Genomic DNA, 56,665 nt, shown 5'->3' with positions numbered 1-56,665 from the left:
CCGGTGTGCCCGGTCGAGGCGATCTTCTACGAGGACGACGTCCCCGAGCAGTGGAAGGACTACACCGGCGCCAACTACGAGTTCTTCGAGGAACTGGGCTCGCCCGGGGGTGCCTCCAAGATCGGCAAGGTGGAGAAGGACGCGACCTTCGTCGCCGCGCAGCCGCCGCGCGGCGAGGGGCACTGAACGCCCCCGCGCCGGTCTCGTCGCGGCTGCCCGAGTTCACCTGGGACACGCTGGACGCCGCGGCGACCCTGGCCGCGGCGCATCCGGACGGCCTGATCAACCTCTCGATGGGCACACCGGTCGATCCGGTGCCGGAGGTGATCCGGCGTGCCCTGGCCGACGCGTCGAACGCACCGGGGTACCCGCTCACCGCCGGCACCCCGGACCTGCGTGCGGCGATCACGGCCTGGGTGGCCCGGTCCTGCGGGGCCGGCGTCGACGGGCTCGGGGTGCTGCCGACGATCGGTTCGAAGGAACTGGTCGCCTGGTTGCCGACCCTGCTGGGGCTGGGGCCCGGTGACGTGGTGGTGGTGCCGTCGGTGGCCTATCCCACCTACGAGGACGGGGCCCGGCTGGCCGGGGCCACCACGGTCCGCGCCGACTCGCTGACCGCGGTCGGTCCGACCTCCCGGGTACGCCTGGTCTGGGTCAACTCGCCGGGCAACCCGACCGGCCGGGTGCTGCCCGCCGCCCACCTGCGCAAGGTGGTGGAGTGGGCGCGGGAACGCGGCGCGGTGGTCGCCAGCGACGAGTGCTACCTGCCGCTGGGCTGGGACGCCGAGCCGGTCTCGGTGCTCTCGCCGGAGGTCTGCGGCGGCTCGTACGACTCGGTGCTGGCCGTGCACTCGCTCTCCAAGCGGTCCAACCTCGCCGGGTACCGGGCGGGGTTCGTGGCCGGCGATCCCGCCCTGGTGGCCGAGCTGCTCAAGATCCGCAAGCACGCGGGGATGATCGTGCCCAAGCCGGTGCAGGCGGCGATGGTGGCCGCGCTGCACGACGAGGAGCACGCCACCGCGCAGCGGGAGCGGTACCGGGCGCGTCGGGAGGCCCTACGGGCCGCGTTCACCGGGGCCGGGTTCACCGTCACGCACTCCGAGGCGGGCCTCTATCTCTGGCTGACCCGGGGCGAGGACTGCTGGGACACGGTCGACTGGCTGGCTCGGCGCGGCATCCTGGTCGCCGCCGGGGTCTTCTACGGGCCCAGCGCCGGGCAGTACGTCCGGGTGGCGCTGACCGAGTCCGACGAGCGGGTCGCCGCCGTCGCGTCCCGCCTCGCCGGACCCTGATGCGCGCGGCGGTGGTCGGCACCGGCCTGATCGGCGGTTCGGTGCTGCTCCGGCTGCACGCCGCCGGGGTGGACGTGACGGGCTGGGACCCGGACGACGCGACCCGCCGCGGGGCCCGGCTGGCCGGCGTGCCCACCTCCGACCGGCTGGTCGACGCGGTGGCCGACCGGGACGTGGTGTTCCTCGGCGGGCCGCTGCCGACGCTGCCGGCGACCCTGGTCGAGGTGGCCGCGGCGACCGACCCGGACTGCCTGCTCACCGACGTCGGCAGCACCAAGGCCGAGCTGGCCGCCTTCGCCGCGACCCGGGCGCTGACCCACCGCTTCGTGCCCGGTCATCCGATGGCCGGCACCGACCGGGCCGGCCTCGGCGCGGCCCGGTCGGAGCTGTTCGCGGGCGCGGCCTGGGTGCTCTGTCCCGCGCCGGACGGGCTGGTCGCCTTCCGTCGGCTGGCCGCCCTGGTCACCGACGTGATCGGGGCCCGGGTGGTGCCGATGGCGGCGGACCGGCACGACGCCGTGGTCGCGCTCTCCTCGCACGTGCCGCACCTGCTCGCCGGTGCCCTGGCCGGGGCCGCCCAGCGCTCGCCGCTGCGCGACGCCGTGCTCACCCTGGCCGCCGGCAGCTTCCGCGACGGCACCCGGGTCGCCGGCACTCCGGCTCCGCGCACCGCGAACATGCTGCGCGGCAACCGCGATCAGGTGCTGGCCGCCCTGGCCGAGGTGACCGCCTACCTGGACGAGTTGGCCGACGCGCTGCGGGTCGGCGACGGCGACACGCTCACCGCCCGCTACACCGAGGCGGGTGCCGCCCGGGGCGCGCTCGCCGGTCGGCCGTACCAGCCGACGGTCCGCTCGTTCCCGGTCGACGGCGACGCGGCCGACGAGGTCGCCTGGCTGACCGGGTTGGGTGCGGCGGGCGGTCACCTCAGCGGGTGCCGGGTCACCGGCGAGGTGGTCTCGTACGCCGCCCGGCTCCCGCAGGCCGACTGAGACCGTCCGGCTTCCCACGGCCGGCTGAGCCGGGTCCGGCTGCCTACGGCCGGCTGAGCCGTCGCGCGGCGCATCGCTGGGCGCGGTACCGGAGCCGCCGCTAGGGTGAGGGCATGGTGGACGGACCGGTGGTGACCGTACGCGGCGAGGCGTACCGGGAAGTCGCTCCGGAGGAGGCCCGGTTCACGGTGACCGCGCTCGCGCGCGACCGGGACCGCGAGCCCACGCTGACCCGGCTGGCCGAGCGTGCCGCCGCGGTCCGGGTGCTGCTCGACTCGTACGGCCCGACGATCGACCGCCGGGAGACCGGTGACCTACGGGTGCGGCCGGAGACGCGGCGTTCCGGCGAGCGGGTGGTGGCCTGGCACGGTTCGGTGGTGACCACGGTGACGGTCAGCGACTTCACCGCGCTCGGCGAACTGATGCTGCGCCTGGCCGACCAGGACCAGGTGGCGGTCGCCGGGCCCTGGTGGTCGCTGCGCCCGGACAGCCCGGCCTTCCGGGAGGCGCGGCATGCCGCGATCGCCGATGCCCTGCTGCGCGCCCGCGAATACGCCGATGCGCTCCAGGCCCAGGTCACCGACCTGATCGAGCTTGCCGACGAGGGCGGCGGACAGCCGATGATGGCCCGGATGGCGTTCGACGCCGGTGGGGTCGAGTCGACCACCGCGCCGGAGCTGGAGTTGGACCCGCAACCACAGTCGGTGCACGCGGCGGTGCGGGCCCGGTTCGCGATCAGCCGGCCGGTCCTGTCCTGATGGCCGAGGCCCGGGTGCTGCCCGTCGACGAGCTGGTGCGGCGGGCCCGCACCCTGGCCGACGCGGGCCCCCGGCAACTGCTCGGCATCACCGGCGCACCCGGTGCGGGCAAGTCCACGCTCGCCGCCGAGGTGGTCGCAGCGGTCGGCCCGGCCGCACGGCTGGTGCCGATGGACGGTTTCCACCTGGCCCAGGCCGAGCTGCACCGGCTGGGCCGTGCCGCCCGCAAGGGGTCGATCGACACCTTCGACGCCAACGGGTACGTCTCGCTGATGCGCCGCCTGCGGCGCAAGGAACCGACCTCGGTCTGGGCGCCGGAGTTCCGCCGGGAGCTGGAGGAACCGATCGCGGGGGCGATCGAGGTGCCGCCGGAGGTCCGGTTGGTGGTGACCGAGGGCAACTACCTGCTCGTGCCGGACTGGCCCTGGGACGAGATGCGGGCGTTGCTGCACGAGGCGTGGTTCCTGGACCTCGACGGTGACCTGCGTCGGCGTCGGCTCGTCGCGCGACACGTCGCGTACGGGCGGTCGGCGGAGGAGGCACGGGCCTGGGCGCTGGGCAGCGACGAGGTCAACGCGGCGCTGGTGGCCGACACCGCGGGCCGGGCCGACCTGGTGGTCCGGCTAGCCGACCCCCCGTCGGGGTGACGGTACGGCCCGACGCAGCATCCACGCCACCCGGGAGCGTTCCCGCTGGAACTCGGCCGCCTCCGGATAGCCGCTGTGGCTGCGGATCGGCGGGTCGGCCACCTCGCCGTCGCTGGGGTGCAACGCCTCCGGGTCGGTGACCGCGATGTTGCGTTCTCCGGCGGTGACCGGCCAACCGAGCGGATCGGTGTCCCGCCAGAAGTTCGTCCACCGGGTCCCGGCCGAGGCGCGGGTGAGTGCCCGGGTCAGCACCGGCAGCCGTTCCGGCCCGAAGTAGGCCGGGAAGATCCGGCCGTAGAGCCGGGTGAGCTGGCATCCGTAGGAGAAGAACCAGATCCGGTGCCGCCAGCGCTGCGGTAGCTGGAGGATGACGGCGGTGCAGATGACCGTGCCCTGGCTGTGTCCGGAGAGGATGATGCCGTCCACCCGACGGGGATCGTGTTCGGTCAGGGCGAGCAGTCCGGCAGCCCGGGTGAGCAGTTCCGGCACGGCCCGTTCGGCGTAGCTCGGTGGTGCGAGCGGATGCGCGGCACGCGGCCAGAACGTGCCGACGTCCCAGACCACGCCGACCGACCGTCGGACCGTGTCGTTGCGGTAGACCAGCAGACCGATGGCGGCGATCGCCAGTGGCAGCCAGCCGAGCAGCCGGTCACCGACGTCGGCGACCACCCCGACCAGGGTGCCGGTGGTGCCCGAGGTGAGGTCGTGCGGGCGGGCGGGGGACAGGACCGCCATGCAACCGAGCGCGGCCAGCGTCCCCGCGGTGCCCGCGAACCAGCCGACCAGGCGCAGCGCGTGTTCGCCGACCAGCCGGTGCAGGGCCTGGTGGGTGCTCACGTCCCGGGCGCGGCGCAGGTCGTGCGCGGAGAGACCGCCACGGGCCCGCAGTTCGGCGTACTCCTGCCGCCGCAGTCGACGGAACAGCACGAGGGCGCGGATCGCGACCAGGGTGAACAGCAGCAGGGTCATGCCGAAGACCAGACCGGACCAGGTCACCGGGGTGGGCGGCACCACCAGGGGGCGTCCGCTGACGGTGGCGCCGCGGTTGAGCAGGTCGCTGACCCAGTAGAGCAGGCCGGTGCTGTACGCCAGGCAGAGCAGCCACCCGAATCCGGCGATGACGGCCGGGCCCCGACCACGCCAGGCCAGGTCGGTGTAGGGCCCGAGGGGCTGGGTCACGCTGCTGGGCCGGGTCCGCGGCAGCAGCAGGCCGCCCGCCGCGAGTAGCAGCAGTGCCGGTACGACCTGCCACACCTGTAGCGGTGCCGGTGGCAGGAACGGCAGCCAGCCGTGGCACCAGGCGGCGCCGACGGCGATCAGCACCGCGGCGGCGGCCGGTGTGGCGCCACCGCGTCGCCCGGAGCGGGCGGTCGCGCCGATGGCGATGAGCAGCAGCAGTTGGCCGGTGCCCAGCCAGGCGAGGACCCGGTCGAAGCCGGGCAGGGACCGGTCCTCCTGGCAGCCCGGCAGTGACGACACGTCGCCGCAGCCGGTGGGTGGGCGCAGGGTGGCCAACTGCGCGGTACCGCCCGCGCTGTCCGGCAGCATCAGCACCAGGACGGTGCCGACCAGTCCGAGACCGGTGAGGACGATGACGGTGACGCTCCACGGGCCGAGCGGCGTCGCACCGTCGCGGCGGGTCAGGAACGGCCGGCCGATGGCCACCACCGTGATCACGACGACCGCGACGAGCAGCGCCACGGTGGGCCAGGCGATGGCCGCCCGGGCACCGTGCGGCGGGTGGAGTGCGAGGGTGGTGCCGAGCGGGACGGCGGCGGCGGCCACCGTGCCGGTGCACAGGTGCAGCACCGCGGCCCGGCGGAGTTGTCCCTCACCCCACCAGAAGGTCGGATCCTCCAGTGGGTTGGCGAGCGGGCCCCGGGGTGGCTCGGGCGGCGACGGCGGCTCCTGTTCCGGCTGGCCCTCGGGCACGTCGGCGTCGGCCGGGCCGGGCGGCTGGCGGACCGGCGGGTCGGTCGGGTCGGCCGGCATCACCGCCTCGTACTGGTAGGTCCGCCAGGCGACCAGGCCGAGCACCACGATCAGGGCGAGTGGCACCAGCAGTCCGACCGCGAGCGCCCGGCTGCCCCGCTGCCACCAGGGGTCGGCGAGGAACTGCCAGGGCCCTGGGATGCGGTTGAGGCAACTCTCGTCGACGCACTGCCAGCCGATCAGGTCGACGCCGACACCGGTCAGCGCCAGCACGGGCGTGGCGGTCAGCGTCAGGCAGAACAGCCGGATCAGCCAGGCGGTGATCCCGGACCGGCTGGCGAATCGCTCGGTCGTCGGGTCGGCCGGGATGCCGGGCCGGGCGTGCAGTGCCACGTTGGCCAGGGTGAACGGCAGCAGCAGCGTCCACAGCGCCCGCTCCACGTCGCGTGCGGTCCGCGCGCCCGAGGTCAACTGCCCCCAGCTGTACGCCTCGACCACGATCGGGTCGCCGGTGGAGGTGCTGGCGGAGCGGTAGAAGCCGGTGATCGGTCCACCGGCGACCAGCCGCGGCGGGGCGGGCTCGGTGCCCGGTTCGGTCGGTTCGCCCAGGGTCTCGGCCGGCGGCGTGTTCGACACACCGTGTACGCGCAGTTCGAGGATCCGACCGCCCATGGCGCACCTCCCAGTGACGACTCTGTAACCCAGAGTGCCCGAACTGTGGAGGGGGTGCCATCCACCGCGAGGGTGTTTTCGCAGGTGGAAGTGATTTCGTTGGGATCGGTCCGGTCCGGACGGTGACCGAGCGTGCGTGCCGTGGTCCGTCGTCCGCCCTGCCGGACTCCGCGAACCGGTGACGGAGGGTGCCGGAGTCGGATGTCCGTCTGCTCAGTCCGACGGGGACGCGGGATGGTCGGACGCGGGGTCGTCGAGTCGGCGTACCGGGCGGGCCGGGTTGCCGACCGCGACGACGTTGGCCGGCAGGTCCTTGGTCACCACCGCGCCCGCGCCGACCACCGTGTTCTCCCCGATGGTGACACCGGCCAGGACGATCGCCCCGCCGCCCAGCCAGACGTTGTCGGCGATGGTGATCGGCTTGGCCGCCTCCCACTTCGCCCGGCGCTGCTCGGGGTCCACCGGGTGGGTCGGGGTGAGCAGTTGCACGTTCGGGCCGACCTGCACGTCCGCGCCGATCGTGATCGGCGCGACGTCGAGGAAGACCGCGTTGAAGTTCACGAAACTGCGCGGGCCGATCCGGATGTGGTAGCCGTAGTCGCAGTAGAACGGCGGGCGGATCCAGGTGTCGTCGCCGAGCTCGCCGAGCAGCTCCCGCAGGGCGGCGAGGCGCGCGTCGGAGTCGTCGGCGGGGCTGGTGTTGACGCGTTCCATCAGTCGGGCGGCGCGCTGGAGGTCGGCGAGGATCTCGGGTCCCTCGGCGAGATACGGCTCCCCGGCCAGCATGCGTTCCTTCATGGATCTCACCGGACCGATCATGCCGTCATCCACGGCGCGACGGTATCGACTTCGTCGATTTGTTGACTCCTTTGTGCATACTCGGTATGCAATTCTGACAGGTGTCGATGTGGCCTACATCGATACAACGCCCCAGAAGGAGGGTTCAGTTGCCTCGCAGAAGCAGACTGACCGCCATCGGGTTGGTGCTGGGCCTGGCGCTCGGCGTACCGGGCACGGCCACCGCCGCTCCCGCCCCAGCCACCGCACCGGGGTCCACCCCGCCGTCCGCCGTCCGCCCGGCGTCGGCCGGACCCGCGACCGTCACCCTGATCACCGGTGACCGTGTCACCGTGAGCCCGACCGGTGCGCCGAGCATCCGCCCGGCCGAGGGCCGCTCCGGGATCCGCTTCCTCACCCAGCGCCAACGGGACCACCTCTGGGTGGTGCCGCAGGACGCCCTGCCGCTGATCCGGTCGGGCCGCGTCGACCGACGGCTGTTCGACGTGACCGGACTGGTCGCCGCCGGCTACGACGACCAGCACCGCGACGACCTGCCGCTGCTGATGACCTACCCGGCGGGCGCGGCGCGGCGTGCCGGGGCGCCGGACGGGGTGACCGTCACCCGTGACCTGGCCGCCATCGACGGCGTCGCAGCCACCCTGGACAAGCAGGAGTCGGGCCGACTCTGGGCCACCCTGGCCGGCGGCGGTGCCCGGATCGACGCGGCGGGGGGTGTCGAGCGGCTCTGGCTCGACGGCCGGCGGCACCTGACCCTGGAACACAGCGTGCCCCAGATCGGCGCTCCCGCCGCCCACCAGGCCGGCTTCACCGGCCGGGGCGTACGGGTGGCGGTGCTGGACACCGGCGTCGACGCCGCGCACCCCGACCTGGTGGGGCGGGTCGGTGCTGCGGAGAACTTCACTGAGGAGGAGAACCCGGGCGACCTCGTCGGGCACGGGACCCACGTCGCCGCGACCATCGCCGGCAGCGGCGCTGCGTCGGACGGCCGCAACCGAGGAGTCGCCCCGGACGCGACGCTGCTCGCCGGCAAGGTCTGCGAGGAGTACGGCTGCCCCGACTCCGCCATCCTGGCCGGGATGCAGTGGGCCGCCGTCGACCAGCGGGCCGACGTGATCAACCTGAGCCTGGGCGGCACGGACACCCCGGAGGTCGACCCGCTGGAACTGGCGGTCGACACGCTCACCGAGCAGACCGGAGCGCTCTTCGTGATCTCGGCCGGCAACAGCGGTCGGGCCGGATCGGTCGGTTCACCGGCCAGCGCGGACGCCGCACTCGCCGTCGGAGCCGTGGACCGGGACGACGAACTCGCCTTCTTCTCCAGCCAGGGTCCGCGAGTCGGCGACGACGCGCTGAAGCCGGAGATCACCGCGCCGGGGGTGGACATCGTCGCGGCCCGGGGGCAGGGCACGCTGCTCGGCGATCCGGTCGGCGAGCAGTACGTGTCGCTCTCCGGCACCTCGATGTCCGCGCCGCACGTCGCCGGTGCGGCGGCACTGCTCGTCCAGCAGCGCGGGGACGCCACGGCCGGAGCGCTCAAGGCCATCCTGATGTCCTCCGCCGCGCCGCATCCGGAGCTGACCGCCTACCAGCAGGGCGCCGGCCGGGTCGACGTGGCGAGGGCGATCACCCAGCAGGTGACCAGCGAACCGGCGAGCGTGTCGTTCGGTCGTACGCTCTGGCCGCACGACGACGACGATCCCATCACCCGCGAGGTGAGCTGGCACAACACCGGCAGCACCGCGCTCACCCTGGATCTCGCCCTCGACGTCACCGGCCCGGCCGGGACGTCGGCCCCGGCCGGCATGTTCACGCTGAGCACGAGCAGCGTCGTGGTGCCCGCGGGCGGCACCGCGTCCGCCACCGTCACCACCGACACCAGCGTGGACGGCCCGGACGGTCACTACACCGGCCGGATCGTGGCCCGGGCCGGCGACACGGTGGCCCTCACTCCGCTGGCGGTCCACAAGGAGGTGGAGAGCTACACGGTGACGGTGCGGCACCTCGGTGCCGACGGCACGGCGGCGGAGGACCACAGCACCTCGCTGCTCGGCCTGGCGGACTTCGCCGACTACTCCGCGTACGACCCGTCCGGCACTGCCGAGGTCCGCGTGCCCAAGGGCCGGTACGGGTTGAACAGCTACCTGTTCGACCTGGAGACCGAGGCGGCGGCGTTCATCGTCCAGCCGGAACTGACCGTCACGGCGGACACCACGGTCACCGTCGACGCCCGCCGGGCCAAGCCGGTGCGGATGACCGTGCCGCAACGGTCGGCGACGCCGGCTCTGGTGGACATCAGCGCGAACTTCCTCCTGGACGACGGCGGCGCCAGCTACGGTCTGCTCGCGTTCGACTTCACCGGCATCAGCACCGGACAGCTCGGCCGACCCGTCTCGCCGAAGAGGTTCCTCGGCACGGTGGGCAGCCAGTGGGCCGACGTGGAGGCGGAGAGCAGCTCCTACCTCTACGCCCTGGCGGAGAGCAGCCCCGGCCGGATGCCGACCGGGTTGATCCGGCACTACCGCAGCGGTGACCTGGCCACCGTCACGCAGAAGTTCCGCAGCGGGTACCCGGACACCGTCGCCGAACGGGTCGTCTATCCGGTCCACGAGCCGAACGTGGGTGGCTGGGCGATCATCCTGCCCACCGAGGCCCCCGGCCGACGGGTCGAGTACTACAGCACCAAGGGCGTCCGTTGGAACGGTGACCTGACCTTCGGCATACCGTCCGACGACGGGTGGCCGGTCGGGGTGGCCTTCCTCTTCTCGGACCCGACGGCCTACCGGGCGGGTAAGAAGTACCAGGACACCTGGAACAGCGCTCCCTACGGGCCGTCGTTCGCGGTGCCGCAGTGGCCGGGGGAGGGGCTGACCCGGCGGGGTGACGTGATCAGCCTGGCGGTGCCGCTGCACGGGGACGCCGCGGGGCACCACGGGGCTTCGGTGGCGGACACCTCGCGTACCGCGCTCTACCGCAACGGCAAGCTGGTCGGCGAGAGCCCGGAGAACGGCTGGGGCGACTTCGAGGTGCCGGCCGGGACGGCGACGTACCGGATGGAGACCTCGGTGCAGCGCAGCTTCACCGACCTGAGCACGGAGGTCACCGCCGCCTGGACCTTCCGGTCCCGACACGTTCGGGGCGACGATCCGGTGGCGTTGCCCGCGTCGGCGATCAGGTTCACGCCCCGGCTCGACGCGACGAACACCGCTCCCGCCGGTCGGTCCTTCGTGATCCCGGTCCAGGTGCAGCGGCAGCCCGGCGCGCCGTCGGCGCGGACCACCTCGTTGACCGTCGAGGTCTCCTACGACGGGGGCCGGACCTGGCAGCGGGCCCGGGTGACGAAGGCCGGCAGTGGCTGGCAGGCCACCGTGAAGCACCCGAAGGGTGCCGGCCACGTGTCGCTGCGGGCCGCCGCCCGGGACAGCGACGGCAACACGGTGACCCAGCGGATCATCCAGGCCTACCGCCTGAGGTGATCCGCCGGCGCCGGCATCGTCGGCCCGGATGTAAGGAGGGGTCCCCTGCTATACGCGAGGCGTTAGCAGGGGACCCTTCCTTTCACCAAGCTCAGTCGTTCGCGTGCAGGGCGGCGTTCAGGGTGACGCCCTGACCGGTACGCGGCCGGGCCTCCAGCCCGCCGGTGATCGAGTTGCGCCAGAACAGCAACCCGTCGACCCCGGACAGCTCGCGGGCCTTGACCACCCGGCCGTCCGGCAGGGCGAGCTTCGAGGCGGCGGTGATGTAGCACCCCGCCTCGACCACGCAGTCGTCGCCCAGCGAGATGCCGACCCCGGCGTTCGCCCCGATCAGGCTGCGCTCACCGATGCGTACCTTGTCGGTGCCGCCGCCGGAGAGCGTGCCCATGATGGAGGCGCCGCCGCCGATGTCGGAGCCGTCGCCGACCACCACGCCCTGCACGATCCGGCCCTCGACCATCGAGGTGCCGAGCGTGCCGGCGTTGAAGTTGACGAAGCCCTCGTGCATCACGGTGGTGCCGGAGGCGAGGTGGGCGCCGAGGCGTACCCGGTCGGCGTCGGCGATCCGGACGCCCGAGGGCACCACGTAGTCGGTCATCCGGGGGAACTTGTCCACCCCGTACACGGACAGGTGGCGGCCGGCGGCCCGCTCGATGACGCGCAGCTCGTCGACCCGCTCCGGCGGACACGGCCCGGCGGAGGTCCAGGCCACGTTGGCCAGCTTGCCGAAGACGCCGTCGAGGTTGAGCTCGTTGGGCCGCACCAGGCGGTGGGAGAGCAGGTGCAGTCGCAGGTACGCGTCACTGGCGTCCTTGATCGGGTCGTCCAGTGAGCCGATCACGGTGATCACCTGGACGGTGCGCAGACCCGGCAGGGCCCGGTCGCCGATCGCGCCCGGCGGAAGGTCCAGCACGTCGGCCTGGTCCTCGCCGGGGACCAGCGGCAGCTCGCCGAGGCCCAGCTTGCCGGTCGGATACCAGGTGTCGAGCACCTGGTCGTCGGCGGTCACGGTGGCCAGGCCGATGCCCCACGCGGATTCTGTGGACGTCACTTACTCACCTCTCGCTCGCATGCTGCGCTGGCTGCTGCTCGCGACTGCGGGGTGGGCGAGCTCACTCCTCGCGCCTCGTCGAAGGGCTCGCGGGCTCGCGTCTCGCGGTCGCCGGTTGTGACGGTACCGTGCGGACCATGGAGAACCCGCTTACCCCCGAGGTCCTCGCCGATCCGGTGGCGTTGACCCGCGCCCTGGTCGACATCGAGTCGGTCTCGCTCAACGAGAAGGCCATCGCCGACTGCGTCGAGGAGGTGCTGCGGAAGCTGCCCCACCTGGCCACCTACCGGCACGGCAACACGGTGATGGCGCGTACCGACCTGGGGCGGGCGTCCCGGGTGGTGCTGGCCGGTCACCTGGACACCGTCCCGTTGAACAACAACTTCCCGTCCACGCTGCGCGGCGACCTGATGTACGGCTGCGGCACCTCGGACATGAAGTCCGGGGTGGCCTACGCGCTGCACCTCGCGGCCACCCTGCCCGAGCCGCGTTACGACGTGACGTACTTCTTCTACGAGGCCGAGGAGATCGAGTCCCGGTACAACGGCCTGCGGCTGGTGGCCGAGGCGTACCCGGAGTGGTTGACGGCCGACTTCGCCCTGCTGCTCGAACCGACGTACGGCATCGTCGAGGCGGGCTGCCAGGGGACCATGCGGGCGAGGGTGGTCACCACCGGCGTACGGGCCCACTCGGCGCGCGCCTGGCACGGCGTCAACGCGATCCACGGTGCCGGTGAGGTGCTGCGGCGGCTGGCGGAGTACCAGGCGCGACGGGTGACCATCGACGGGTGCGACTACCGCGAGGGCATGAACGCGGTGCGGATCAGCGGTGGGGTGGCCGGCAACGTGGTGCCGGACCGGTGCGAGATCGAGGTCAACTACCGGTTCGCGCCGGACCGTACGCCGGCCGAGGCGGAGGCGCACCTGCGCGAGGTGCTCGCCGGCTACGAGGTGACGGTGACCGACTGCGCGGCCGGCGCGCTGCCCGGCCTGGAGGCCCCGCCCGCCCAGGAGTTCCTGGCGGCGGTGGGTGCCGCGCCCATCGGCAAGCTGGGGTGGACCGACGTGGCCCGCTTCGCGGCGATGGGGATCCCGGCGCTCAACTTCGGTCCGGGTGATCCCAACCTCGCCCACCACCCGGACGAGCACGTCGAGATCGGCAAGATCCGGGAGGGTGCCGCCACGCTGCACCGCTGGCTCGCCTCGGCCTGACCCGGCGTACCTCCGCGTCCGGTCGGGCGGGTGGCGGTGCGGCGACGTCCCGCCCGACCGGACGCGCGGCGATCGGGGCGCGGGGAGCGGCGACGACCTGCTCAGGCGCGGGTGAGCGCCGCGTCCGGAGCGGGCTCGACGGGGGGTTCGGGCGGGTCTTCGAGCAGTCGGGTACGGCGGCGCTCGGCCACCACGTCGCGGATGCGGCGCTGCATCTGCCGCCTCATCCGGATCCGTTCGTTGCTACTGATCACGCTGTCTCCTCCCCCGAAGCCTGCGCGCCGGGCATACCCGGTATGTGAATAGTAAGACGTACGGGAAAGCGAATTGGTTGCACAAGATCACGAAGTGTTTGCCGGGCACCCCGGCTGAACTCCACTACGGTTGCTCCCATGACTCAGAGCAACCGCCGCGAACCAGGACGGGAGCGGCACCGCGGCGCCGTCACACTGCGCCGCCAGGCGATCACCACCAGCACAGCGGACCAGGGTCTGCTGGACTCGCGGACCCGCGCGGACTGGAAGACCAAGGACGCTTGGCGGGCGCTACGGATACTCTCCGAATTCGTCGAAGGCTTCGACACCCTCGCCGACCTGCCGCCCGCGGTCAGCGTCTTCGGTAGCGCCCGGAGCAAACCGGACAGCCCGGAGTGCCAGCTCGCCGAGGCGCTCGGCGCGGCCCTGGCGCGCGCCGGCTACGCGGTGATCACCGGCGGTGGACCCGGCGTGATGGAGGCGGCCAACCGGGGCGCCAGCGAGGCCGGGGGACACTCCGTCGGCCTCGGCATCGAACTCCCCTTCGAGCAGGGCATCAACGAGTGGGTCGACCTGGCCATCGACTTCCGCTACTTCTTCGCCCGCAAGACCATGTTCGTCAAGTACGCCCAGGCGTTCGTCGTGCTGCCGGGCGGCTTCGGCACCATGGACGAGTTGTTCGAGGCGCTCACCCTGGTGCAGACCGGCAAGGTGACCCGGTTCCCGGTGGTGCTGATGGGCACCGAGTACTGGCAGGGGCTGCTCGACTGGCTGCGCGACACGATGGCCGCCGAGGGCAAGATCGGACCGGTCGACCTGGAGTTGATCTGCGTCACCGACGACGTCGCCGCGGCGGTCCGGCACATCGTGGAGGCCGAGGCCGCGCTCAACACCGAGCAGGAGGCGGTACGCGCGGACGCGGTGGCCCGGACCGCGGCGGACCAGCAGGCGGCGGCCGAGTCGGCGGAGCAGGCCGAGCAGGCGGAGCGCTGAGGTGGCCGCGATCTGCGTGTTCTGCGCCTCGTCCCGCACCCTCGACCAACGCTGGCTCGACCTGGCCTCGGCCACCGGCGCGGAACTCGCCCGACGAGGGCACACGCTGGTCAGCGGCGGTGGTTGCGTCGGCATGATGGGCGCGCTCGTCGAGGGGGCCCGCGCGGCCGGCGGCCGGACCGTCGGGATCATCCCGCAGGTGCTGGTCGACCTGGAGGTCGCCGACGTGGCCTCGGACGAACTGGTGATCACCGACTCGATGGCCAGTCGCAAGGTCCTCATGGTCGAGAAGTCGGACGCGTTCCTCACGCTGCCCGGCGGGTTGGGCACCCTCGACGAACTCTTCGAGGTCTGGACCACCGCCACCCTGGCCCTGCACCGCAAGCCGACCGTGGTGGTGGACACCGACGGCTTCTACACCCCGCTGCTGGACTGGTTGCGCGCGGTCACCGACCAGAACTTCCTCAAGCCCGCCGGCTTCGACCTCGTGCAGGTCGCCGACACCGTCCCCACCGCCCTCGACGTCATCGAGGCGGCCCTCACCTGATCGCCGCCGCTCGCCCGCGCTGCGGACGGTGTGCGTCGAGACACCGGTGTGCGCCGGTCCCCGGCGGGTGTGGCGCGTCGGGGAGTGTCGCAGGGCCGTGATGGGATGGCGGGATGCAGGCGTACCGGTTGGTGCGTCGGTCCGCCGGGCCGACCCAGGGCACCGCTCCGCCCGCCGGGCCGTCGGAGAGCACGGTTCGGCACGCTGGCCTGCCTGAGGACGCGGATCAGGCCGAGGTCGTCGCGCACACCGACGGGCCGATGCTCGTCCTCGGTGGACCGGGCACCGGGAAGACCCGCACCCTCGTCGAGGCGGTGGCCGCCCGGGTCGAGGAGGGGGTCGACCCGGAGCGGGTCCTGGTGCTCACCTTCAGCCGCCGGGGCGCCGCCGACCTGCGGCACCGGATCGAGGCGCGGATCGCCGCGAACGGCCGACGGGTGGTGCGTGAGCCGCTGGTGCGTACCTTCCCGGGGTACGCGTTCGGGCTGTTGCGGAGGGCCGCCGCCGAGCGGGGCGAGCCGTCGCCACGGCTGCTCACCGGTCCCGAACAGGATCTGATCATCCGCGAGTTGCTGGACGTGGTCGGCGAGGAGCCCGGCGACGAACCGGTCGGCTGGCCGGAGGAGCTGCGGCCGGCACTACGTACCCGCGCGTTCGCCGCCCAGCTCCGTGACCTGCTGATGCGCGCGGCGGAGCGGGGCGTCGGCCCGGTCGAGCTGGCCCGGCTCGGCGAGCGGCTGGGCCGCGCCGACTGGCCGGCCGCGGCCCGCTTCCTGCGCGAGTACGTCGCGGTGCTGGCGCTGCGGGACGTCGCCAACCGGGGCTCGGTCGCGTACGACCCGGCGGAGCTGGTCCGGGCGGCCACCGGCCTGCTGCGCGACGACGCCGAGGTGCTGGCGTCCGAGCGACGTCGCCTGGCGTACGTCTACGTCGACGAGCTGGCCGACACCGATCCCGCCCAGCTCGACCTGCTGGACACGGTCGCCGGGGGCGGTACGCCGCTGGTCGCCTTCGCCGACCCGGACTCCTCCACGTACGCCTTCCGGGGTGCCGACCCGGGTGGCGTGACGACGTTCCCGCACCGGTTCCGCACCGCCTCCGGCGCGCCGGCCGCGCAGGTGCTGCTCACCACCAGCTACCGCGCGGGGGAGCGGCTGCTCGCCGCCGTGTCCCGGCTCGGTCGGCGGCTGCGTGGACCGGCGGCACACCGGCGGCTGCATCCGTTGCCCGACACACCACCGGGCACCGTCGAGGTCCGCACCTTCCGCTCGGCCACCAGCGAGGCGGCCTGGCTGGCGCACGCGCTGCGGGAGGCGCACCTGCTCGACGGCGTGCCCTGGGCCCGGATGGCGGTGCTGGTCCGCTCGACCGGTCGGCAACTGCCCGGGTTGCGTCGGGCGTTGCACGCCGCCGGCGTACCCACCGTGGTGCACGGTGAGGACCTGCCGTTGCACCTGCAACCGGCGGTCGCGCCGTTGCTGCTGCTGTTGCGCTGCGCGTTGGAGCCGGAGCGGCTGGACGAGGAGGCCGCCGTCGCGCTGCTGCACTCCCCGCTCGGCGGTGCCGACCCGCTGGCGGAGCGGCGGCTGCGGCAGGGCCTGCGCGCGCTCGCGCTGGCCGGCGGTGACCGGCGGCCCTCCGGTGAACTGATCGTCGAGGCGCTGCGCGACCCGGCCGAGCTGGCCGGGGTGGAGCGGCGCTGGGCCGAGCCGGCGCAGACGGTGGCCGGGCTGCTGGCCGTGGCCCGCGAGACGGCCGGTCGGCCGGGCGCAGGCGTCGAGGACGTGCTCTGGGCGGTCTGGCAGGCCAGCGGACTGGCCGAGCTGTGGTCCGCCGCGCTGGCCCGGGGCCCGGCCGTGGCCGGGGAGGGGGACCTGGCCCGACGGCGTCGGGCCGAGGCAGCCGACCGGGACCTGGACGCGGTGCTGGTGCTCTTCGACGCCGCCGCCCGGTTCACCGACCGGTTGCCGGGTGCACGGACCGAGGTCTTCCTCGACCACGTGCTCGGCCAGGAGCTACCCGCCGACACGCTCGCCTCCTCCGCCGACCGGGGCGACGCCGTACGGCTGCTCACCGCCCACGCCGCCAAGGGCCTGGAATGGGATCTGGTCGCCGTCGCCGGGGTGCAGGAGGGCGTCTGGCCGGACCTGCGGTTGCGCGGCAGCCTGCTGGGCTCGGAACGGCTGGTCGACGTGATGACCGGTCGGGCGGACGGTGCCGGTGAAGTCGCCACGCTGGTCGGGCAGACCTCCGCGCTGCTCGACGAGGAACGGCGGCTGTTCCACGTCGCGGTGACCCGGGCCCGACGGCGACTGCTGGTCAGCGCGGTCGCGTCGGCCGCCGTCGGCGGCGACGACCACGAGGAGCAGCCCAGCCGGTTCCTCTACGAACTCGGTCCCGCCCACCCACCGGGCCCGGAGGTCGACGACCGCGACGAGGCGCAGAGCAATGACGACGCGCAGAGCAATGACGATGCGCAGGGCCGGGGCGACGCGCAGGGCCGGGGCGACGGTGCCGGGGCGCGGGCGTTGCCGCTGAGTCGGCCGCCCCGGGCGTTGACCCTGCCGGCGCTGGTGGCGGAGCTGCGTACCGCGGTGGCCGACCCGGCGGCGACGACCGCCCGGCGGCACGCGGCGGCGACCGAACTGGCCCGACTGGCCGCCGCGGGGGTCGCGGGCGCGCACCCGGACGACTGGTGGGGGCTGCGCCCGCTCTCCGACGACCGGCCCCTGGTGGACGAGGGGGAGCCGGTCCGGGTCACCCCGTCGGCGATGGAGAGCGCGCTGCGGTGCAGCCTGCGCTGGCTGCTGGAACGGCACGGCGGAAGCCCACCGGCCAGTGCCGCCCAGGGCGTCGGCAACCTGGTGCACGCGGCGGCGATGCTCGCCGAGGACGCCAGCGCCGACCGGGGCGCGCTGCTGGACTACGTGGCCGCCCGGTTCGACGCGATCGAGCTGGCCGCGCGGTGGATGGTCGGGCCGGAACGGACCCGCGCCGAGGCGATGGTGGACAAGCTGCTGCGCTGGCTGGCGGCCAATCCGCGTCGGCTGCTCGCCATCGAGCACGAGTTCGCGGTCCGCCTGGACGATCCGCACCGGCCGATCGAGCTGGTCGGACGGGTGGACCGGCTGGAGGTCGACGAGGACGGCCGGCTGGTGGTGGTGGACCTCAAGACCGGCAAGTCCACCGCCGTGACCGAGCGGGACCTGGCCGAGCATCCGCAGCTCGGCGCGTACCAGGCGGCGGTGGAGGCGGGGGCGTTCGCCGAGTACGGCGACGAGCCCGGCGGTGCGGCCCTGGTGCAGCTCGGTACCGGCGCGCGGGACGCCCGGGAGCAGGCCCAGGCCGCCTCGACCGACGGGCCCGAGGCCGGCTGGGCGACAGCGCTGGTCCGGCGGACCGCCGATACGATGGCCGCCGCCACCTTCGCCGCGGTCGCCAACTCGAAGTGCCGGGTCTGCCCGGTACGGACCAGTTGCCCGGTCTCCGGGCAGGGACGTCAGGTGGTCGAGCCACCGACCGTCCGGCGACCGGAGCACCAGGAGTGAGCGTGTCAGCTCCGAAGAGGGCCGCATGACCCAGCCCGCACTGTTCAACCCCGCGGCACCGGCACCCCGGGCGGCGGCCGTCGGTCCCCGGTACACGCCGCTGGAGCTGGCCAAGCTGCTCAAGCTTCCGGCACCGACCCGGGAACAGGCGGCGATCATCGCAGCCCCGGTGGAGCCGCTGCTGGTGGTCGCGGGCGCCGGTTCGGGCAAGACCGAGACGATGGCCGCCCGGGTGGTCTGGTTGGTGGCCAACTCGTACGTCCGGCCCGAGCAGGTGCTCGGTCTCACCTTCACCCGCAAGGCCGCCGGTGAGCTGGCGCACCGGGTGCGTACCCGGCTCGACCAGTTGGTGCGCCGGCTGGGGCGGCGCGGACGGGACCCGCTCGACGACCCGTTCGCGGGCGAACCGACGGTGGCCACCTACCACTCGTACGCCGGACGGATCGTCACCGAGCACGGCCTGCGGGCCGGGTACGAGCCCTCCACCCGGCTGCTGACCGAGGCGTCCCGTTGGCAGCTCGTGGACCTGATCGTGCGCAACTACGACGGGGACATGTCCGAGGTCGACCGGATGCCCAGCACGGTCACCGACGCGGTGCTGGCGCTCTCCGGCGAACTGGACGAACACCTGGTCGACCCGGACGCGCTCGCCGCCTGGACCGGCCGGTTCTTCGCCGAGGTGCAGTCCCTCCCCGGACGCGTCTACGCCGACGTGCGCAAGGCGCTCGCGCTCCAGCAGACCCGTCTGAAGCTGCTGCCGCTGGTGCGCGCGTACGCCCGGCGCAAGGACGACTTCGAGGCGATGGACTTCGCCGACCAGCTCGCCCGGGCCGCCCGGGTGGCCCGGGACCATCCCGGCGTCGGCGAGATCGAGCGTGGGCGCTACCGGGTGGTGCTGCTCGACGAGTACCAGGACACCAGTCACGCCCAGGTGGTGCTGCTCGGCGCGTTGTTCGGCGGTGGGCACCCGGTGACCGCCGTGGGTGACCCCTGCCAGTCCATCTACGGCTGGCGCGGGGCCAGCGCCGGCACCCTGGACCGCTTTCCGACCGAGTTCGCCCGCACCGACGGGGAGCCGGCCCAGGTGCTCGGGCTGACCACGAGCTGGCGGAACCGGCCGGAGATCCTCGCCGTGGCGAACGCGCTGTCCACCCCGTTGCGGGCGGCCGGTGCGCAGGTGCCGGAGCTGCACGCCGCGCTCAGCGTCCGCGACCCGATCCCGCACCGCAGCGCACGCGGTGTCGCCGCCGGCACGGTGCACTGCGCGTTGCTCCCGACGTACGCCGACGAGGCCGACTGGATCGCCGACAGCGTGCTGGCCGCCTGGCGGGGTGCGGCCCGGATGCCGGGGGCGCTGCCCGAGCAGATCCCGGTGACCCTGCGCCCGACCACGGCGGTGCTGGTCCGGCTGCGCAGCCAGATCCCGGCGATCGCGGGGGCGTTGCGGGAGCGCGGCCTGCCGGTCGAGGTGGTGGGGCTGGGCGGGCTGCTGGACACCCCGGAGATCCGCGACGTGGTGTGCACGCTGCGGGTGCTGGCCGACCCGACCGACGGTGCCGCCCTGTTGCGCCTGCTGACCGGTGCCCGGTGGCGGATCGGGCCACGGGACCTGGTCGCACTGCACCGCCGGGCCAAGGCCATCGCGGCGGCCCGTCGCCAACTCGCCGACGACGGGACGGCCGAGATCACACCGGACCGCCTCGACGAGGCGACGCTGGTCGAGGCGCTGGCCGACCTCGGCCCCGCGCAGGCGTACTCGGCCGAGGGCTATCTGCGGCTGCGCGCGTACGCCCGGGAGCTGGGTCTGCTGCGCTACCGGCTGGACCAGTCGCTGCCGGAGCTGATCGCGGACGTGGAGCGGACCACCGGCCTGGACGTGGAGGTGGCGGTGCGGGCCGGTGGCGAGGGCGCCGGTGACGCCGGCCTGGCCCGCAGTCACCTGGACGCGTTGGGCGACGTCGCGGCGCGGTTCAGCGGGGAGACACCGGGGGCCACGCTCGCCGGGTTCCTGGCCTACCTGGCCGCCGCCGAGGACGAGGAGCGCGGCCTGGCACCGGGCGAGGTGGAGGTGGTCGAGGGGGCGGTGCAGATCCTCACCGCACACGCGGCCAAGGGGCTGGAGTGGGACGTCGTCTCGGTGGCCGGGCTGAGCCGGGGGGTGTGGCCGGGGCCGGTCCGCAGCTCCGACCACTGGCTGGGCGGGCTGGGGGTGCTGCCGTTCCCGTTGCGCGGCGACGCCGACGGGCTGCCCGACCTGGCCCTGGCCGATCTGGACGACCAGCGGGGCGTGGCCCGGGCGATGGAGGACTTCACCGACGCCTGGCGGGCGCACGACGAGCGGGAGGAGCGCCGGCTGGCGTACGTCGCGGTGACCCGCCCGCGTCGTCTGCTGCTCTGTTCCGGGCACTGGTGGGGTGAGGGCACCAAACGTCCGCGCGGCCCGTCCGGGCTGCTGCGCGAGGTGCACGACGCCTGCCTGGACGCCGGGGCCGGTCACCTGGTCGACGAGTGGGCGCCCGAGCCGTCGCCGGATGCCGTTAACCCGACCACCGAGGTGGTGGTCCGCGCCGAGTGGCCGGCCGACCCGCTGGGCGTACGCCGCTCCACGCTGACCGAGGCGGCGGCGCTGGTCCGACGTCACCTGACCGACGACGCTCCGGACGCCCCGGACGACGGGCCTCCGGATCCGGAGGTGGCCCGGTGGCGGCGGGAGGCCGATCTGCTGCTCGCCGAGCGGGCGGAGCTGACCCGACTGTCCGGCCCGGTCGAGGTGACGCTGCCCGAGCACCTCTCGGTCACCCAACTGGTCGCGTTGCGTCGGGATCCGGCGACACTGGCCCGGTCGCTGCGCCGGCCGTTGCCGACCGCACCGAACCCGTACGCCCGTCGGGGCACCGCCTTCCACGCCTGGCTGGAGCAGCGCTTCGGCGCGGACCGGCTGCTCGACACCGACGAGTTGCCCGGTGCGGCGGACGCCGACGCCGCACCCGACGAGGCGCTGGCCGAGCTGCAACGGCGGTTCCTGAGCAGCGAGTGGGCGGACCGTACGCCGGTCGAGGTGGAGGTGCCGTTCGCCACGGTGATCGGCGGCGTGGTGGTACGCGGCCGGATGGACGCCGTGTTCCGTCGTCCCGGCGACCGCTTCGACGTGGTGGACTGGAAGACCGGTGCCCAGCCCATGGGCGCGGGGGCCGAGGTGGCCTCGGTGCAACTGGCGGTCTACCGGTTGGCCTGGGCCGAGCTGGCCGGTGTTCCGGTCGACCGGGTGGGCGCGGCATTCCACTACGTGCGGGACGGGGTGACCGTCCGTCCGGCGGACCTGCTCGACGTCGACGGACTGACCGCCCTGATCACGTCGCTACCGGAAATCGGGCAGGACGGGTAGCGCGGGCCCGAATTCGTGGTACTGTGCCCGCGTTGCAGTTTTGGTTCCAGCTCTGTTTGCGCCTGGCGGATTGTGGCCCCAGGCGCTCTTTGTTATGTCCGGACCTCTCCGGGCGGGGCGACCAGCAGCGACAGAAGTTCCGGGAACCGCCCGGAGCTCTCCACTCTTTCGAACTCGCAGCAGGTGCGGGTTCGACGTTCCGTCAAGGAGACGAAACAAGCATGGCTATTGGCACCGTCAAGTGGTTCAACGCTGACAAGGGCTTCGGCTTCATCACCCCGGACGGCGGCGGCGCCGACGTCTTCGCCCACTTCTCGGCCATCCAGAGCTCCGGCTACCGCAGCCTGGACGAGAACCAGCGTGTCGAGTTCGAGGTCGTTCAGGGCCAGAAGGGCCCGCAGGCGGAGAACATCCGCCCGCTCTGATCTACCGGGTTCGCCCGCGACGGCCGGGCCGCCTCCGCCACCCACTGGGACCGGAGGCGGTCCGGCCGTCCGCATCTCGGACGGCCGGTTTGGTGGAACCCTGAGTCGGTAATCAGCCGTCCTACCGTCGGGTGGGCGACTGTCACCACCACCCGGCTGGGGAACGCTGGGTGCGGGGGGATGAGCCGGGGGGATCGGCTCAGCTCGGGGAGGAACGACCATGGTGGGTTCGGCGGCGGTGCGGGAACTACTCCTGGTGGTCGCGGTGGCGGCTGTCGGGCTGCTGCTGGCCACGGCGGTGGCGTTCGCTCCCTGGCCCGTCACGCCGGGCGGGGCGGCCCCGTCCGGCCTGGTCGACCTGCACGGACCGGCCGCCACCGCGCGGCCGGGCAGCGCCGCCGGGTGACGCCGGCTGCGCCCGGTGAAAGGAAGGGCACCTTCCTAACGCCTCGGGTATAGCAGGGGTCCCCGGCTAACAGCTCCCGGTCACCACGACCCTTACCCACCTCCCCGGCTCGATGGAGGCGTTAGGGTCGGTTCCGTGCCGACGCGCAGAGCGAGAATCCCAGCCGCGAAGTACCCCGTCGAGCGGTTCACCCTCGACAACGGGCTACGGGTGGTCCTGACTCCCGACCGCAGTGCCCCGGTGATCGGCGTGGCGGTGGTCTACGACGTGGGCATACGGTCCGAGCCCGAGGGCCGTACCGGCTTCGCGCACCTCTTCGAGCACCTGATGTTCCAGGGCTCGGAGAACCTGGAGAAGCTCGCCCACTTCCGGCACGTCCAGGGGGCCGGCGGCACCTTCAACGGCTCCACCCATCTGGACTACACCGACTACTACGAGACGCTGCCGAGCAACGCCCTGGAACGGGCGCTGTTCCTGGAGGCCGACCGGATGCGCGGCCCTCGGCTGACCGAGGAGAACCTGCGCAACCAGGTGGACGTGGTCAAGGAAGAGATCCGGGTCAACGTGCTCAACCGGCCGTACGGCGGGTTCCCCTGGTTGACCCTGCCGCCGGTCATGTTCGACACCTTCCCGAACGCGCACGACGGGTACGGGTCCTTCGACGACCTGGAGTCCGCCACCGTCGCCGACGCGGCCGACTTCTTCCGGCGCTACTACGCCAGCGGCAACGCCGTGCTCGCGGTCAGCGGCGACATCGACACCGCCGAGGCCGTCGAGCTGATCGAACGGCACTTCGGCGACGTACCGGCCCGCCCGGCGCCGGCCCGGCCGGACTTCGCCGAGCCGGAGCCGACCGCGGAGCGGCGCACCGCGTACGACGACAAGCTGGCCCCGCTGCCGGCGGTGGCCTCCGGCTGGCGGGTGCCCGACCCGATCGGGAACTTCGCCGACTACCTGCCCTTCGTGGTGCTGGCCGAGGTGCTCACCGACGGCGACGCCTCGCGGCTGGTCGAGCGGCTGGTGCACCGCGACCGCACGGTCACCAGCATCGGGGGTTACCTGGGCTTCATGGGTGATCCGTTCGACGTCCGCGACCCGACCGCCATGCTGATCCAGTCCCATCTGCCACCCGGCGGCGACGTCGACAAGGTGCTGCGCACCGTCGACGAGGAGTTGGACCGGGTCGCCACGGACGGACTCACCGAGGGTGAGCTGGCCCGTACCCAGGCCCGGATGGCCACCCACCTGCTGCGCGACACCGACGCGGTGCTGGCCCGCGCGTTGCGGATGGCGGTGCTGGAGCAGCAGCGCGGCGAGCCCGGCCTGCTCGGCGAGCTGCCCCGGCTGGTCGGTGAGGTCACCGATGAGCAGGTCCGCGCCGCCGCGGCCACCCTGCGGCCGGAGCGCCGCGCGTCCGTCGAGGTGATCGCGAAAGGTGGCCGCTCATGAGTACCCCGACGCGAACGCTTCCGCCGCTCGGCCCGACCCGCCGGCTCAAGCTGCCCCGACAGGCCGAACGCACGCTCGACAACGGGCTCACCGTGATCGTGGTACGCCGACCGGCGGTGCCGCTGGTGGAACTGCGTCTGTGGATGCCGTTCGTCCGTGCCCACCTGGCGCGGGGGCACCTGCTGGCGCAGACCCTGCTCTCCGGCACCGAGACGATGAGCAGCGTGCAGATCGCCGCCGAACTCCAGCGGATCGGCGGCGGGCTCTCCGCCGGGCTCGACCCGGACCGGCTGATGCTCTCCGGCACCGCGCTGGCCACCGGGCTGGACCGGATGCTGGAGATCCTGGCCGACGTGGTCACCGGTGCCAACTACCCGGCCGGGTGGGTCGGCGTCGAGCGGGATCGGCTGGTCGACGGGATCCAGGTGGCCCGGAGCCAGCCCGCCCATCTGGCCCGGACCGCGCTGTTGCGGCGGATCTTCGGCCGACACCCGTACGCGGTCCAGACGCCGGAGCCCGAGCAGGTCCGGGCGGTCCGTCCGGCCGCCCTGCGTACGCTGCACGCCCAGCGGGTCCGACCCGCCGGCGCGGTGCTGGTGCTGGTCGGTGACGTACACCCGGAGCGGGCGCTGGACGCCGCCGAGAAGACGCTCTCCGGTTGGCAGGGGGGTGAGCACGCGGCCGAGGTGCCGCCGGTCCCGCCGCTGGAAACCGGCCCGCTGCTGCTGGTCGACCGGCCCGGTTCGGTGCAGTCGTCGATGCGGATGGCGTTGCCGGCGGTGCCGCGCACCCATCCGGACCACGCGGCGCTGCAACTGGCCAACCTGATCTTCGGCGGCTACTTCTCCTCGCGCTGGGTGGAGAACATCCGCGAGGACAAGGGCTACACGTACGGCCCGCACTCGATGGTCGAGCACTCGGTGGGTGGTTCGGTGCTGCTGGCCGCCGCCGAGGTGGCCACCGAGGTGACCGCACCGGCGCTGCTGGAGACCACGTACGAGTTGGGCCGGCTGGCCACCGTGCCGCCGAGCCAGGAGGAACTGGACCAGGCCCGGCAGTACGCCCTCGGCACGCTCCAGCTCGGCATCGCCACCCAGGCGGGCCTGGCGTCGTTCGTCAGCGCGTACGCCGGGAGCGGGTTGCGGCTGGACTTCCTGTCCGAGCATGCGGCCCGGCTGGCGAAGGCGAGCGTCGACGACGTCACCGAGGCGGCGGCCCGCTACCTCGCCCCGTCCCGCGCGGTCACCGTCGTGCTCGGAGACGCCGAGCGGATCGCGCCCTCGCTGTCCACGCTGACCCCGGTCCAGACCACACCGGCGACACCGTGAGCGGCCCCAGCGGTAGCAGCCAGTCGGACGGCTGGGGACAGCCGGTCGACTGGGTGCTACAGGGGGAGGCGGCCCCGCCGTTGGCCCGCGCCACGTTGGACCGGGCGGCGCATCGGCGTACCGATCCGCAGTGGCTGGCGGCGGCCTGGTCGGGCGCCCGGGTGCTGGTGCTCGACGTCGAGGCCGGCGGTCGGGCGCTGGTGCGGACCGACACCCCCGTGCCGGAGCTGGTCCTGGAGTCGGCGGACGACCTGCCGTCGACGCTGGCCGACGACGCGGTGTTCCTCGGGGTGGAGCCGGACGGCGTGCCGGTCTTCTGCGTGCACACCGCGCTGACGGTGCGTCCGGACACCCGGTCGGCGCATCTGCGGGGTGTCGGGCACCTGCTCAGCGACCGGGACGCGGGACTGTTCACCACGGCGCTGGCGCTGACCAACTGGCACCTGCGGCACCTCTACCATCCGGTCACCGGCGCGCCGACCCGCACCGACGAGGCGGGATGGTCCCGGGTCGACGAGTCCGGTGAACGGGTGTGGCCGCGTACCGACCCGGCCATGATCGTGCTGGTGCACGACGGTGTCGACGGTGTCGACGGGCGCTGCCTGCTGGGCAACAACGCCGCCTGGCCCAGCCCGGAGGGGCAGCGCCGGTTCTCCTGCCTGGCCGGGTACGTCGAGCCGGGAGAGTCGGCCGAGGCCACCGTGCTGCGGGAGGTACGCGAGGAGGTCGGCGTGCCGGTCCGCGAGATCACGTACGCGGGCAGCCAGGCGTGGCCGTTCCCCGGCTCGCTGATGCTCGGCTTCCTGGCCACCGCCGACCCGGAGCACCCGGTCCGGCCCGATCCGGCCGAGATCGCGCAGGCCCGTTGGTTCACCCGGCAGGAGATCGGTGCCGCGCTCGCCGGTCGGCACGTGGATGCCGGCGGCGACCGCCTGCTGCTGCCCCCGCCGTCGTCGATCGCGCTCTTCCTGATCCATCGCTGGTTCGACGGGCACTGCTGAGATGTAAGGAAGGGTCCCCTGCTATCGCCCAGGCGATAGCAGGGGACCCTTCCTTACATTCACGCCGAGCACTGCGCCCGGTGCGGCGCGGGTCTGCGTGCGGGGGAGTGCGGCCCCGACCCGTGGCCGTCGTTGCCGCGGCGGCCACGGGCCGGGGACACGGGCCGTCGTGGTCGGCTGGGTGAGGAACACGGCGGGGGAGCCGGTCGACCACGACGGACGTGGGAGGTCAGGTGCCGGGCGGTCCCGGGCGGGACCGCCGGCGCCTCGGATCGTCGAGCGGCAGCACCTTGACCCGTTGCCTGCCGGAGCGTACGGCGCCGACGGTGGCGATGGCCCGGGCGAGGTGCAGGGCGGCGTCGCGGTCCTCGGCGTGCACGACCTGGCGACGCGGCTCGGGCCGGGTGGTCTCGTCCCGCAGCCGACGACCGCCGACCCAGGCGGCCGTGATGTCGGTGTCGGCGACGGCGCGAATGTCGGTGCGAACGATCAGGAACCGCATGTGGGTCTCCGATGTGCCGCGACGGGCGGAACCGTGGAAGTTCCATGTCACTACCCGGCCATCGTACGCCCGGTCGGCATCTCAGCAAGTGAAACTCGGCGATTGTTTCCAGCCCCGTCCGATCATCCGATGCCTGCTCACCGGGGTGGTCGGCGCGGACGACGACGGGGCCGCCGGTGACGTACCGGCGGCCCCGCGAGACGTGCCCGGACTAGTTCAGGTCGAACTGCCCGTTCTTCGTGCCGGAGATGAAGCCCAGCCATCCGGCCCGGTTGAACAGCAGGACCGGGCCACCCCGGTCCTTGCTGTCGCGCAGCGCCACCGCGGCGGGACCGGTGCCCAGCGGTGCGACCTCCACGCAGTTGGAGGTCTGGCTGCGCGTGCTGGTACGCCAGGGCGCGTGCGCGAGCTGGGCGAGGACGGACGGCGTGGTGCGGATGTCGTTCATGGTTGTGCTCCTGACGTGGACCGATGGATCGGGTGGGGACGCACGTGTCGGGCGCGGCCCCTCCTCGGTCACCGCTCCGTCAGGCTCCCGGAGGAACCACGGCGCTGGGCCGGCGCCGTTGCCGATCCATTGACCACAGTGGACTGTGCTCCCGTACCGGTCAGCCGTTCCGACGCCTTGACCAGCCAGGAGTGGGTGTCCGTTGCGGAAAGTGCCGCCGTACGTAGCCACTCGAACACCACTTTATAGTGATTTAGGTTGATTACGTCGGTCGACATGACGTCGGTGAAGCCACCTTCGATGGCGAGCGTCTCCGGATCGAGTGGATCGGCGAACCGATAGACCGAGAACGCGGTCGGCGGCAGGTACCACTGCCCGATCGGCGTCTCCCTGGGCAGCACGTGCAGCGTGACGTTGGGGAGCATGGCCAGCTCGCAGAGCTGGGCCAACTGCTCCAGGAGCACGTCGGGCGGCCCGGCCCGGTGCCCGAGCGCCGCCTCTTCCAGCACCGCCGTGTACCGGGGCGCGTCGTGCTCCCGGGTGAGCAGTCGCTGCCGGGCCTGCCGGGCCCTGACCTGCGTTTCGGTCTCCTCCTCGGTCTCCGGGTCGCCCGCCTCCCGGCCGACCTGGTAGGCCGAGGAGAGCCGGACGCGGGCGTACCCCGGCGTCTGCAACAACCCCGGCACCAGCACCGGGTTGTACTCGGAGATCTCGACGCAGCCCGCCTCCAGCTCGGCGAAGCCGCGTTGCTGCTGCGTCATCGCCGGATAGTTCTTGAGCCAGCCGCGCATGTCGCCGGCCTCCTCGGTGATGCCGAGCAGTTCCGCCCGACGTGCCTCGTCGGCGCGGTAGAGGTCGAGCAGGTCCCGGACGTCCTGCGGGTCGGGCCGGCTGCGGCCGTTCTCCAGCCGGGACAATTTCGACGCGGAGGCCCAGCCGACACGCTCGATGACCTGGTCGCCGGTGAGCCCGGCGGCTTCGCGCAACTGGCGCAGTTCGCGGCCGAGCCGCTGCCGACGCAGGATCGGACTGGGTGCGGCAGGAGGCACGGTGTCCTCTTTTCCGTCGACCGCCGCAGACGCGACGGTAACTGTATGAAATTCGCCCCCCACGGCCAGTATGGACGTCGCGACCGGCGCCGGAGGTACCGGCGGGGGCGTGTCATGAGAAATACGGACACCCGACACACCGGAACGAGACCGCCGTCATCTGCGTCCCCGCCCCGGACGGGTTTCCGACCGCGCCCGAGTCGCGCCACCCCCGGAGGGATCAATGCGAACCGTCCTGAGTCGCCCGGACTTCCGCCTGCTGTTCGGCGGACTGTTGGCCAGCATGAGCGCGGAGTCGATCCTGCTGCTGGCACTCGCCATCTGGGTGAAGGACCTGACCGGATCGGACGGCCTCGCCGGTGCCACCATCTTCGTCATCCTCGCGCCGAGGACCCTCGCGCCGCTGGTCGGCTGGTTCGTCGACCGGTACCCCCGGAAGCCCTTCTTCGTGGTCACCAACCTCGCCATGGCGGTGCTGCTCACCCCGCTGTTCGCGGTCCGGGACGCGGGCGACATGTGGATCATCTATGCGGTGGCCGCGCTCTACGGCCTGTCGAACCTCACCGTCGGCGCGGTGCTCAGTCGGCTGATCCAGGAGCTGGTCCCGTCCGACCTGCTCGGTGAGGCCAACGCCGCGTTGCAGACCGTGCGGCAGGGTATGCGGCTGGTCGGTCCGCTGGCCGGCGCCGGCCTGTACGCGGTGCTCGGCGGCTGGGTGCTGGCCGCGGTCGGGATGGCCGGCTTCCTGGTCGCCGCCGCCGTGGTCGGCACGCTCCGGGTGGCCGAGTCCTCCGCCGCGTCGGCCGATCGGCCCGCGGTCCGTCCGGCCGACGGCGTCACCCGGGTACGGCGTCTGTCGTCCGAGCTGGTCGCCGGGCTGCGGCACCTCGCCGGTGAGCCGGCGTTGCGGCGGGCACTGGTCGGCTACGGTCTCGGCTCGCTGGTGATGGGCTTCACCGAGTCGCTGATCTTCGCGTACGTCGACTCGGGGCTCGGTCGGGACGCCGCGTTCGTCGGCGTGCTGGTCACCGTGCAGGGCGTCGGTGGGCTGGTCGGCGGTCTGTGCTCCGCAGCCGTGCTGCGTCGACTCGGTGAGCTGGGCACCCTCGCCGCCGGAGTGGCGTTCTTCGGCCCGGCGGCACTGGCGCTGGCGTACCCGAACCTGTGGCTCGGCTTCACCGCGGTGCTGCTGGCCGGCCTCTCCCTGCCGCTGACCCTGGTCGGTCTGCACACGCTGATCCAGCGGCGGACCCCGCCGGAGCTGATCGGCCGGGTCGCGGCGGCCTCGGAGGCGGTGGTCCGGTGCCCGCAGGCGGTCTCCGTCGGAGTGGGCGCACTGATCGTCGGGGTGCTCGACTACCGGGTGGTCTTCGTGGCGATCGGCCTGGCCACCCTGCTCGCGGGCGGCTACCTGTGGCGCGGGCGCCGGCTGAGCCCGCCCGCCGGACCGGCGGCGCATCCCCGGGTGCCGGCACCGCGCCCGGCCGCCGAGGACCGGGACCCGGCCCCGGTCGGGACGCTGACCGGCCAAGGCGGTCGCTGACCACGACGCGGGGGGCGGTCCCCGATCCGACCGGCCGCCGCGGTACGTCCGTGGTCAGACGGTGATGCTCGCCAGGTGCTGCTTGACCTGGTTGATCGACGGGTTCGTCAGCGCGCTGTCGTCGGCGAAGCGCAGGGTCGGCACGGTCTGGTTGCCACCGTTGACCCCCATCACGAACTCCGCCGCCGCCGGATCCTGCTCGATGTCGACCACCCGGTAGGCGATCCCCTCCCGGTCGAGCTGCGACTTCAGCCGGTGGCAGTAGCCGCACCAGGGAGTGGAGTACATGGTCAGCATGGTGAGATCCTCCAACGTCATGCGCGCCTGCTCGCGCAGATCAGCACAGGCTAACCGCTGCAACGTCCGACCGAGCTGCGACAATTCCCCGCTGTGGTGGTTAACTCCGGGTCCGAACGCGTGCTGACCGGGCTCGACCCGGAACAACGCTCGGCCGTGACCGCCGTGGCCGGCCCGGTCTGCGTACTCGCCGGGGCGGGCACCGGCAAGACCCGCGCGGTCACCTCGCGGATCGCGCACCGGGCGTTGACCGGGGAGATCTCCGCCCGGCACGTGCTCGCCGTCACCTTCACCGCCCGCGCCGCCGCCGAGCTGCGCCACCGGCTCGCCGCGCTCGGGGTGGCCGGTGTCCAGGCCCGGACGTTCCACGCGGCCGCACTGCGCCAGGTGCGCTACTTCGCGCCCCGGCTGCTGGCCGGGCGGGCCATGCCCGAGCTGCTGGACAGCAAGGTGCGCCTGGTCACCCTCGCCGCGGCCCGGGCCGGCCTGCGGACCGACCGGACCGCCGCGAGGGACCTCGCCGGTGAGATCGAGTGGGCCAAGTCCTCGCTGGTCGAGCCGGGGGAGTACGTGGTGGCGGCGGCCAAGGCGCTGCGCGAGACGCCGCACGAACCGGCCAAGGTCGCCGAGGTCTTCGCCGCGTACGAGAAGCTCAAGCGCACCGGTGGGGTGATCGACTTCGAGGACGTGCTCCGCGCCGCGGTCTGGGGGATCGAGGAGCACCCGGACGTCGCCGAGCAGGTGCGCAACCAGTACCGACATCTGGTCGTCGACGAGTACCAGGACGTCAACCCGTTGCAGCAGCGGCTGCTGGACGCCTGGCTCGGCGGCCGGGACGACGTGACCGTGGTCGGCGACGCCAGCCAGACGATCTACTCGTTCACCGGGGCGACGTCGTCGTACCTGGTCGACTTCCCGCGTCGCTACCGGGGCGCCACGGTGGTCCGGCTGGTCCGTGACTACCGGTCCACCCCGCAGGTGGTGGGGCTGGCCAACGCGGTCATCTCGCAGGCTCGGGGCACCGAGGCGCGGCTGCGCCTGGAACTGGTGGGCCAGCGTCCGCCCGGCCCGGAGCCGGAGCGGCGGATCTTCACCGACGAGCCGGCCGAGGCCGCCGCGGTCGCCGCCCGCTGCCGTGCGCTGGTCGACGCCGGCACCCCGGCACGCGAGATCGCCGTGCTGTTCCGCACCAACGCGCAGTCCGAGGCGTACGAGAAGGCGCTGGCCGAGGTGGGCGTGCCGTACCTGGTCCAGGGGGCCGAGCGGTTCTTCGAACGGGCCGAGGTGCGGCAGGCGATGGTGGCGCTGCGCGCGGCCACCCGGTCGATACCCGGCGAGACACCGCTGCCGGTGGCGGTGGTCGAGGCGCTCGCCGCCGTCGGGTGGGCCCCCGACGCGCCCCCGCCCGGTGGGGCCGCCCGCGAGCGGTGGGAGGCGCTGGCCGCGCTGGTCCAGCTCGCCGAGGAGTACGCGGCCACGCCCGATCTGATGCCGCTGGGGGTGGCCGCCACGGTCGAGCGCCCGGTCACCCTCGCCGACTTCGCCGACGAACTGGCCCGACGGGCGGCCCAGCAGCACGTACCCACGGTGGACGGGGTGACCCTGGCCTCGCTGCACTCCGCGAAGGGCCTGGAGTGGGACGCGGTCTTCCTGGTCGGGCTCGCCGAGGGCACGTTGCCCACCACGTACGCGCGCACCACCGAGCAGGTCGAGGAGGAGCGCCGGCTGCTGTACGTCGGTATCACCCGGGCCCGCCAGTGGCTCTGGCTGTCGTACGCCTCGGCGCGTTCCCCGGGCGGGCGGGCCCGGCGGCCGTGCCGCTTCCTGCCCCAACTGGCCCCGGGCGGGACCGAGCGGGCGACCGCGGGCGGACCGGCGCGTGGCCCGCAGCGGCGGGCGGCCACCCGGATCGTCTCCTGCCGGATCTGCGGCACCACCCTGTTCGCCGGGCCGGACCGCAAGCTGGGGCGCTGCGCCACCTGCCCGTCCGACATCGACGACGAGCTGCACGAGCGGCTGCGTGAGTGGCGTTCCCGGGTGGCCGGGGCCCAGCGGGTCCCCGCCTATGTGGTCTTCACCGACGCGACGCTCGTCGCGCTCGCCGAGCGGCGGCCGGCCCGGTCCGAGGAACTGGTCGCGATCGCCGGCATCGGCCCGCGCAAACTCGGCCTGTACGGCGAGGCCGTGCTGGCGCTGGTCGGGGGCGCGGCGGTCGACGAGATCTGCCCTCAGAAAAGTTTCTGAATCTGACCGTTAATTCGTTTGCCCTCGCCCCACCGACCGTCATAGCCTCAGGGCACACCTCGCGAGGGGGCCCTGTTCGGGCTGCTCACGGGGCATCTGTTCCGAGTCGATCGTCGAGTGAAGGTGAGGAGGTGGCACCGATGGAGAGCTACGTCAACCAGCGTCCGACGGCGCTGCCCGTTGCCGTCGCTCCGCTGTCGGCTGCCCTGATCTCCGTCGTTTCGGCGACGGACGTTCGGGCGACCGTCGTCGCCACCCGACCGTGGGCTCCGCAGGCGCACCGGGTCGAGGTTCAGGCCGAGCTGATCCTCGCACCGAAGCCGACCGGGATCCAGGGGACCAGTGGCTTCACGGGCAAGGGCGTCGATGGCGCCACCAAGCGGATGGACGTCCGCGGTGTTCCACCTCGAGGTAGACCGGTCTGACCAACAGACCACCGGCTCACCTCGAGGCCGCGGAACCCGCACACCGGGATCCGCGGCCTCAGTTTTTTGCACCGCCGAAGTACGTCGGAACAGCGATCCACGAGATCGAAGTGTGAGAGAGAGGTGACCGGGCGATGAGTCTGGCGTTGGCCCCGCTCGACCTGAGCGTCGAGATGGAGGCGAACCTGCCCTGCCGGAAGTTCGACCCCGACCTGTGGTTCTCCGACTCGCCCACCGAGCTGGAACTGGCCAAGTCGCTCTGCGGGGACTGCCCGCTGCGCGTCGAGTGCCTGGCCGGTGCGGTCGAGCGGGCCGAGCCCTGGGGCGTCTGGGGCGGCGAGATCTTCGAGCGTGGCGCGGTCGTCCCGCGCAAGCGGCCCCGTGGTCGCCCGCGCAAGGAGGACATCGCCCGCGACGCCGCCCTGCGGGTCGAGGCCGAGGCGCGACTGGCCGCCGACGGGCTCGCCCCGTCGCGCAACGCGGTCCGGCTGGCTGCCTGACATGTTCCCGAACCGGACCAACCCCGCCGGCAGCACGCCGGCCGAGAGAGAGCTGACCACGATGTTGTACCTGCCGAACGGAACCACCGACATGTACCTACTCCACGAAGCGCTGTCGAAGGTGCGAATGTTGCGGCCTCAGGCCGGTCGCACCACCACGAGCACTGAGGCAACCCGATCCGCCCGTACCGTCGCCATGACCGGCCGTGCCCGGTCGGCTCGCGAGTTGGGCGTCCTGTAGGACCGACACCGCAAACGGCGGGCGGGGACCAGAGGTCCCCGCCCGCCGTCGTCGTCTCGTGGGCCGCTGGCTCAGCCGACCGGGGCGAAGCCGGGCAGCCAGCGCTCCAGGATGCCCCGGTAGGGCGCCTTGGCCTCCAACTGGCAGAGCACCCCGATCGAGCCGAGCGTCACCCGGTGGATGAGCAGGTACGACGGCGGCAGGTTGAGGTGTCGGCTGAACTGGTAGGCGGGGGAGCGCGGGTTGGCCAGTCGGGTCGCCTCGGCACGCAGCCAGGCCCGGGAGAACCGGAACTCCTCGGCGGCGATCGGTTCCAGCATCGGCCGCAGGAACTCCAGCAGCGCGCTCGCGTCGATCGGGTCGTCGGTGCTGAGGAAGCCCTCCGAGCGTAGGCCGGCCTCCACGCCGTCGGCGTCGCCCCGCAGCGCCAGTGCGGCGATGCGACCGATCGGCTCCGGCGTACCCTCCGGCATCCGGGCCACCGCACCGAAGTCGATCACCCCGAGCCGGCCGTCCGGCAACAGCCGGAAGTTGCCCGGGTGCGGGTCGGCGTGCAGCAGCCCGGCCCGCGCCGGTGCGGACAGGTGCAGCGTGGCCATCAGCAGACCGGCCCGGTCACGTTGCTCCTCGCTGCCCTCCCGGATGATGTCGGACAGCGGCGTGCCCTCCACCCACTCGGTGACCAGCACCCGGGGCGAGGCGGAGAAGACCGAGGGGACGTAGATCTCCGGATCGTCCTCGTATGCGGCGGCGAAGGCACGCTGCGACTCCGCCTCCAACTCGTAGTCCAACTCCTCGGTGATGCGTTCGCGCAGCTCGGCGAGGAGCGGCTTGACGTCCAGCCCGGGCTGGATGGCCCGGAACATGGCGCTCAGCCGGGAGAGCTGCTTGAGGTCGGCGAGCAGGGCGTCACCGGCACCCGGATACTGGATCTTGACGGCCGCGTCCCGGCCGGTGCCGTCCGGCATCCGCCACACGGCCCGGTGCACCTGCCCGATGCTGGCCGCGGCGGCGGGGGAGTCGTCGAAGGTGACGAAGCGCTCACGCCAGGCCGGACCCAACTGCTCGGCGAGGACCTTGTGCACGCTGGCGGCGGGCAGCGGCGGCGCGGCCTCCTGGAGCTTGGTCAGGGCCTGCCGGTACGGCGCGGCGACCTCCTCGGGCAGGGCCGCCTCGAAGACCGACAACGCCTGGCCGAACTTCATTGCACCGCCCTTGAGCTGGCCCAGGACGCTGAAGAGCTGCTCGGCGGTGCGTTGCTGGATCTCGGCGGAGATCACGTCGGAGGCGAGCCCGGTGACACGCTTTCCCATGCCGAGGACGGTCCGCCCGGCGAAGCCGAGCGGCAGTGCGGCGAGCTTGGCGGTGCGGGACACGGCCCGGCGCGGGATGTCGGTCACGAGGTCATTGTTACCGACTCGGCGGGCCCGCTGCTGCTCTGCGCCCGGGCTGGCGTTCATCTTCGGGGTACGCGCCGCACCGACAGCGGGGGTGTGGTGGCCAGTGTCGGCGGCGGACGACGCCCGCCGGACCGATCTCCACCGCACCGCCGAGCGTCTCCGGCGCCCCGCCGTCGAGCTGCGCCAGCGCCTCGGCGACCGCGTAGGCGGTCGCTGCCAGGAGCGTGCCGGTGGCACACGCTGCGGCGACAGGCGTGTGGGCGATCTGGGCGGCGAGGGCCGGCCAGTCCGGGTCCCGGTCGGCCCGATGCAGGTCGAGGCAGCGCAGGCAGGGGCCGGTCGGCGGCCGGACCAGCGGCCCGATGACCGGGACGCCCTCCCGCACGTCGACGAGCAGGTGCGGTTGTCGGCGCTGGGCGTGGACGGCGGCCATCAGGGCGGCCGGTCGGTCGAGGCCGAGCTGGATGACCAGGTCGGGCCGGGTCCGACGCAGTGCGTCGGTGGCGGTGCCGGGTGCGGCGCTCGCCACGGTCGCCCGTACGGCCGCGTCCAGCGGGTGCCCGAGGTCACCGGCGGCGATGCCGCTGCCGACCAGGTCGACGGGGCGTACCGGGCCGGTGAGGTCGGGTTGGACGTGCCCGACGCCGGCCTGCGCCAGGGCCAGGGCGACGGCGGCACCGAGCGGCCCGGGGCCGGTGACCGCCACCCGGGCGGCCAGGCGACGGCGGAGCACCTGCGCGGGCGTGCCGGGCAGGCGGGCGGCGGCCAGGGCCAGCGCACCGGCCTCCGCGGCGAGCCGGCTCCGGCGGGGCTCGGCGAGATCCCGGGGCACCAGCGTGTGCGCCGGCACCACCAGGCCGGCCGCACGCAGCGCGTCGAGCAGGGCGCGGGCGTGCTCGGGACGGCCACCCGTGCCGACCAGCACCTGCCGTTCGCTGCGCGTGCCGTCGAGCAGGTCGAGCAGCCGCACCGCCCCGGGGTCGGCGAACTCGACCAGGACGGCACGCTCCGGCGTCAGCCCGAGCTGGAGCGTGTGCCGGTCACGCCAGAGCCGGTTGAGGCCGGGCAGCAGGGTGGGGCGGGGCGACGGCGGGTGGTCCGTGATCGGCGGCATGGGTACGAACAGTGACCGATTCCCTGCTGTCCGTCGATCGTTGTCCACAGGTGGCCACTCGTAGATCCAGGGCTGTCCACAGGATTCGGCGAGTTTTCCACAACTCGCCGGTAACCCTGTCGGTGGCCCGACAGTGAGCGGAACGCCGCGAGGGGGTGGCCGGGCGGCCACCCCCTCGCGCGGACGCGTACGTCAGACCTTCGCCTTGCCCAGGATGCGGTTCACTGTTGTGCCACACACCGGACACTTGCCCTTGGCCATGTTCATGCCGGTCTTCGAGACCTCGACGCGGCCCTCGAAATCCCGCTTCTCCTTGCACTTGACGCAGTAACCGTTGTAGGTCTGGGCCTGGTCGGCCACGGTGTGCCTCCTCGTCTCGTCCGCCGGGTCGATGCCGGTCCGGCGGTTCTCCCGGCGGCGGTCGCCTAAGACGTCCGACACCGGGTCTTCTCCGTGGTCATCCACATGACCACCGGTTGGCGGACCCTACCCAGGTGCGGGCGGTTCCATGTCAGGTGCGCGTTGCCACTGTGAGCAAGGCGACGTCGAGAGTGTGCACGCCGAATTGGGTCAGATCAGTCCTTTTGGCGGGGACACGCCGACCGGAGGTCGCTAAATCCGCTGGTAGGGCCCGCGTGACCGAAGATCGGGACCCGACTGGCGGGGCCGGACGATGATCACTTACGGTGGAGCGTGTCGGTGCTGTGACACCTCACCGGCCATCACGAAGGGTGATCGTGACGCCTCACGGGGCTCCGGCAAGAATTTTTTCGGGACTCCTGGCGACCAATCCCCATTTTCCGGGCGCGTGTCGGGGGGTTGACCCTTGCGGACCCCTGGTCACAACGCATTAGCTTGCCAACGTGACAGCAAACCGAGGCTGCGCGGTCCACTGATGGCGGGGGCGCGGAAGCCTGTCGTCGAAGTGCGGCGCAGCCAGCGTCGGCGACGTACGGTGTCCGCCTACCGCGACGGTGAGCGGGTCGTCGTCCTCATCCCCGACCAGTTCTCCCGGGCCGAGGAGAGCGAGTGGGTCGACCGGATGCTCGCCCGGCTCGCCGCCCGCGAGGGTCGCCTGACCCGCTCCGACGCCGAGCTGCTGGAGCGGGCCGGCCGGCTGATCAAGCTGTACCTGACCGAGTACGGCGACCAGGCGGTGCCGGCCAGCGTCCGGTGGGTGAGCAACCAGAACGGCCGGTGGGGCTCCTGCACCCCGGCGGACCGCTCCATCCGGCTCTCCCACCGGCTCCAGGAGATGCCGGAGTGGGTGATCGACTACGTGCTGCTGCACGAACTGGTCCACCTCATCGTGCCCAGCCACAACGCGCAGTTCTGGGCGCTGGTCGGCCGATACCCGAAGACCGAACGGGCCCGGGGCTACCTGGAGGGTGTCGCGGCGGTGGGCGGCACGCCCTGAGCGGTGCTCCGCCCGGCGGTAGGGTCGGAGGATGGCTCGACGTGTGGTGGTGGCGCTGCTCGCCCCGGTCATCTGGACGCCGCCCGGCATCGACCCGGCGCAGTGGCGGCGCGCGCTCGCCGAGGACGTGGTCGACCTGCTCGCCATGCTCAACGAGGTGGACACCGCGGTGGCGGCCACCGCGGCGGACCGCCGGCTGGCCGACGAGGTGATCTGGCCCGGCACCACCGTGTACGAGGTGTCCGAACCGACCCCCAACGCCGTCTTCGCCGCCCTCGCCGCCTCGGGCGACGGCTACGAGCAGGCGGCGGTGGTCGCCGGGGACGCACCCGACCTGCCCGGACTCACCGTCGGCAAGCTCCTGCGTCCGCTGACCAGCCGACCGGTGGCGCTGGCCCCGGTCGAGGGCGGTGTGCCGGGACTGCTCGGCGCGGCGGTCCGGCTGCCCGTACCCTCCTGGCTGCCGGTGCTGGACCTGGACAGCGCCGTGCCCGCAGCCGTGCGCGCGGCGGCGCCCGAGCCGGGCGACCTCGCGGTCACCCCGTCCTGGCACCGGCTACGCGGCCCCGCCGACCTGGCCCGCCTCGATCTGGCGCTGGACGGCTGGGAGAACACCCGCGCCCTGCTCACCGGCGCCGACCGGTCCGGCTGACCGGAGAGGATCGACGCGCACCCGGCCCACGACGTCCGCCCGCCTCAGCCGACCGGGCCGGTCCGGCTGACGCCGGACCGGCGGGTGCGTGGGCGGGTTCAGGAGCGGCGGTCGTCGCCGTCGGTGTCGTCGGGACGCTCCGGGCCCTTGCCTTTGCCCTCGGCCTCGCCCGGGATCTTCTCCTCCGGGCCGCCCGGTGCGGAGAAGTCGAAGTTCTCCAGCTCGGTCATCAGGTCCACGTCGGCCATGGCGAAGGCCACCGGGTCGGCGAAGTCGTCGTCGGAGGGCAGCAGGTCGGGGTGACCCCAGAGGGCATCCCGTCCGGCGATGCCGCGGTGCTCGGTGAGCGCCGCCCAGAGCGCGGCGGCCTCACGCAGCCGACGAGGACGCAGCTCCAGCCCGACCAGGGCGGCGAACGTCTGCTCGGCCGGTCCACCGGCCGCCCGGCGGCGACGGAACGCCTCGCCGAGCGCGACCACGTTCGGCAGCCGACCGTCGGCGGCACCGTCCACCACGTGGCAGACCCAGCCCTCGACCAGGGCGAGCGCGGTCTCCAGGCGAGCCAGCGACGCCTTCTGCGCCGGGCTGTCCTCCGGCGTGAAGATGCCCTCCAGGGCGATCGCCTGCATCGACTCCGGGTCGGTCGGGTCGACCCGGCCCATCGCCTCCTCGATCGCCTCCCGGTTGACCCGGATCCCGGCCGCGTACGTCTCGACGGCGGTCAGCACGTGTCCGCGCAGCCACGGCACGTGCTCGAAGAGGCGCTGGTGGGCCGCCTCGCGCAGGGCGACGTAGAGGCGTACCTCGTCCTCGGGCAGCTCCAGGCCCTCGCCGTAGCCCCGGATGTTGGCCGGGATCAGCGCGGCGGTCCCGGCCGGGCCGAGTGGCAGGCCGATGTCACCGGCGGAGAGCACCTCCGCGGCCAGCGACCCGAGCGCCTGGCCGAGTTGACCGCCGAACAGGGCGCCGCCGAGCGTGGCCACCATCGACTGCATCGGGCCGAGCTGGGCGCGCGCCTCGGGCGGCACCAGGTCGCCCATCGCGCCGACCATCCGGCTGGCCACCGGGTCGCACAGCTTCCGCCAGACGTCCAGCGTCTTGAAGATCCACTCGTTGCGGTTCCAGGCCACCGTGGTCTTGATGCCGGAGGGCAGCGCCGAGGCCGGTTCCAACCAGAGGTCGGCGATGCGCAGGGCTTCCTCTACCGCATTGCGCTCGTACGGCGAGACCGCCGGGTCGCCCGCCGCCGCGAGCTGACTGGCCGCCACCTGACGGGCCAGATCCCAGTTGACCGGCCCGCTGCCCGGCGCGGAGAGCAGGTGCTGCAACTGCGACATGAACTGCTGCATCTGCGCGGGGTCGTTGGGGTCGGGCGGCTGCCCACCCGGGAGCGCGAAACCGAACGGAATATCAGGCACGAGCTCTACGGTACGCGCGCCGTGCCCCAGGTCGCCGTCACCGCGGTTGCGCTGAGGGCGAAGTCCCGTCGTGCCGCCCGGAGGCCGGGAACCGGCTCGGTACGCTCTGCCGCATGAGACGACGTGGCGTGACCGTCCTCCTCGGTGCTCTGCTCACCGCTCTGCTCAGCATCGGGGTGCTCGGCGCGCCCGTTCCCTATGTCGTGCTCGGTCCCGGTCCGACCGTGGACACGCTCGGGCAGGAGGACGGCAAGGAGGTGATCCAGGTCACCGGTGGTGAGACCTCCACCTCCGCGGGGCAACTGCGGCTGACCACGGTGGGTGTGCAGCCCACCGTGAAGTTGCGCTCGGCCATCCAGGGCTGGCTCTCCGACGACCAGGCGGTGGTGCCGCGCGAGCTGGTCTACCCGCCCGGCGAGACCCGCGAGGAGGTCGAGCAGCGCAACGCCGAGGACTTCCAGGTCTCGCAGACCAGCGCGGAGACCGCCGCGCTGCGGGAGTTGGGGTACGAGGTGCAGGTCGTGGTCAAGACCGTCGCCGAGGACGGCCCGGCCGCCGGGGTGCTGCGCCCCGGTGACGTGGTGACCTCGGTCGACGGGGAGCCGGTGCCGCTGGCCGGCCGGCTGACCGAGCTGGTCCGGGCGAAGCCGGCCGGCACCGCGCTGCGCATCGGCTACACCCGCGACGGTGCCGCGCGTACCGACACCATCACCACCCAGGAGTCGGACGGTCGCCCGCGCATCGGCGTCGAGATCGAGCAGCAGCAGCCGCACCCGTTCACGCTCTCCTTCGACCTCCAGGACATCGGCGGGCCGAGCGCCGGGCTGATGTTCGCCCTGGGGATCATCGACAAGCTGACCCCGGAGGACCTGACCGGTGGCCGGGTCATCGCGGGCACCGGCACCATCGACGACGCGGGCGAGGTCGGGCCGATCGGTGGCATCCCCCAGAAGCTGGTCGGCGCGAAGCGGGCCGGCGCCACGGTGTTCCTGGTGCCGGCGGCCAACTGCGCCGAGGCGGTGTCCAACCGGCAGCCGGAGCTGCCGCTGGTCCGGGTGGGTTCGCTCGACGAGGCGCTCACCGCGTTGGAGACGCTGCGTTCCGGGGGCGAGCCGACGCTCTGCTGACCGCCGGGGGCGACTCGGCATCCGGCCCGCACCACGCCCGCTGACCTGGGACTGCTGCCGGTGGGTGCGACCGCGGGCCGGCCCGGTGCCGGCTGCGCGGCGCGACCTTGCCACAACGCATTCAGGAACACCCCGTACTCTGGGTGCCTGGTCGGAGCCGATCATAACGAGCGTGCGGAGCCAACAGTGGTCATGCGTAGCAGCAGCCCCCTGCCGAGGATGAGCCGACGCGGACGCGTCACGATCGGGGTGTTGATCGGGGTGTTCGTCCTGTTCACCCTGCTCGGCTGGGGGGTGCAGGCCTGGACCGACTGGCTGTGGTTCTCCGAGGTCGACTACACCTCCGTCTTCCGTGGCGTGATCGTCACCCGGTTGCTGTTGTTCCTGGCCGCCGCTGTCGCGATGGGCCTGATCGTCGGCGGCAACCTCTGGCTGGCGCAGCGGTTGCGGCCCCGGATGCGTCCGCACTCGCCGGAGCAGGCGACGCTGGAGCGCTACCGGATGCTGCTCGGCCCCCGGCTCGGGCTCTGGATCGCCGCCGCCGCCGTGGTGGTGGGTCTCTTCGCCGGCCTGTCCGCGCAGAGCCGCTGGAACCAGTGGCTGCTCTTCCTGCACGGCGGTGACTTCGGCGTACAGGACCCGGAGTTCGGCGTGGACGTCGGCTTCTACGTCTTCCAGTTGCCGTTCTGGCGGTTCCTGCTCGGGCTGGGCTTCACCGCGGTGGTGCTGGCGCTGATCGGATCGCTGGCCGTGCACTACCTCTTCGGCGGGGTACGCCTACAGGGCGTCGGCGACCGGATGAGCGGTGCGGCACGGGCCCACCTGAGCTCGCTGGTCGCGGTCTTCGTGCTGCTCAAGGCCGTTGCGTACGTGCTGGACCGGCGGTCGATGCTGCTGGAGTACAACGACGGCGTGGGCGTCTACGGCGCCGGGTACGCCGACATCAACGCGTTGCTGCCGGCCAAGGAGATCCTCGCCTACATCTCCGTGGTGGTGGCGATCGCGATCATCGTGTTCTCCAACGCCTGGATGCGGAACCTGGTCTGGCCGGGCATCTCGCTGGCGCTGCTCGGCGTCTCGGCGGTGGCGATCGGCGGCATCTACCCCTGGGCGGTGCAGACCTTCGAGGTCAAGCCGAGCGCCCGGGACAAGGAGGCGCCGTACATCCAGCGCAGCATCGACGCCACCCGCGCCTCGTACGGGCTGAACATCGCGGAGAACTCGGCGTACTCGGCGAGTAACCTGACCCCGACGGAGAGCCTGGCCACCGACACCGCGGTGGTGCCGAACGCCCGACTGCTCGACCCGCAGTTGGTCAGCGAGACCTACACCCAGCTCCAGCAGGTCCGTGGTTTCTACGACTTCGGCCCCAAGCTCGACATCGACCGGTACACGGTCGACGGCCGGACCCAGGACTACGTGGTCGGCGTACGTGAGATCAACTACGGCGAGCTGACCGCCCAGCAGAGCAACTGGATCAACCGCCACACCGTCTACACCCACGGGTACGGCGTGGTGGCCGCCCCCGCCAACCGGGTCGTCTGCGGTGGCCAGCCGTTCTTCGTCTCGGGCTTCCTCGGCGAGCGGTCGCAGGAGTCCTGCTCCTCGCCGACCGACCTGATCCCGGCCAGCCAGCCCCGGATCTACTACGGCGAGCGGATGCAGGACGGTGACTACGCCATCGTCGGCAAGCCGAGCGAGGACGCCAACCCGGCGGAGTTCGACCGTCCGGCGGGCGAGAGCGGCGAGGGCCGCGAGTCGTACTACACCTACACCGGCGAGGGCGGCGTCGACGTCGGGTCGTTCTCCCGGCGGCTGCTCTACGCCATCAAGGAGCAGGAGCCGAACTTCCTGCTCTCCGAGGCGGTCAACGACAACTCCAAGCTTCTCTACGTGCGCAACCCCCGGGACCGGGTGGAGAAGGTCGCGCCGTTCCTGACGCTCGACGGCGACCCGTACCCCGCCGTGGTGGACGGCCGGGTGCAGTGGATCGTGGACGGCTACACCACCTCGGCCACCTACCCGTACGCCGAGCGGGTCAACCTCCAGCAGGAGACCACCGACGAGCTGACCGGCCGGGGCACCATCCAGTTGGCCCGGGAGAACGTCAACTACATCCGCAACTCGGTCAAGGCGACCGTGGACGCGTACGACGGCACGGTCACGCTCTACGAGTTCGACGAGAACGACCCGGTGCTCAAGGCGTGGAATAAGGCCTTCGGCGGTGACCTGATCAAGCCGCGCGAGGAGATCCCGCAGGCGCTGGCCGACCACTTCCGCTACCCGGCCGACCTGTTCAAGGTGCAGCGCAACCTGCTGACCCGGTTCCACGTCACGAACCCCGGCGACTTTTACTCCGGCCAGGACTTCTGGCAGGTGCCGAACGTGCCGGACGCGCCGGACAGCGGGGTCAAGCAGCCGCCGTACTACCTCTACACGCAGATGCCCGGGCAGGAGGAGCCGACCTTCCAGCTCACCAGCGCGGTCACCCCGAACGGCCGGCAGAACCTGGCCGCGTTGATCTCGGCGTCGTACCAGGACGGGCGGCCCAGGTTGCAGGTGCTGGAGCTGCCCGACCAGACCCGGGTCTCCGGCCCGGTGCAGGTGCACCAGCAGATGACCAACAACGCCAACATCCGGCAGCAGTTGAACCTGCTCTCCTCGAACCAGGCACAGGTGCAGTACGGCAACCTGCTCTCGCTGCCGTTCGGCAACGGCATGCTCTACGTCGAGCCGGTCTACGTGAAGAGCAACCAGACCGACGCGTACCCGCTGTTGCAGAAGGTGCTGCTCTCGTACGGCGACGGCGGTTCGTTCGTGGTGCTGGCCGACAACCCGGCCGACGGCATCAAGCAGCTCGTGGAGCAGGGCAAGCGGGCGGCGGCCGGCAACCCGCCGCCGGCCACGGAGGAGCCGCCCGCAGGCGAGGAGCCACCGGGCGGCGAGGAGCCGACGCCTTCGCCGACGTCGACCGAGGCGCCGCCGCTCACCGGGGACCTGGGGGCCGCCGCCGACCGGGTACGTGCGGCGATCACCGAGGTGCGTGACGCGCAGGCGTCCGGTGACTTCGAGCGGTACGGCCGGGCGCTCAAGACGCTGGACGAGGCGCTGACCGCGTTCCAGCAGGCACAGCAGGCAGCCGGGACGAACGGTCCGGCACCGACCGGCAGTCCGGCACCGACCGGCAGTCCGTCGCCGACCGGCTGACGGAGCACGTTCCGACAGGGCCCGTGGACCGGCGATCCGTCGCCGCCCACGGGCCCTTCGGTGTCCGGGCCCACCGGTCGTCCACGGCGTTCTGTGAGTCGTTTTGCGGCGGGACGGGGTGGTGCGCTACGGTGGATCTACCGACGCGGGGTGGAGCAGCTCGGTAGCTCGCTGGGCTCATAACCCAGAGGTCGCAGGTTCAAATCCTGTCCCCGCTACTGCACGAGAAAGGCCCCGGACATCCGGGGCCTTTCTCGTTGTCCGGAGTGCGGTGCCCCCTCCCACGGCTGCCGGGAACACCTTGTTCGGGTACCTGTGGGGTGGTCGGTGGGGCTCGTGACGGATGGGGTAGGGTTGTCACATACCGACGCGGGGTGGAGCAGCTCGGTAGCTCGCTGGGCTCATAACCCAGAGGTCGCAGGTTCAAATCCTGTCCCCGCTACTGCACGACGAAGGCCCCGGACATCCGGGGCCTTCGTCGTTTCCGTCGACATCGCGACCGGTGGCCCATCTCGCCAGCGCGTTCGGCGGTCAGGGGTTGCGGGCCTCGGCGAGGATGGGGCCATGTCTTCAATCGGCAAGTGGTGGGGGCGGCTCGGCACGCTCCTGGGAACGGTGGTGCTGGCGGTGTTCGTGCCGGTCGCCGCGTGGGCCTCGACCGGCACCGGGGAACTGGTCGTGGAGGCCGCCCGGCGACGCGGGCGCGGTGGTGGCCTCTTCGGCTTCCTGGGCCTGCTCTGCTGCCTGGCGGTGGTGGCCGTGGTGGTCCTGCTGCTGGTCCGGCTCACCCGTAACCGGCGGCGCTGAGGGGGTTCCGCAGCGCCGCCCGCGCGCTGCGGTCCCGACACGGTGGCGCGCTCGGCGCGTGGTCTACTTGTCCGCGTGGAACTTCTGCACTCGGGCAAAGTGAGGGACGTCTACTCGGACGGTGACGACCTGATCCTGGTCGCCTCGGACCGCGTCTCCGTCTACGACGTGGTGCTGCCGACGCCGATCCCGGACAAGGGCAAGCTGCTCACCGCGTTGTCACTCTGGTGGTTCGAGCAGCTCGCCGACCTGGTGCCGCACCACGTCATCTCCGCCACCGACGTGCCGGCGGAGTTCGCCGGGCGGGCGATCCGGTGTCGCCGCTTGCGGATGGTCCCGGTGGAGTGCGTCGCCCGTGGGTTCCTCACCGGCGGAGGCCTCAAGGAGTACCAGAGCACCGGTGCGGTGTCCGGCGTCGTGCTGCCGCGTGGCCTGGGCGAGGCGTCCATCCTGCCCGAGCCGATCTTCACCCCGTCGACCAAGGCGCCGATGGGGGAGCACGACGAGCCGATGACCTTCGCCGAGGTGGTCGACGAGGTCGGCGCGGAGACCGCCGAGCGGCTGCGGAAGCTGACCATCGACGTCTACTGCCGGGGTGCCGAGCTGGCCGCCGAGCGGGGCATCCTGGTCGCCGACACCAAGATCGAGCTGGGCTGGGCGGCGGACGGCACCCTGGTCCTGGCCGACGAGGTGCTCACTCCGGACTCGTCCCGCTTCTGGCCGGCCGAGTCGTACCAGCCGGGCCGTACGCAGTTCTCCTACGACAAGCAGTACGTGCGGGACTGGGCGGCCGGCAGCGGGTGGGACAAGAGCGAACCGGCACCCGAGGTGCCGGACGAGGTGGTCGAGGCCACCCGGGCCCGCTACGTGGACGTCTACGAGAAGATCACCGGCAACCGCTGGGAGTGATCCCGGGATTCTGGCGTCACTCGCTGCGGTGCCGGCCGATGTGCTGCTCGGTGGGGGCGGTCGCGGAGGTGATCCGGACCGTGGTGCCGGCCGGGCCGGTCGTGACGTCCATCGCGTCGGTCAGCTCGCGGGCCAGCCAGAGTCCCCAGCCTCCGGCGGTCTCCGGCGCCGGCCGGCTGCGGTCGTCGAGGCGTTGCACGCTGATCCCCTGGCCGTGGTCGGAGACCTCGCACATCACCAGGTCGGCCTCCGTCCAGAGGCGTAGCCAGCCCTGCCCTCCGCCGTGCCGGACCGCGTTGGTGATCAGCTCGTTGACCGCGAGCACGAAGTCGTCCAGGCGGTCGTCGCGCAGCCCCGCGGCGCGCACACAGGAGGTGACCGAGTGTCGCAACTCGGTCACCTGGGCCTGGTCGAAGGCGTCAGCGATCAGGAGGGTGTGTTCGATGGGCACCACCGTACGCGGTGTGCGGGGTTCTGCGTTCGTCATGGCCCCGTCCCGACAGGAGATCGCAGAGCTTTACGCGGCTTTTTCCACCGTACGTCAGGGTTCGTAGCGCCGCATCGCCGAGGACCCCCCGAACGGGCTGTGGCATGGTGACGGGCGTGTCCGCCCCCGGTGGTTTCGAACTCCCCCTCTGGCGGGCCGTCGCGGTCTTCCGGGTGGCCTCGCTGGCGTACGTCTGCGTCGTCGTGCTGCGCGACGCGGACCGCTACGCCCACCCGCTGCTCGCCGGTGTGCTGGTGCTGGTGATGGCGGCCTGGACCGCCGTCACCGCGATCGGCTACGCCACTCCGGCCCGGCGCGGCTGGCCGCTGCTGCTGGCCGATCTCGGCGTCGTGGTGGCGATCCTCCTGGCCACCCCGTGGGTGATGGGCCGCGCCGCACTGGACGCGGGCCTGCCGACCATGGCGGTTGCCTGGTTGAGCGGTCCGGTGCTGGCCTGGGCGGTCTGCGGCGGACGGCGACGCGGGGCGCTGGCCGCCGTGGTCGTCGGCGCCACCGACCTGGCCACCCGGGGAATGGCCACCCCGACCGCGATCAACGGCGCGATCCTGATGCTGCTCGCCGGAGTCGTCGTCGGGCACGTCGCCCGGCTCACCGTGACCGCCGGGGAGCGGTTGCAGCGGGCGGTCGAGATCGAGGCCGCCAACCGGGAACGGGAACGGCTGGCCCGGGACATCCACGACTCGGTGCTCCAGGTGCTCGCCCTGGTGCAGCGGCGCGGCGAACGGCTCGACGGCGAGGCCGGCGAACTGGCCCGCCTCGCCGGTGAGCAGGAGGCGGCGTTGCGGATGCTGATCTCCGGCACCGGTCCGTTGTCCGGCGACGACGTGGACGCACCGGTGGACCTGAACGCCCTGCTCGGCCGGTACGCCTCGGGCAGCGTGTCGCTGTCCGCGCCGGCCACCCCGGTGCCGCTGCCACCGGCGGTGGCCCGCGAACTGGCCGCCGCGACCGGGGCCGCGCTGGACAACGTCGCCCGACACGGCGGCGGACGCGCCTGGGTGCTGGTCGAGGACGAGGGGACGGCGGTGACCGTGTCGATCCGCGACGAGGGGGCCGGTTTCGCCCCGGAACGACTGGCCGAGGCCGCCGCCCAGGGTCGGCTCGGCGTGACCCACGCGATCCAGGGACGACTCGCCGACCTCGGCGGGACCGCCCGGATCAGCTCCACCCCGGGCGCCGGCACCGAGGTCGAGCTCACCGTGCCGAGGAGGGGATCGTGAACGGCGTACGCGTGATGGTGGTCGACGACCACCCGATGTGGCGGGAAGGGGTGGCCCGCGATCTCACCGAGGCCGGCCACGAGGTGGTGGCCAGTTGCGGCGAGGGCCGACAGGCGGTCCGGGTCATCGGCGCGGCCCGGCCCGACCTGGTGGTGCTCGACCTGCAACTGCCGGACATCTCCGGGGTGCAGGTGATCCGGGGACTGCGGGCGGAACGGCCCGACGTGCGGGTGCTGATGCTCTCGGCCAGCGGCGAGCAGCAGGGAGTGCTGGACGCGGTGAAGGCCGGCGCCACCGGTTACCTGCTGAAGTCCGCCGGGCTGGCGGAGTTCCTGGACGCGGTCCGGCGGACCGCCGCCGGAGAACCGGTCTTCACGCCCGGCCTGGCCGGGCTGGTGCTGGGCGAGTACCGCCGGTTGGCCGCCGTACGGGAACAGGCCCCGGACGGCACACCGGACAGCGCACCCCGGCTCACCGAACGGGAGACCGAGGTGCTGCGCCTGGTGGCCAAGGGGATGTCCTACAAGCAGATCGCCGAGCGGCTCGGACTGTCCCACCGGACGGTGCAGAACCACGTGCAGAACACGCTCGGCAAGCTGCAACTGCACAACCGGGTGGAGCTCACCCGGTACGCGATCGAGCGCGGCCTGGACGAGTGACGCCGTGAGCGGGACTCAGACCGAGTGCGGCGGTCGGGTCTCGTGTACGGCCAACTCCTCGGCGCTGGCCCCGCCACCGGCCGCTCCCGCGTCGTACGCGATGGAGTCGGTCTCCTGGTCGGTGTGCGTGCCCTCGTCCGGTTCGACGAGTCGGCCCACGGTGGCGTCGGCGACGGTGCCCAGCCGGTCGTGGTCGTAGAGCGACACCGGGGAGTTCGGGTCGGAGGTCGGGCCCGGGTCGATCACGTCGGCGTCGAGCTGCGCCTGTGCCGCCTGCTCCCGACTGTCCGCCTCGGCCGCGATGTCCGGGTCGACCGGACCGGCCAGCGGATCGTCGACCGGCAGTTCGAACTGCTCCCGGCCGAGCTTGTAGTCCAGCGACTCGCCGTCGAGCTGCTCCTCGGCGGTGGTGCCGAACTCGTCCACGGCCACCGGGGTCCGGTCACCGGGCAACTGGGCCGGCGCCGGGCCGTCCGCCTCCCGACCGGTCAGCACGTCGTCACCGGCCGTCGAGTCGTCGTCGGCGGTGTCCGGCAGGCCGTCGGCCTCAGGGTCGGACAGGGGGGTCGGGTACTCGTCGTCGCGCATGACTGACCACTACCCGTTGCCCTCCGGCCGTAACCGGTCCCGCCCGCGCCGTTGCGGCAGCCGCCGCTGGTGGGCCACCGCCGCGACCGTGCCGGCGGCGGCCAGGCCGACCGCGGCGGTCATCCGGACGAGCTGTCGGCGTCGCCCGTGCCAGCCGCCCTCCGGCAGCGCCTCGGCGTCCGGCCGGAACACGTTCCCGGTGCCTCGGGGCGGGGCGCGGGCCCGAACTGGGTGCGCTGCACGTACCAGCCGAGGAGGCGCTCGGCGGCGGCCGGGGCGAGTCGCCAGGGCAGGCCGATCAACCGGGCGGCCCCACCCGCGTACGCCTCGCGGCGCGGCCTGCGCAGCAGCCGGACGATCGTCTCGGCGACCACCTCCGGCGGGTAGACCGGCGGTGGGGGTGTCAGCTCCCGGCCGCTGTGGTTGGCGGCGTGCCGGAAGAACGGTGTGTCGATGGTGGCCGGAAGCACGGTGCAGACCGAGATCGCACCGCGCCCGGTGAGCCGCAGCTCCTGGCGGACCGTGTCGGCCAGCCCTCGGATGCCGTGTTTGGCGGCGTTGTACGGCGACTGGTACGGCATCGCCACCTCGGCCAGGATCGAGGCGTTGTTGACCACCACACCGCCGCCGGCGGCCGACAGGTGGGGCAGCGCGGCCCGGATGCCGTTGGCGCTGCCGAGCAGGCTCACGTCCAGCACCCGGCGGAACTCCGCCTCCGGGATCTCGTCGAAGAGTCCGACCGCCCCGACCGCCGCGTTGTTGATCCAGGCGTCGATCCGGCCGAACTCGCTCGCCGCCACGTACGCCAGCCGGCGCACCGCGTCCGGGTCGGTGACGTCGGTCGGCACCACCAGCGCCCGACCGCCCAGCTCACGACAGTGCCCGGCGACCCGTTCCAGGGCCGGTGCGGAGCGGGCGGCCAGCACCACGGCACAGCCACGACGGGCCAGCGCGTAGGCGGTCGCCGCACCGATGCCGCTGGAACCGCCGGTGATCACCACGACCGCGTCGGCGAGCTTTCGGGCGAGGGGCATTCCTCATCGGTACCCCCTGGTGTCCGGGTCATGCGCGCCGGACAGCGCCGGATCTGCCATGTTTCGGCTCGTCGGAGCCCGGTTAATGGGACGCTCTGACCTGAGACCACCGCCCCATCCGCATGGAGGTGACCCATGCGCGTCGGCCTCGTCTGCGCCCACGCCGCTTCGCCGCCGTCCGGCGACGGTACCGTCGTCGGCACCTACCAGCACATCGCACGGGTCGCCGCCGAACTGGCGGGGAGAGGTCACGACGTACGGGTCTACACCCGACGGGACGATCCGGAGGCGGTCGAGAGCGACCTCGTCGACGGCTACCGGGTGGAGCGTGCGCCGGTCGGCCCGATCACCCCGATCCCCACCGCCGAGCTGGTGCCGTACGTGCCGGCGTTCGGCCAGTGGCTGGCCGACCGATGGTCCGGCGACTGGACCCCGGACGTGGTGCACGGGCACTACTGGGTCGGTGGACTGGCCGCCGCGCAGGCGGTCCGGGAGACCGACATCCCGGTGGTGCAGACGTTCCACTCCCTCGGCATGGAGCAACTCCGCCACCTCGGTTCGCAGTACGACGGGCCGGGCACCCGCATCCCGCTGGAACGGGCACTGACCCGGGCGGTGGACATGGCGGTGGCCCAGTGCAACGACGAGGTGGACGAGCTGACCCGGATGGGTCTGCAACGCAGCTCGGTGGCGATGGTCCCGACCGGAGTGGACATCGACCGGTTCCACCCGGACGGCGAGGCGGCCCCCCGGGAGCAGCGGTCCCGGATCCTCTCCGTCGGCGGGCTCTCGCGAGGCCACGGGCAGGACGACCTGATCCGCGCGATGCGTCTGGTCGGCGACGCGGAACTGGTGATCGCCGGTGGTCCGCCCGCGGAGGGGCTGGCCCGGCACGCCGAGGCCCGCCGGCTGCGGGAACTGGCCGAGCGGATCGGGGTGGGGGAGCAGGTGCACCTGGTGGGCGCCGTGCCGCACGAGCAGATGGCCACCTGGTACCGCTCGGCCGACGTGGTCGCCTGCACACCGCGCTACTCCTCGGCCGGGCGGGTGTCGCTGGAGGCGATGGCCTGCGGGGTTCCGGTGGTCGGCTACGCCATGGGCGGTATCGCCGACGCGGTGGTGGACGAGGTGACCGGCAAGCTGGTGCCGCCGGGTGACGTCCGGACCCTGGGGATGACGTTGCGCCGCCTGCTCACCGACAACGCGGGCCGGTTCGCCTACGGGCACGCCGCGGTGGACCGGGTCCGGTGCAGCTACACCTGGGAGCGAACAGCCTCCGCCCTGGAACGGCTCTACGAGCGGGTGGTCGGTCGGCGTAAGCCCGTCGAGGCGGCCTGAGACAGCCCGGAGGCGGCCGGGGAGAGTTGGTCGGCCGGATGCGCGACCGGGCCGACCGTGTCGCCCCGTCGCGGCCCGCTGGGCTGCGGTCCGATCAGCGGCTTGCCGGCGACGACCGCCCGCGAGGTCTCCTGGGCGACGGCGTGGTGGTGCTGGGGCTCGGCGTACCGGGTCAGGCCGATCACCGAGGCGAGGGTGACCAGGAAGCCGACCGCCGCGAGCCACTCCCGGCCGGGCCAGATCTTGTCGTTGAGTAGCAGCAACCCGACGATCGCGGCGGGCACCGCCCCGGCGGCGTCCATCGCGGCGACCGCCGCCGTGGTGGAGCCGCGCTGCATGGCCAGGCCGAGCAGCAACTGACCGACCACGGAGTGACCGACCAGCACGTAGAGCAGCGGGTCGGCGAGGAACGCGTCCCAGGTCGGTGCGGAGGCCAGCGGGCGGGCGGCCACCGCGGCGGCGGAGAAGGCCAGCCCGGCCAGCGATCCGAGCGCCACCGAGCCGGGGGCTCCGCGCAACCGGACCGCGAAGAAGCCGAGCACCGCGATCACGCCGAGCGTCACCAGCAAGGCGATCATGCCGGCGGTGCCGAGCGGCTTGGACTGCGCCGGCCGGGCGGAGAGCACCAGCGCGGTGATCCCGGCGAAGAGCAGGAGCAGCAGCACCACCTCGGCGACCGGCAGCCGCCATTTCAGCACCAGCACACCGAGGATCGCGGTGACCCCGAGCCCGGCCGCCACGCTCGCCTGCACCAGGAACAACGGCAGGTCCCGGCGGGCCAGGAAGGCGAGCACGAAACCACCCACCTGGCAGACCAGACCGACCAGGTAGGCGCGGTGTCCGGCCAGGCGCAGCAGCAGACCGGGATCGAAGGTGTGCTGCACCGTGGTGCGGGCCGCGGCGACCGACTGCAACAGGTTGGCAACGCCGTACGCGACGATCATCGCCGCGAGGAAACACCAACCCGAGGTAGCCACCTGGCGAGGATAGAGGTAACCCGACGTCAGTGCGCGGCGGGCCGACCGAGCCTGTCGAGGATGTCGGGGTGCAGTGCCCCGTTGCTGGCCACCGCGCTGTTGTCGCCTCCGGCGGGGGCCGGTCTACCGGCCAGATCGGTGAACGCGCCACCCGCCTCGGTGACGATGGGTACCAATGCGGCCACGTCCCAGAGCGACAACTCGGGTTCGACCATGACGTCCAGTGCGCCCTCGGCCAGCAGCATGTAACCGTAGAAGTCGCCGTAGGCGCGACTGCGCCAGGTGTCGCGCATCAGTTGGAGCATCGGCTCCAGCCGACCGGCCTCCTCCCAGCCGCCGAGCGAGGAGTAGCAGAAGCTCGCGTCGGTCAGCTCCGTCACGGCGGAGACCCGGATCGGCTCGCCCGAGGCGGCGTCCGGGCCCGCGTACGCCCCGGTGTCCTTCGCCGCCCACCAGCGGCGGCCCAGGGCCGGTGCGGAGACCAGCCCGGCGACCGGCCGGCCGTCCTCCAGCAGCGCGATCAGGGTGGCCCAGACGGGCACTCCCCGGACGAAGTTCTTGGTGCCGTCGATCGGGTCCACCACCCACTGCCGGGTGCCGGCGGCCGGCGACGCGCCGTACTCCTCGCCGAGCAGCCCGTCGTCCGGCCGGTGCTCGGTCAGCAGCGCGCGGATCGCGCGCTCCACGGCGGTGTCCGCGTCGGAGACGGGGGTGAGGTCGGGCTTCGCCTCCACCCGCAGGTCGAGCGCGCGGAACCGGGCCGCCGAGATGGCGTCGGCGGCGTCGGCGAGCCGGTGGGCGAGAGCGAGGTCGTCGGCGTACCCGGTCATGTCGGACACCGTAGCGACGCCGGGCGCGGCCGGTCCCGCCGGGCCGCCGTGGGCCCCGGAGCGGCTCAGGGATGCCCGCGCGGCTCGGTCTCGCCGCGCGGCTCCAGGTCACCGGCCCGGGAGGCCAGCAACCGGCGGTACGAGGCCAACCGGCGGGAATCCGCCCGCCCCTGCGCCACCCAGGCGTCCAGCGCGCAGTCGGCCTCGTCGGCGGTGTGCGGACAGTTGGCCGAGCAGTCGACGGTCGCCTCGACCAGGTCGGGGAAGCCGTGCAGCAGGCTCTCGGCCGAGACGTGCGCCAGCCCGAAGCTGCGGACGCCGGGGGTGTCGACGATCCAGCCCGGGTCCTCCGCGCCGCCCGGCAGGGCGGGCAGCCGCAACGCCACCGCGCTGGTCGAGGTGTGTCGCCCCCGGCCGATCGCGCTGACCACGCCGACGGCCCGGTCGGCCTCCGGGACCAGCCGGTTGACCAGCGTCGACTTGCCGACCCCGGAGTGCCCGACGAGCACCGACACCCGGCCGGCGAGCAGGCCGCGCAGCGCGTCCAGCGGCGAGTCCGGCCGGATCAGCACGTACCGCAGTTCCAGCTCGGTGTAGTAGTCGAGCACCGCCTCGGGGCCGGCCAGGTCGGCCTTGGTCAGGCAGAGCAGTGGTTCGATGTCCGCGTCGTACGCGGCGACCAGGCAGCGGTCGATGAACCCGGTACGCGGCGGCGGGTCGGCCAGCGCGCTGACGATCACGAGCTGGTCGGCGTTGGCGACGACCACCCGTTCCAGCCGACCCTCGGCGGTGCTGGCGTCGTCCTCGGCGGTCCGTCGCAGCACGGAGTGGCGGGGCGCGATCCGGACGATACGGGCCAGCGCCCCGTCCGCGCCGGAGACGTCCCCGACCAGGGCCACCCGATCACCGACCACCACCGACTTGCGGCCCAGCTCGCGGGCGCGCATCGCGGTGACGGTGGGGTCGTCGGGCCCGTCCCCGGTCAGCACGCAGGTGTAGCGCCCCCGGTCCACCGCGATGACGAAACCGTCCCGGGCGTCGGCGTGTCGGGGGCGGGTACGGGTGCGTGGACGCGAGGACTTCCCGGGTCGGACCCGGACGTCGTCCTCGTCGTACTCGCGTCGCCTGGTCGCCAGGTCCGCCCCTCCGTCGTCGGTCAGCTCTTGCCGGTCACCATCGCCGACCATAGTGCCGGAAACTCGGGCATGGTCTTCGAGGTGCACGCCACGTCGTTCAACTCGACGCCGGGAACGGCCAGACCGGCGATCGCCCCGGCGTGCGCCATCCGGTGGTCGTCGTAGGTGTGGAACACCCCGCCCCGCAGCGGCCGGGGGCGGATCTCCAGGCCGTCGGCCGCCTCCGTGACGTCGGCGCCCAGCGCGGTGAACTCCCGGGCCAGCGCGGCCAGCCGGTCGGTCTCGTGCCCCCGGATGTGCTCGACACCGGTGAACACCGACGGGGAGTCGGCGAGCATCGCCAGCGCGGTCAGGGCCGGGGTCAGCTCGCTGACGTCGGAGAGGTCGGCGCGCAGCCCGTGCACCGTCCCGGTGCCGCGCACGGTGAGCCCGTCGGTGGTGAGCGCGACCTCCGCGCCCATCTGCTGCAACAACGAGCGGAGCCGGTCCACCGGCTGCACGCTGCTGCCCGGCCAGCCCTGTAGCGTCACCTCGCCGCCGGTGACCAGCGCGGCGGCGAAGAACGGCACCGCGCCGGAGAGGTCGGGCTCGATCTGCCAGCCGCGCCCGGTCAGCGGGCCCGGCTCGACCACCCAGACGTCCGCCGTGCTGTCGTCCACCGCCGCCCCGGCCGAGCGCAGCATCTGCACGGTCATCCGCAGGTGGGGCGCGGAGGGCACCGGCGGGCCGACGTGGCGTACCACCAGGCCCCGGTCGAAGCGCGGGGCCGCCAGCAGCAGGCCGGAGACGAGTTGGCTGGAGGCGGAGGCGTCGATGACGACCTCGCCGCCGGTCACCCGGCCGGTGCCCAGGACCGCCAGCGGCAGGCTGCCCGGACCGGTGGTGTCGATGCGGACGCCGAGCGAGCGCAGCGCCTCGATCAGCGGACCCAGCGGCCGGGTGCGGGCGTGCGGGTCGCCGTCGAAGGTGACCCGTCCGTCGGCCAGCCCGGCGACCGGCGGTACGAACCGCATGATCGTGCCGGCCAGGCCGACGTCGACGTGGGCCGGACCGGCCAACGGGTGCGGCCGGACCAGCCAGCGCTCGTCGTCGGCGATCGACACGTGCGCGCCCATCGCCCGCAGCCCACCGGCCATCAACTCGGTGTCCCGGGCGCGCAGCGGCGCGGCCAGGGTCGAGGGGCCGGTGGCCAGCGCGCTGAGCACCAGGGCACGGTTGGTCATCGACTTGGACCCGGGCAGGCGCAGCGACGCCGACACCGGATCGCTGGCCGTCGGGGCGGTCCACGGCTGTAGCGGCCGGGTCGCGGTCAGGTTCCCCACGGTTCCATTCTGCCGTGTGCCGGGCGTCGGCGGACCGCACCGGTTCCCACTCCCGATGATCGGGACAGCCGGGTGGGCCGGTGGCGCGCTAGCGTGTCCGGCATGTGTGGGAGGTACGCCACGACCCGGAGCTCCGGTGACCTGAGCGGGCTGTTCGAGTCCGCCGACGAGACCGGCGGCGCCCTGGCGGTCGACTACAACGTGGCACCGACCGACCCGGTGCCGTTGGTGCGGATCACCTCCGAGGGGCACCGGGCGCTCTGTCTGGCCCGCTGGGGCCTGGTGCCGCCGTGGTCCCGCTCACCCGCCGGCGCCGCGCGCATGATCAACGCGCGGGCCGAGACGGTCGCGACCAGCCGGGCGTACGCGCCGTCCTTCGCCCGCCGCCGCGCCCTGGTCCCGGCCGACGGCTGGTACGAGTGGGTCCGTCGGGCGGACGGCACGAAGCAGGCGTTCTATCTGACCCCGCGCGACGGGTCGGTGCTCGCCTTCGCCGGCATCTGGTCGGTCTGGGGCGGGCCCGATCACCCGCTGCTGACCTGCAGCGTGGTGACCACCAGCGCGTTGGGTGAGCTGGCCGAGGTGCACGACCGGATGCCGTTGCTGCTGCCGCCGGAGCGCTGGGCGACCTGGCTGGGCGGGGGAGGCGAGCCGGCGGAGCTGCTCGTCCCGCCGGCACCGGAGTGGCTGGCCGGGCTGGAGGTACGTCCGGTGGGTCCGGCGGTCGGTGACGTCCGCAACGACGGTCCCCGGTTGACCGCCCGGGTGCCTCTCGCGGCCCCGTCCGGGCCGGAAGACGCGACCCTGTTCTGATTGCGCCCCGCATATTGTCGGGAGTGATTTGCCGCAGTTGCGGGTGAAAGGTGGAGGGCTCTTTCTGCCAACTTCCCGGCAGACTCTTGTCCCCGCGTCGCTAAATGCGATAGAACACAGCGCCGGTGGTGGGTGTCGTTCACGTCGGGTGAACGATGCTCATCGATATCGCTGGTCCCACGGGGGAGGTGGGTGGATGACACGGGCGCGTATGCCCCGTCCGCACGAGGTGGCCGCCGCACGGCGTGATCCACGACTGTTGAGAGCGCTGCGTGAGCGGCGACAGGACGAAGCCTGGCGTACCCGGGGGACATGCCAGAACGTCGACCCGGAGACGTTCTTTCCGGCGCCGAACGAGCCGGCCGACGCGGCGGTGGCACTCTGCAATAGCTGCGACGTGCAGGGTTCCTGTCTGGCCTGGGCGCTGGAGGTGGGCGACTGCCACGGCGTGTGGGGTGGTACCACACCCCGCGAGCGGCGGGCGATGCTGGTGGCCTGGCGTGACGAGGTCCAACCGGACCCGGACGCGGCCAGCGAGGCCGGTCCGCCGGTCCGCGACCGGCTGCTCACGCTGGTGCCGTTGAGCTGATCGGAGACGCCGGTCCGGGGCCGGACGGAACGTCGTCGACGTGGTCGTCCCGCCCCGGTGCCGGCATTCGCGCCATCTCACGCAGCACTGCGACTGCGGCCGACGCGACATCTCCACGGCCGGTGCGGTCGGCGGCGTGGACGGCGATGCGGGCCGCCGCCGGCCGGGCCGTCGGCGGCCCGCAGA

General features: G+C 73.0%; 50 protein-coding genes and 2 tRNA genes (1 of these 52 only partly in view). 33 read left to right on the top strand and 19 right to left on the bottom strand.

The genetic code is table 11. From position 1 onward, the window contains the following. The 5 genes from fdxA to ACQVFL_RS25655 form a co-directional block, all read left to right on the top strand. Positions 1–186: the 3' portion of a ferredoxin gene (gene fdxA / locus ACQVFL_RS25675; RefSeq protein WP_091422126.1), read on the top strand. Its footprint begins 141 nt before the window's first position; only the last 186 of its 327 coding nucleotides appear in the window; the start codon falls outside the window, past its left edge; it ends in the stop codon at positions 184–186. After that, on the top strand, positions 183–1,292 hold the full coding sequence (dapC, locus tag ACQVFL_RS25670; protein WP_396690986.1) for a succinyldiaminopimelate transaminase: 1,110 nt from the start codon (positions 183–185) through the stop codon (positions 1,290–1,292). Before fdxA ends, dapC begins: the two co-directional genes overlap by 4 nt. Further along, entirely contained in the window at positions 1,292–2,284 is a 993-nt protein-coding gene (locus ACQVFL_RS25665; RefSeq protein ID WP_431727768.1) for a prephenate dehydrogenase, read from the top strand. The genes dapC and ACQVFL_RS25665 overlap by 1 nt, the downstream gene beginning before the upstream one ends. Positions 2,285–2,397: 113 nt before the next feature. After that, positions 2,398–3,042 carry an SIMPL domain-containing protein gene (locus ACQVFL_RS25660; protein WP_396690485.1) on the top strand — a complete coding sequence of 215 codons (645 nt, stop codon included), beginning with the start codon at positions 2,398–2,400 and terminating at the stop codon, positions 3,040–3,042. After that, the gene (locus tag ACQVFL_RS25655) at positions 3,042–3,689 is read left to right on the top strand and encodes a nucleoside/nucleotide kinase family protein (protein WP_431727767.1); all 648 of its coding nucleotides are present in this window, start codon (positions 3,042–3,044) and stop codon (positions 3,687–3,689) included. The genes ACQVFL_RS25660 and ACQVFL_RS25655 overlap by 1 nt, the downstream gene beginning before the upstream one ends. Here the strand turns inward: ACQVFL_RS25655 and ACQVFL_RS25650 are convergent. Both ACQVFL_RS25650 and ACQVFL_RS25645 read right to left on the bottom strand, forming a co-directional pair. Then, a complete protein-coding gene (locus tag ACQVFL_RS25650) occupies positions 3,666–6,293 on the bottom strand; it encodes a hypothetical protein (protein ID WP_396690489.1) in 2,628 nt (875 codons plus the stop codon). The genes ACQVFL_RS25655 and ACQVFL_RS25650 overlap by 24 nt on opposite strands. Positions 6,294–6,506: 213 nt before the next feature. After that, entirely contained in the window at positions 6,507–7,100 is a 594-nt protein-coding gene (locus ACQVFL_RS25645; protein ID WP_431727766.1) for a sugar O-acetyltransferase, read from the bottom strand. Positions 7,101–7,198: 98 nt separating this feature from the next. Between ACQVFL_RS25645 and ACQVFL_RS25640 the strand changes: the two genes are divergently transcribed. Next, positions 7,199–10,567 carry a S8 family serine peptidase gene (locus tag ACQVFL_RS25640; RefSeq protein ID WP_431729891.1) on the top strand — a complete coding sequence of 1,123 codons (3,369 nt, stop codon included), beginning with the start codon at positions 7,199–7,201 and terminating at the stop codon, positions 10,565–10,567. Between the two features lie 91 nt (positions 10,568–10,658). Here ACQVFL_RS25640 and dapD read toward each other — a convergent pair whose 3' ends face one another. Beyond that, a complete protein-coding gene (gene dapD / locus ACQVFL_RS25635; RefSeq protein ID WP_396690493.1) occupies positions 10,659–11,618 on the bottom strand; it encodes a 2,3,4,5-tetrahydropyridine-2,6-dicarboxylate N-succinyltransferase in 960 nt (319 codons plus the stop codon). Positions 11,619–11,755: 137 nt separating this feature from the next. On the opposite strand from dapD, the gene dapE reads away from it, so the two are divergent. Next, the gene (gene dapE / locus ACQVFL_RS25630; protein WP_431727765.1) at positions 11,756–12,829 is read left to right on the top strand and encodes a succinyl-diaminopimelate desuccinylase; all 1,074 of its coding nucleotides are present in this window, start codon (positions 11,756–11,758) and stop codon (positions 12,827–12,829) included. 101 nt (positions 12,830–12,930) lie between these two features. Here dapE and ACQVFL_RS25625 read toward each other — a convergent pair whose 3' ends face one another. Next, on the bottom strand, positions 12,931–13,083 hold the full coding sequence (locus ACQVFL_RS25625) for a hypothetical protein (RefSeq protein ID WP_396690497.1): 153 nt from the start codon (positions 13,081–13,083) through the stop codon (positions 12,931–12,933). A 138-nt stretch (positions 13,084–13,221) separates the two neighbouring features. Here ACQVFL_RS25625 and ACQVFL_RS25620 point away from each other — a divergent pair, with 138 nt between their 5' ends. The 9 genes from ACQVFL_RS25620 (at position 13,222) to nudC (ending at position 26,165) form a co-directional block, all read left to right on the top strand. Further along, complete coding sequence (locus ACQVFL_RS25620; RefSeq protein ID WP_350692630.1) at positions 13,222–14,076, top strand: TIGR00730 family Rossman fold protein; 855 nt, start codon at positions 13,222–13,224, stop codon at positions 14,074–14,076. 1 nt (position 14,077) lies between these two features. After that, positions 14,078–14,623 carry a TIGR00730 family Rossman fold protein gene (locus ACQVFL_RS25615; protein WP_431727764.1) on the top strand — a complete coding sequence of 182 codons (546 nt, stop codon included), beginning with the start codon at positions 14,078–14,080 and terminating at the stop codon, positions 14,621–14,623. Between the two features lie 113 nt (positions 14,624–14,736). Further along, on the top strand, positions 14,737–18,171 hold the full coding sequence (locus tag ACQVFL_RS25610; RefSeq protein WP_431727763.1) for an ATP-dependent helicase: 3,435 nt from the start codon (positions 14,737–14,739) through the stop codon (positions 18,169–18,171). Positions 18,172–18,196: 25 nt separating this feature from the next. Next, positions 18,197–21,556 carry an ATP-dependent helicase gene (locus ACQVFL_RS25605; RefSeq protein WP_431727762.1) on the top strand — a complete coding sequence of 1,120 codons (3,360 nt, stop codon included), beginning with the start codon at positions 18,197–18,199 and terminating at the stop codon, positions 21,554–21,556. Positions 21,557–21,777: 221 nt separating this feature from the next. Then, a complete protein-coding gene (locus ACQVFL_RS25600) occupies positions 21,778–21,981 on the top strand; it encodes a cold-shock protein (RefSeq protein WP_013735772.1) in 204 nt (67 codons plus the stop codon). Between the two features lie 220 nt (positions 21,982–22,201). Beyond that, positions 22,202–22,387, top strand: a complete 186-nt coding sequence (locus ACQVFL_RS25595; RefSeq protein ID WP_396690505.1) for a hypothetical protein — start codon at positions 22,202–22,204, stop codon at positions 22,385–22,387. A gap of 135 nt (positions 22,388–22,522) precedes the next feature. After that, positions 22,523–23,836 (top strand): M16 family metallopeptidase, encoded by a 1,314-nt coding sequence (locus ACQVFL_RS25590; protein WP_431727761.1) that lies wholly within the window; start codon positions 22,523–22,525, stop codon positions 23,834–23,836. After that, on the top strand, positions 23,833–25,164 hold the full coding sequence (locus ACQVFL_RS25585) for a M16 family metallopeptidase (protein WP_396690509.1): 1,332 nt from the start codon (positions 23,833–23,835) through the stop codon (positions 25,162–25,164). The genes ACQVFL_RS25590 and ACQVFL_RS25585 overlap by 4 nt, the downstream gene beginning before the upstream one ends. A gap of 53 nt (positions 25,165–25,217) precedes the next feature. Continuing rightward, positions 25,218–26,165 (top strand): NAD(+) diphosphatase, encoded by a 948-nt coding sequence (gene nudC, locus ACQVFL_RS25580; protein WP_396690989.1) that lies wholly within the window; start codon positions 25,218–25,220, stop codon positions 26,163–26,165. A gap of 229 nt (positions 26,166–26,394) precedes the next feature. Here nudC and ACQVFL_RS25575 read toward each other — a convergent pair whose 3' ends face one another. The 3 genes from ACQVFL_RS25575 to ACQVFL_RS25565 form a co-directional block, all read right to left on the bottom strand. Next, complete coding sequence (locus tag ACQVFL_RS25575) at positions 26,395–26,667, bottom strand: hypothetical protein (RefSeq protein WP_396690511.1); 273 nt, start codon at positions 26,665–26,667, stop codon at positions 26,395–26,397. Positions 26,668–26,878: 211 nt separating this feature from the next. Next, positions 26,879–27,115 carry a DUF397 domain-containing protein gene (locus ACQVFL_RS25570; protein ID WP_396690512.1) on the bottom strand — a complete coding sequence of 79 codons (237 nt, stop codon included), beginning with the start codon at positions 27,113–27,115 and terminating at the stop codon, positions 26,879–26,881. 68 nt (positions 27,116–27,183) lie between these two features. Continuing rightward, positions 27,184–28,164, bottom strand: a complete 981-nt coding sequence (locus tag ACQVFL_RS25565) for a helix-turn-helix domain-containing protein (protein ID WP_431727760.1) — start codon at positions 28,162–28,164, stop codon at positions 27,184–27,186. Positions 28,165–28,387: 223 nt separating this feature from the next. On the opposite strand from ACQVFL_RS25565, the gene ACQVFL_RS25560 reads away from it, so the two are divergent. Continuing rightward, positions 28,388–29,707 (top strand): MFS transporter, encoded by a 1,320-nt coding sequence (locus tag ACQVFL_RS25560; RefSeq protein ID WP_396690516.1) that lies wholly within the window; start codon positions 28,388–28,390, stop codon positions 29,705–29,707. A gap of 54 nt (positions 29,708–29,761) precedes the next feature. Here ACQVFL_RS25560 and ACQVFL_RS25555 read toward each other — a convergent pair whose 3' ends face one another. Beyond that, on the bottom strand, positions 29,762–30,004 hold the full coding sequence (locus tag ACQVFL_RS25555; RefSeq protein WP_396690991.1) for a mycoredoxin: 243 nt from the start codon (positions 30,002–30,004) through the stop codon (positions 29,762–29,764). A gap of 93 nt (positions 30,005–30,097) precedes the next feature. Between ACQVFL_RS25555 and ACQVFL_RS25550 the strand changes: the two genes are divergently transcribed. The 3 genes from ACQVFL_RS25550 to ACQVFL_RS25540 all read left to right on the top strand — a co-directional run bounded on the left by ACQVFL_RS25550 (position 30,098) and on the right by ACQVFL_RS25540 (position 33,173). Then, positions 30,098–32,248 carry an ATP-dependent DNA helicase UvrD2 gene (locus ACQVFL_RS25550; RefSeq protein WP_396690517.1) on the top strand — a complete coding sequence of 717 codons (2,151 nt, stop codon included), beginning with the start codon at positions 30,098–30,100 and terminating at the stop codon, positions 32,246–32,248. Between the two features lie 140 nt (positions 32,249–32,388). Continuing rightward, entirely contained in the window at positions 32,389–32,673 is a 285-nt protein-coding gene (locus tag ACQVFL_RS25545; RefSeq protein ID WP_396690519.1) for a hypothetical protein, read from the top strand. A gap of 134 nt (positions 32,674–32,807) precedes the next feature. After that, positions 32,808–33,173 (top strand): WhiB family transcriptional regulator, encoded by a 366-nt coding sequence (locus tag ACQVFL_RS25540; protein WP_350692611.1) that lies wholly within the window; start codon positions 32,808–32,810, stop codon positions 33,171–33,173. A 312-nt stretch (positions 33,174–33,485) separates the two neighbouring features. On the opposite strand, the gene ACQVFL_RS25535 is transcribed toward ACQVFL_RS25540, so the two are convergent. The 3 genes from ACQVFL_RS25535 to ACQVFL_RS25525 all read right to left on the bottom strand — a co-directional run bounded on the left by ACQVFL_RS25535 (position 33,486) and on the right by ACQVFL_RS25525 (position 36,288). Then, the gene (locus ACQVFL_RS25535) at positions 33,486–34,814 is read right to left on the bottom strand and encodes an ABC1 kinase family protein (RefSeq protein WP_396690521.1); all 1,329 of its coding nucleotides are present in this window, start codon (positions 34,812–34,814) and stop codon (positions 33,486–33,488) included. A 10-nt stretch (positions 34,815–34,824) separates the two neighbouring features. Next, entirely contained in the window at positions 34,825–35,928 is a 1,104-nt protein-coding gene (locus ACQVFL_RS25530) for a TOMM precursor leader peptide-binding protein (protein WP_431727759.1), read from the bottom strand. 192 nt (positions 35,929–36,120) lie between these two features. Further along, positions 36,121–36,288, bottom strand: a complete 168-nt coding sequence (locus ACQVFL_RS25525) for a DUF5679 domain-containing protein (protein WP_012014940.1) — start codon at positions 36,286–36,288, stop codon at positions 36,121–36,123. A 535-nt stretch (positions 36,289–36,823) separates the two neighbouring features. Here ACQVFL_RS25525 and ACQVFL_RS25520 point away from each other — a divergent pair. Beyond that, complete coding sequence (locus ACQVFL_RS25520; protein WP_396690525.1) at positions 36,824–37,345, top strand: M48 family metallopeptidase; 522 nt, start codon at positions 36,824–36,826, stop codon at positions 37,343–37,345. A gap of 31 nt (positions 37,346–37,376) precedes the next feature. Beyond that, positions 37,377–37,997 carry a hypothetical protein gene (locus ACQVFL_RS25515; RefSeq protein WP_431727758.1) on the top strand — a complete coding sequence of 207 codons (621 nt, stop codon included), beginning with the start codon at positions 37,377–37,379 and terminating at the stop codon, positions 37,995–37,997. Between the two features lie 98 nt (positions 37,998–38,095). On the opposite strand, the gene ACQVFL_RS25510 is transcribed toward ACQVFL_RS25515, so the two are convergent. Then, positions 38,096–39,415 (bottom strand): zinc-dependent metalloprotease, encoded by a 1,320-nt coding sequence (locus ACQVFL_RS25510; RefSeq protein WP_396690529.1) that lies wholly within the window; start codon positions 39,413–39,415, stop codon positions 38,096–38,098. Between the two features lie 113 nt (positions 39,416–39,528). Between ACQVFL_RS25510 and ACQVFL_RS25505 the strand changes: the two genes are divergently transcribed. The 6 genes from ACQVFL_RS25505 to ACQVFL_RS25480 all read left to right on the top strand — a co-directional run bounded on the left by ACQVFL_RS25505 (position 39,529) and on the right by ACQVFL_RS25480 (position 45,465). Continuing rightward, positions 39,529–40,542, top strand: coding sequence for a PDZ domain-containing protein (locus ACQVFL_RS25505; RefSeq protein ID WP_396690531.1), 1,014 nt, complete (start codon positions 39,529–39,531; stop codon positions 40,540–40,542). Between the two features lie 192 nt (positions 40,543–40,734). Continuing rightward, positions 40,735–43,749, top strand: coding sequence for a UPF0182 family membrane protein (locus ACQVFL_RS25500; RefSeq protein ID WP_431727757.1), 3,015 nt, complete (start codon positions 40,735–40,737; stop codon positions 43,747–43,749). Positions 43,750–43,893: 144 nt separating this feature from the next. Then, positions 43,894–43,967 (top strand) — tRNA-Met (locus ACQVFL_RS25495). Between the two features lie 150 nt (positions 43,968–44,117). Further along, a tRNA-Met gene (locus ACQVFL_RS25490) sits at positions 44,118–44,191 on the top strand. A gap of 122 nt (positions 44,192–44,313) precedes the next feature. Next, positions 44,314–44,556, top strand: coding sequence for a hypothetical protein (locus ACQVFL_RS25485; RefSeq protein ID WP_431727756.1), 243 nt, complete (start codon positions 44,314–44,316; stop codon positions 44,554–44,556). Positions 44,557–44,631: 75 nt separating this feature from the next. Next, positions 44,632–45,465: a phosphoribosylaminoimidazolesuccinocarboxamide synthase gene (locus tag ACQVFL_RS25480; protein ID WP_396690535.1), complete on the top strand. Its 834-nt coding sequence runs from the start codon at positions 44,632–44,634 to the stop codon at positions 45,463–45,465. A 16-nt stretch (positions 45,466–45,481) separates the two neighbouring features. Here the strand turns inward: ACQVFL_RS25480 and ACQVFL_RS25475 are convergent, their stop codons facing one another. Beyond that, on the bottom strand, positions 45,482–45,952 hold the full coding sequence (locus ACQVFL_RS25475; protein WP_396690537.1) for an ATP-binding protein: 471 nt from the start codon (positions 45,950–45,952) through the stop codon (positions 45,482–45,484). A gap of 116 nt (positions 45,953–46,068) precedes the next feature. On the opposite strand from ACQVFL_RS25475, the gene macS reads away from it, so the two are divergent. Both macS and ACQVFL_RS25465 read left to right on the top strand, forming a co-directional pair. Beyond that, on the top strand, positions 46,069–47,193 hold the full coding sequence (macS, locus tag ACQVFL_RS25470) for a MacS family sensor histidine kinase (protein ID WP_396690539.1): 1,125 nt from the start codon (positions 46,069–46,071) through the stop codon (positions 47,191–47,193). A 14-nt stretch (positions 47,194–47,207) separates the two neighbouring features. Continuing rightward, positions 47,208–47,852 (top strand): response regulator, encoded by a 645-nt coding sequence (locus tag ACQVFL_RS25465; RefSeq protein ID WP_431729890.1) that lies wholly within the window; start codon positions 47,208–47,210, stop codon positions 47,850–47,852. Between the two features lie 15 nt (positions 47,853–47,867). Here the strand turns inward: ACQVFL_RS25465 and ACQVFL_RS25460 are convergent, their stop codons facing one another. Further along, on the bottom strand, positions 47,868–48,440 hold the full coding sequence (locus ACQVFL_RS25460; protein ID WP_350692591.1) for a DUF5709 domain-containing protein: 573 nt from the start codon (positions 48,438–48,440) through the stop codon (positions 47,868–47,870). A gap of 119 nt (positions 48,441–48,559) precedes the next feature. Further along, complete coding sequence (locus tag ACQVFL_RS25455) at positions 48,560–49,474, bottom strand: SDR family oxidoreductase (RefSeq protein WP_431727755.1); 915 nt, start codon at positions 49,472–49,474, stop codon at positions 48,560–48,562. A 135-nt stretch (positions 49,475–49,609) separates the two neighbouring features. On the opposite strand from ACQVFL_RS25455, the gene ACQVFL_RS25450 reads away from it, so the two are divergent. After that, positions 49,610–50,812: a glycosyltransferase gene (locus tag ACQVFL_RS25450; RefSeq protein ID WP_396690544.1), complete on the top strand. Its 1,203-nt coding sequence runs from the start codon at positions 49,610–49,612 to the stop codon at positions 50,810–50,812. Here ACQVFL_RS25450 and ACQVFL_RS25445 read toward each other — a convergent pair. The 4 genes from ACQVFL_RS25445 to aroA form a co-directional block, all read right to left on the bottom strand. Next, on the bottom strand, positions 50,767–51,756 hold the full coding sequence (locus ACQVFL_RS25445; RefSeq protein ID WP_396690994.1) for a hypothetical protein: 990 nt from the start codon (positions 51,754–51,756) through the stop codon (positions 50,767–50,769). The two genes, ACQVFL_RS25450 and ACQVFL_RS25445, sit on opposite strands and share 46 nt — an antisense overlap. Positions 51,757–51,815: 59 nt before the next feature. Further along, positions 51,816–52,619, bottom strand: coding sequence for a histidinol-phosphatase (hisN, locus tag ACQVFL_RS25440; RefSeq protein ID WP_431727754.1), 804 nt, complete (start codon positions 52,617–52,619; stop codon positions 51,816–51,818). A 65-nt stretch (positions 52,620–52,684) separates the two neighbouring features. Next, entirely contained in the window at positions 52,685–53,806 is a 1,122-nt protein-coding gene (gene rsgA / locus ACQVFL_RS25435; protein WP_396690548.1) for a ribosome small subunit-dependent GTPase A, read from the bottom strand. Further along, positions 53,776–55,077, bottom strand: coding sequence for a 3-phosphoshikimate 1-carboxyvinyltransferase (gene aroA, locus ACQVFL_RS25430; protein WP_396690550.1), 1,302 nt, complete (start codon positions 55,075–55,077; stop codon positions 53,776–53,778). Before aroA ends, rsgA begins: the two co-directional genes overlap by 31 nt. Before the next feature lie 102 nt (positions 55,078–55,179). On the opposite strand from aroA, the gene ACQVFL_RS25425 reads away from it, so the two are divergent. Together ACQVFL_RS25425 and ACQVFL_RS25420 are read left to right on the top strand one after the other, a co-directional pair. Next, positions 55,180–55,890, top strand: coding sequence for an SOS response-associated peptidase (locus ACQVFL_RS25425; RefSeq protein ID WP_396690551.1), 711 nt, complete (start codon positions 55,180–55,182; stop codon positions 55,888–55,890). 196 nt (positions 55,891–56,086) lie between these two features. Continuing rightward, complete coding sequence (locus tag ACQVFL_RS25420; protein WP_396690552.1) at positions 56,087–56,479, top strand: WhiB family transcriptional regulator; 393 nt, start codon at positions 56,087–56,089, stop codon at positions 56,477–56,479. Positions 56,480–56,665: the final 186 nt, after the last annotated feature.

The organism is Verrucosispora sp. TAA-831 (genome assembly GCF_050780145.1).
GTDB lineage: Bacteria > Actinomycetota > Actinomycetes > Mycobacteriales > Micromonosporaceae > Micromonospora.
The sequence above is the reverse complement of the archived record's forward strand: the minus strand, read 5'-3'. Positions and strand labels throughout refer to the sequence as shown.

Excerpts from the sequence above, each read along its gene's own strand:
- ACQVFL_RS25665 (WP_431727768.1), top strand. The coding sequence starts at position 1,292 with ATGCGCGCGGCGGTGGTCGGCACCGGCCTGATCGGCGGTTCGGTGCTG.
- ACQVFL_RS25660 (WP_396690485.1), top strand. The coding sequence starts at position 2,398 with ATGGTGGACGGACCGGTGGTGACCGTACGCGGCGAGGCGTACCGGGAA.
- ACQVFL_RS25655 (WP_431727767.1), top strand. The coding sequence starts at position 3,042 with ATGGCCGAGGCCCGGGTGCTGCCCGTCGACGAGCTGGTGCGGCGGGCC.
- ACQVFL_RS25650 (WP_396690489.1), bottom strand. The coding sequence starts at position 6,293 with ATGGGCGGTCGGATCCTCGAACTGCGCGTACACGGTGTGTCGAACACG.
- ACQVFL_RS25640 (WP_431729891.1), top strand. The coding sequence starts at position 7,199 with ATGTGGCCTACATCGATACAACGCCCCAGAAGGAGGGTTCAGTTGCCT.
- dapE (WP_431727765.1), top strand. The coding sequence starts at position 11,756 with ATGGAGAACCCGCTTACCCCCGAGGTCCTCGCCGATCCGGTGGCGTTG.
- ACQVFL_RS25620 (WP_350692630.1), top strand. The coding sequence starts at position 13,222 with ATGACTCAGAGCAACCGCCGCGAACCAGGACGGGAGCGGCACCGCGGC.
- ACQVFL_RS25610 (WP_431727763.1), top strand. The coding sequence starts at position 14,737 with ATGCAGGCGTACCGGTTGGTGCGTCGGTCCGCCGGGCCGACCCAGGGC.
- ACQVFL_RS25605 (WP_431727762.1), top strand. The coding sequence starts at position 18,197 with ATGACCCAGCCCGCACTGTTCAACCCCGCGGCACCGGCACCCCGGGCG.
- ACQVFL_RS25600 (WP_013735772.1), top strand. The coding sequence starts at position 21,778 with ATGGCTATTGGCACCGTCAAGTGGTTCAACGCTGACAAGGGCTTCGGC.
- ACQVFL_RS25595 (WP_396690505.1), top strand. The coding sequence starts at position 22,202 with ATGGTGGGTTCGGCGGCGGTGCGGGAACTACTCCTGGTGGTCGCGGTG.
- ACQVFL_RS25585 (WP_396690509.1), top strand. The coding sequence starts at position 23,833 with ATGAGTACCCCGACGCGAACGCTTCCGCCGCTCGGCCCGACCCGCCGG.
- ACQVFL_RS25575 (WP_396690511.1), bottom strand. The coding sequence starts at position 26,667 with ATGCGGTTCCTGATCGTTCGCACCGACATTCGCGCCGTCGCCGACACC.
- ACQVFL_RS25570 (WP_396690512.1), bottom strand. The coding sequence starts at position 27,115 with ATGAACGACATCCGCACCACGCCGTCCGTCCTCGCCCAGCTCGCGCAC.
- ACQVFL_RS25560 (WP_396690516.1), top strand. The coding sequence starts at position 28,388 with ATGCGAACCGTCCTGAGTCGCCCGGACTTCCGCCTGCTGTTCGGCGGA.
- ACQVFL_RS25555 (WP_396690991.1), bottom strand. The coding sequence starts at position 30,004 with ATGCTGACCATGTACTCCACTCCCTGGTGCGGCTACTGCCACCGGCTG.
- ACQVFL_RS25545 (WP_396690519.1), top strand. The coding sequence starts at position 32,389 with ATGGAGAGCTACGTCAACCAGCGTCCGACGGCGCTGCCCGTTGCCGTC.
- ACQVFL_RS25540 (WP_350692611.1), top strand. The coding sequence starts at position 32,808 with ATGAGTCTGGCGTTGGCCCCGCTCGACCTGAGCGTCGAGATGGAGGCG.
- ACQVFL_RS25530 (WP_431727759.1), bottom strand. The coding sequence starts at position 35,928 with ATGCCGCCGATCACGGACCACCCGCCGTCGCCCCGCCCCACCCTGCTG.
- ACQVFL_RS25520 (WP_396690525.1), top strand. The coding sequence starts at position 36,824 with ATGGCGGGGGCGCGGAAGCCTGTCGTCGAAGTGCGGCGCAGCCAGCGT.
- ACQVFL_RS25515 (WP_431727758.1), top strand. The coding sequence starts at position 37,377 with ATGGCTCGACGTGTGGTGGTGGCGCTGCTCGCCCCGGTCATCTGGACG.
- ACQVFL_RS25505 (WP_396690531.1), top strand. The coding sequence starts at position 39,529 with ATGAGACGACGTGGCGTGACCGTCCTCCTCGGTGCTCTGCTCACCGCT.
- ACQVFL_RS25500 (WP_431727757.1), top strand. The coding sequence starts at position 40,735 with ATGCGTAGCAGCAGCCCCCTGCCGAGGATGAGCCGACGCGGACGCGTC.
- ACQVFL_RS25485 (WP_431727756.1), top strand. The coding sequence starts at position 44,314 with ATGTCTTCAATCGGCAAGTGGTGGGGGCGGCTCGGCACGCTCCTGGGA.
- ACQVFL_RS25475 (WP_396690537.1), bottom strand. The coding sequence starts at position 45,952 with ATGACGAACGCAGAACCCCGCACACCGCGTACGGTGGTGCCCATCGAA.
- ACQVFL_RS25465 (WP_431729890.1), top strand. The coding sequence starts at position 47,208 with ATGGTGGTCGACGACCACCCGATGTGGCGGGAAGGGGTGGCCCGCGAT.
- ACQVFL_RS25460 (WP_350692591.1), bottom strand. The coding sequence starts at position 48,440 with ATGCGCGACGACGAGTACCCGACCCCCCTGTCCGACCCTGAGGCCGAC.
- ACQVFL_RS25455 (WP_431727755.1), bottom strand. The coding sequence starts at position 49,474 with ATGCCCCTCGCCCGAAAGCTCGCCGACGCGGTCGTGGTGATCACCGGC.
- ACQVFL_RS25450 (WP_396690544.1), top strand. The coding sequence starts at position 49,610 with ATGCGCGTCGGCCTCGTCTGCGCCCACGCCGCTTCGCCGCCGTCCGGC.
- ACQVFL_RS25445 (WP_396690994.1), bottom strand. The coding sequence starts at position 51,756 with ATGATCGTCGCGTACGGCGTTGCCAACCTGTTGCAGTCGGTCGCCGCG.
- hisN (WP_431727754.1), bottom strand. The coding sequence starts at position 52,619 with ATGACCGGGTACGCCGACGACCTCGCTCTCGCCCACCGGCTCGCCGAC.
- rsgA (WP_396690548.1), bottom strand. The coding sequence starts at position 53,806 with ATGGTCGGCGATGGTGACCGGCAAGAGCTGACCGACGACGGAGGGGCG.
- ACQVFL_RS25425 (WP_396690551.1), top strand. The coding sequence starts at position 55,180 with ATGTGTGGGAGGTACGCCACGACCCGGAGCTCCGGTGACCTGAGCGGG.
- ACQVFL_RS25420 (WP_396690552.1), top strand. The coding sequence starts at position 56,087 with ATGACACGGGCGCGTATGCCCCGTCCGCACGAGGTGGCCGCCGCACGG.